67 protein-coding genes and 1 tRNA gene (1 of these 68 only partly in view) are annotated in these 56,868 nt (G+C 31.9%); 19 read left to right on the top strand and 49 right to left on the bottom strand.

The window, feature by feature from the left end:
* Window positions 1-146: 146 nt before the first annotated feature.
* From amrS to XJ44_RS06185, 5 genes are read left to right on the top strand one after another with little or no spacing between them, the layout of a single operon-like run.
* Entirely contained in the window at window positions 147-1,127 is a 981-nt protein-coding gene (amrS, locus tag XJ44_RS06165; protein WP_075666116.1) for an AmmeMemoRadiSam system radical SAM enzyme, read from the top strand.
* Entirely contained in the window at window positions 1,100-2,155 is a 1,056-nt protein-coding gene (locus XJ44_RS06170; RefSeq protein WP_075666117.1) for an FAD:protein FMN transferase, read from the top strand. The genes amrS and XJ44_RS06170 overlap by 28 nt, the downstream gene beginning before the upstream one ends.
* Before the next feature lie 12 nt (window positions 2,156-2,167).
* A complete protein-coding gene (locus tag XJ44_RS06175) occupies window positions 2,168-2,509 on the top strand; it encodes a YbaB/EbfC family nucleoid-associated protein (RefSeq protein ID WP_075666118.1) in 342 nt (113 codons plus the stop codon).
* Window positions 2,510-2,517: 8 nt separating this feature from the next.
* Window positions 2,518-3,183 carry a rhomboid family intramembrane serine protease gene (locus tag XJ44_RS06180; protein WP_077198435.1) on the top strand — a complete coding sequence of 222 codons (666 nt, stop codon included), beginning with the start codon at window positions 2,518-2,520 and terminating at the stop codon, window positions 3,181-3,183.
* Between the two features lie 2 nt (window positions 3,184-3,185).
* Entirely contained in the window at window positions 3,186-4,226 is a 1,041-nt protein-coding gene (locus XJ44_RS06185) for a hypothetical protein (protein ID WP_077198436.1), read from the top strand.
* Window positions 4,227-4,244: 18 nt separating this feature from the next.
* Here the strand turns inward: XJ44_RS06185 and XJ44_RS06190 are convergent, their stop codons facing one another.
* Window positions 4,245-4,772 carry a hypothetical protein gene (locus tag XJ44_RS06190; RefSeq protein ID WP_077198437.1) on the bottom strand — a complete coding sequence of 176 codons (528 nt, stop codon included), beginning with the start codon at window positions 4,770-4,772 and terminating at the stop codon, window positions 4,245-4,247.
* 157 nt (window positions 4,773-4,929) lie between these two features.
* Between XJ44_RS06190 and XJ44_RS06195 the strand changes: the two genes are divergently transcribed.
* Window positions 4,930-6,177 carry a L,D-transpeptidase family protein gene (locus XJ44_RS06195; RefSeq protein WP_077198438.1) on the top strand — a complete coding sequence of 416 codons (1,248 nt, stop codon included), beginning with the start codon at window positions 4,930-4,932 and terminating at the stop codon, window positions 6,175-6,177.
* Between the two features lies 1 nt (window position 6,178).
* On the top strand, window positions 6,179-6,805 hold the full coding sequence (locus XJ44_RS06200; protein ID WP_075666123.1) for an SDR family oxidoreductase: 627 nt from the start codon (window positions 6,179-6,181) through the stop codon (window positions 6,803-6,805).
* On the opposite strand, the gene glgX is transcribed toward XJ44_RS06200, so the two are convergent.
* From glgX to pdo, 7 genes are all read right to left on the bottom strand, one after another.
* On the bottom strand, window positions 6,778-8,967 hold the full coding sequence (gene glgX, locus XJ44_RS06205) for a glycogen debranching protein GlgX (protein WP_077198439.1): 2,190 nt from the start codon (window positions 8,965-8,967) through the stop codon (window positions 6,778-6,780). The genes XJ44_RS06200 and glgX overlap by 28 nt on opposite strands.
* A gap of 1 nt (window position 8,968) precedes the next feature.
* Entirely contained in the window at window positions 8,969-9,394 is a 426-nt protein-coding gene (locus tag XJ44_RS06210) for an OsmC family protein (protein ID WP_088368924.1), read from the bottom strand.
* 14 nt (window positions 9,395-9,408) lie between these two features.
* Window positions 9,409-10,047, bottom strand: coding sequence for a cytochrome c biogenesis CcdA family protein (locus tag XJ44_RS06215; RefSeq protein WP_075666125.1), 639 nt, complete (start codon window positions 10,045-10,047; stop codon window positions 9,409-9,411).
* Window position 10,048: 1 nt separating this feature from the next.
* Complete coding sequence (locus XJ44_RS06220; protein WP_077198440.1) at window positions 10,049-10,720, bottom strand: thioredoxin family protein; 672 nt, start codon at window positions 10,718-10,720, stop codon at window positions 10,049-10,051.
* A 139-nt stretch (window positions 10,721-10,859) separates the two neighbouring features.
* Entirely contained in the window at window positions 10,860-11,102 is a 243-nt protein-coding gene (locus XJ44_RS06225; protein WP_075666127.1) for a glutaredoxin family protein, read from the bottom strand.
* Window positions 11,103-11,114: 12 nt separating this feature from the next.
* Window positions 11,115-12,065, bottom strand: a complete 951-nt coding sequence (gene trxB / locus XJ44_RS06230; RefSeq protein WP_077198441.1) for a thioredoxin-disulfide reductase — start codon at window positions 12,063-12,065, stop codon at window positions 11,115-11,117.
* A gap of 12 nt (window positions 12,066-12,077) precedes the next feature.
* Window positions 12,078-12,740, bottom strand: coding sequence for a protein disulfide oxidoreductase (gene pdo / locus XJ44_RS06235; protein ID WP_075666129.1), 663 nt, complete (start codon window positions 12,738-12,740; stop codon window positions 12,078-12,080).
* A gap of 169 nt (window positions 12,741-12,909) precedes the next feature.
* Between pdo and XJ44_RS06240 the strand changes: the two genes are divergently transcribed.
* The 5 genes from XJ44_RS06240 to XJ44_RS06260 all read left to right on the top strand — a co-directional run bounded on the left by XJ44_RS06240 (window position 12,910) and on the right by XJ44_RS06260 (window position 14,843).
* Window positions 12,910-12,999: transfer RNA gene (locus tag XJ44_RS06240), tRNA-Ser, on the top strand.
* Window positions 13,000-13,069: 70 nt separating this feature from the next.
* The gene (locus tag XJ44_RS06245) at window positions 13,070-13,609 is read left to right on the top strand and encodes an NUDIX domain-containing protein (RefSeq protein ID WP_075666130.1); all 540 of its coding nucleotides are present in this window, start codon (window positions 13,070-13,072) and stop codon (window positions 13,607-13,609) included.
* Window positions 13,606-14,205, top strand: coding sequence for a hypothetical protein (locus XJ44_RS06250; RefSeq protein ID WP_075666131.1), 600 nt, complete (start codon window positions 13,606-13,608; stop codon window positions 14,203-14,205). The genes XJ44_RS06245 and XJ44_RS06250 overlap by 4 nt, the downstream gene beginning before the upstream one ends.
* Before the next feature lie 13 nt (window positions 14,206-14,218).
* Window positions 14,219-14,629 (top strand): flagellar export chaperone FliS, encoded by a 411-nt coding sequence (gene fliS / locus XJ44_RS06255; protein WP_077198442.1) that lies wholly within the window; start codon window positions 14,219-14,221, stop codon window positions 14,627-14,629.
* A 13-nt stretch (window positions 14,630-14,642) separates the two neighbouring features.
* Entirely contained in the window at window positions 14,643-14,843 is a 201-nt protein-coding gene (locus XJ44_RS06260; protein WP_075666133.1) for a hypothetical protein, read from the top strand.
* Window positions 14,844-14,866: 23 nt separating this feature from the next.
* On the opposite strand, the gene XJ44_RS06265 is transcribed toward XJ44_RS06260, so the two are convergent.
* From XJ44_RS06265 to XJ44_RS06290, 6 genes are all read right to left on the bottom strand, one after another.
* Window positions 14,867-16,099: a DUF1015 domain-containing protein gene (locus tag XJ44_RS06265; protein WP_075666134.1), complete on the bottom strand. Its 1,233-nt coding sequence runs from the start codon at window positions 16,097-16,099 to the stop codon at window positions 14,867-14,869.
* 165 nt (window positions 16,100-16,264) lie between these two features.
* Entirely contained in the window at window positions 16,265-17,269 is a 1,005-nt protein-coding gene (locus XJ44_RS06270; RefSeq protein ID WP_077198443.1) for an ABC transporter ATP-binding protein, read from the bottom strand.
* On the bottom strand, window positions 17,250-18,254 hold the full coding sequence (locus XJ44_RS06275; protein WP_075666136.1) for an ABC transporter ATP-binding protein: 1,005 nt from the start codon (window positions 18,252-18,254) through the stop codon (window positions 17,250-17,252). The genes XJ44_RS06270 and XJ44_RS06275 overlap by 20 nt, the downstream gene beginning before the upstream one ends.
* 6 nt (window positions 18,255-18,260) lie before the next feature.
* Window positions 18,261-20,783 (bottom strand): ABC transporter permease, encoded by a 2,523-nt coding sequence (locus tag XJ44_RS06280; protein WP_075666137.1) that lies wholly within the window; start codon window positions 20,781-20,783, stop codon window positions 18,261-18,263.
* 13 nt (window positions 20,784-20,796) lie between these two features.
* Window positions 20,797-22,230 (bottom strand): ABC transporter permease, encoded by a 1,434-nt coding sequence (locus XJ44_RS06285; protein ID WP_077198444.1) that lies wholly within the window; start codon window positions 22,228-22,230, stop codon window positions 20,797-20,799.
* A 52-nt stretch (window positions 22,231-22,282) separates the two neighbouring features.
* A complete protein-coding gene (locus XJ44_RS06290; RefSeq protein WP_075666139.1) occupies window positions 22,283-24,106 on the bottom strand; it encodes an ABC transporter substrate-binding protein in 1,824 nt (607 codons plus the stop codon).
* Between the two features lie 110 nt (window positions 24,107-24,216).
* Between XJ44_RS06290 and rsmD the strand changes: the two genes are divergently transcribed.
* Complete coding sequence (gene rsmD / locus XJ44_RS06295) at window positions 24,217-24,795, top strand: 16S rRNA (guanine(966)-N(2))-methyltransferase RsmD (protein ID WP_233119532.1); 579 nt, start codon at window positions 24,217-24,219, stop codon at window positions 24,793-24,795.
* Here the strand turns inward: rsmD and XJ44_RS06300 are convergent.
* The 7 genes from XJ44_RS06300 to XJ44_RS06330 form a co-directional block, all read right to left on the bottom strand.
* Entirely contained in the window at window positions 24,778-25,548 is a 771-nt protein-coding gene (locus tag XJ44_RS06300) for an ABC transporter permease (protein ID WP_075666141.1), read from the bottom strand. The two genes, rsmD and XJ44_RS06300, sit on opposite strands and share 18 nt — an antisense overlap.
* Entirely contained in the window at window positions 25,545-26,354 is an 810-nt protein-coding gene (locus tag XJ44_RS06305; RefSeq protein ID WP_075666142.1) for an ABC transporter permease, read from the bottom strand. Before XJ44_RS06305 ends, XJ44_RS06300 begins: the two co-directional genes overlap by 4 nt.
* Window positions 26,355-27,446, bottom strand: a complete 1,092-nt coding sequence (locus XJ44_RS06310; RefSeq protein ID WP_075666143.1) for an ABC transporter ATP-binding protein — start codon at window positions 27,444-27,446, stop codon at window positions 26,355-26,357.
* 11 nt (window positions 27,447-27,457) lie between these two features.
* A complete protein-coding gene (locus XJ44_RS06315; RefSeq protein WP_077198445.1) occupies window positions 27,458-28,480 on the bottom strand; it encodes an extracellular solute-binding protein in 1,023 nt (340 codons plus the stop codon).
* Between the two features lie 71 nt (window positions 28,481-28,551).
* Entirely contained in the window at window positions 28,552-29,433 is an 882-nt protein-coding gene (gene speE / locus XJ44_RS06320; RefSeq protein ID WP_075666732.1) for a polyamine aminopropyltransferase, read from the bottom strand.
* A gap of 30 nt (window positions 29,434-29,463) precedes the next feature.
* On the bottom strand, window positions 29,464-29,856 hold the full coding sequence (gene speD / locus XJ44_RS06325) for an adenosylmethionine decarboxylase (RefSeq protein WP_077198446.1): 393 nt from the start codon (window positions 29,854-29,856) through the stop codon (window positions 29,464-29,466).
* 21 nt (window positions 29,857-29,877) lie between these two features.
* On the bottom strand, window positions 29,878-30,411 hold the full coding sequence (locus tag XJ44_RS06330; RefSeq protein ID WP_075666146.1) for a helix-turn-helix domain-containing protein: 534 nt from the start codon (window positions 30,409-30,411) through the stop codon (window positions 29,878-29,880).
* A 201-nt stretch (window positions 30,412-30,612) separates the two neighbouring features.
* On the opposite strand from XJ44_RS06330, the gene XJ44_RS06335 reads away from it, so the two are divergent.
* Window positions 30,613-32,034 (top strand): phospho-sugar mutase, encoded by a 1,422-nt coding sequence (locus tag XJ44_RS06335; RefSeq protein ID WP_075666147.1) that lies wholly within the window; start codon window positions 30,613-30,615, stop codon window positions 32,032-32,034.
* Window positions 32,035-32,046: 12 nt separating this feature from the next.
* Here XJ44_RS06335 and XJ44_RS06340 read toward each other — a convergent pair whose 3' ends face one another.
* The 19 genes from XJ44_RS06340 to XJ44_RS06425 all read right to left on the bottom strand — a co-directional run bounded on the left by XJ44_RS06340 (window position 32,047) and on the right by XJ44_RS06425 (window position 46,548).
* Complete coding sequence (locus tag XJ44_RS06340; RefSeq protein WP_077198447.1) at window positions 32,047-32,820, bottom strand: Rossmann-like and DUF2520 domain-containing protein; 774 nt, start codon at window positions 32,818-32,820, stop codon at window positions 32,047-32,049.
* 14 nt (window positions 32,821-32,834) lie between these two features.
* Window positions 32,835-33,524: a DUF554 domain-containing protein gene (locus tag XJ44_RS06345; protein ID WP_332881322.1), complete on the bottom strand. Its 690-nt coding sequence runs from the start codon at window positions 33,522-33,524 to the stop codon at window positions 32,835-32,837.
* 7 nt (window positions 33,525-33,531) lie between these two features.
* Window positions 33,532-33,939, bottom strand: coding sequence for an rRNA maturation RNase YbeY (ybeY, locus tag XJ44_RS06350; RefSeq protein ID WP_077198448.1), 408 nt, complete (start codon window positions 33,937-33,939; stop codon window positions 33,532-33,534).
* Complete coding sequence (locus tag XJ44_RS06355) at window positions 33,926-35,284, bottom strand: HDIG domain-containing metalloprotein (RefSeq protein ID WP_075666151.1); 1,359 nt, start codon at window positions 35,282-35,284, stop codon at window positions 33,926-33,928. The genes ybeY and XJ44_RS06355 overlap by 14 nt, the downstream gene beginning before the upstream one ends.
* Complete coding sequence (locus XJ44_RS06360; protein WP_075666152.1) at window positions 35,271-36,227, bottom strand: PhoH family protein; 957 nt, start codon at window positions 36,225-36,227, stop codon at window positions 35,271-35,273. Before XJ44_RS06360 ends, XJ44_RS06355 begins: the two co-directional genes overlap by 14 nt.
* 68 nt (window positions 36,228-36,295) lie before the next feature.
* Window positions 36,296-37,174, bottom strand: coding sequence for a methylmalonyl Co-A mutase-associated GTPase MeaB (meaB, locus tag XJ44_RS06365; RefSeq protein WP_075666153.1), 879 nt, complete (start codon window positions 37,172-37,174; stop codon window positions 36,296-36,298).
* Window positions 37,171-37,572 (bottom strand): cobalamin B12-binding domain-containing protein, encoded by a 402-nt coding sequence (locus XJ44_RS06370; RefSeq protein ID WP_075666154.1) that lies wholly within the window; start codon window positions 37,570-37,572, stop codon window positions 37,171-37,173. The genes meaB and XJ44_RS06370 overlap by 4 nt, the downstream gene beginning before the upstream one ends.
* 10 nt (window positions 37,573-37,582) lie before the next feature.
* The gene (locus XJ44_RS06375; RefSeq protein WP_075666155.1) at window positions 37,583-37,990 is read right to left on the bottom strand and encodes a biotin/lipoyl-containing protein; all 408 of its coding nucleotides are present in this window, start codon (window positions 37,988-37,990) and stop codon (window positions 37,583-37,585) included.
* Window positions 37,963-38,283 carry an OadG family protein gene (locus tag XJ44_RS06380; RefSeq protein WP_077198449.1) on the bottom strand — a complete coding sequence of 107 codons (321 nt, stop codon included), beginning with the start codon at window positions 38,281-38,283 and terminating at the stop codon, window positions 37,963-37,965. The genes XJ44_RS06375 and XJ44_RS06380 overlap by 28 nt, the downstream gene beginning before the upstream one ends.
* A 10-nt stretch (window positions 38,284-38,293) precedes the next feature.
* Window positions 38,294-39,832, bottom strand: coding sequence for an acyl-CoA carboxylase subunit beta (locus XJ44_RS06385; protein ID WP_077198450.1), 1,539 nt, complete (start codon window positions 39,830-39,832; stop codon window positions 38,294-38,296).
* A 14-nt stretch (window positions 39,833-39,846) separates the two neighbouring features.
* Window positions 39,847-40,254, bottom strand: a complete 408-nt coding sequence (gene mce, locus XJ44_RS06390) for a methylmalonyl-CoA epimerase (protein ID WP_075666158.1) — start codon at window positions 40,252-40,254, stop codon at window positions 39,847-39,849.
* Window positions 40,255-40,318: 64 nt separating this feature from the next.
* A complete protein-coding gene (locus XJ44_RS06395) occupies window positions 40,319-40,636 on the bottom strand; it encodes a cyclic nucleotide-binding domain-containing protein (protein ID WP_077198451.1) in 318 nt (105 codons plus the stop codon).
* Complete coding sequence (locus XJ44_RS06400; protein ID WP_077198452.1) at window positions 40,623-41,339, bottom strand: hypothetical protein; 717 nt, start codon at window positions 41,337-41,339, stop codon at window positions 40,623-40,625. Before XJ44_RS06400 ends, XJ44_RS06395 begins: the two co-directional genes overlap by 14 nt.
* A gap of 4 nt (window positions 41,340-41,343) precedes the next feature.
* Window positions 41,344-43,911, bottom strand: a complete 2,568-nt coding sequence (gene secA, locus XJ44_RS06405) for a preprotein translocase subunit SecA (RefSeq protein WP_077198453.1) — start codon at window positions 43,909-43,911, stop codon at window positions 41,344-41,346.
* Entirely contained in the window at window positions 43,908-44,525 is a 618-nt protein-coding gene (gene minC / locus XJ44_RS06410; protein ID WP_077198454.1) for a septum site-determining protein MinC, read from the bottom strand. The genes secA and minC overlap by 4 nt, the downstream gene beginning before the upstream one ends.
* A 12-nt stretch (window positions 44,526-44,537) precedes the next feature.
* Entirely contained in the window at window positions 44,538-45,584 is a 1,047-nt protein-coding gene (locus tag XJ44_RS06415; RefSeq protein WP_232218170.1) for a YfbR-like 5'-deoxynucleotidase, read from the bottom strand.
* A 29-nt stretch (window positions 45,585-45,613) separates the two neighbouring features.
* Window positions 45,614-45,949, bottom strand: coding sequence for a HesA/MoeB/ThiF family protein (locus XJ44_RS09450; protein ID WP_255407165.1), 336 nt, complete (start codon window positions 45,947-45,949; stop codon window positions 45,614-45,616).
* Window positions 45,950-45,975: 26 nt separating this feature from the next.
* On the bottom strand, window positions 45,976-46,266 hold the full coding sequence (locus tag XJ44_RS09455; RefSeq protein WP_250636768.1) for a HesA/MoeB/ThiF family protein: 291 nt from the start codon (window positions 46,264-46,266) through the stop codon (window positions 45,976-45,978).
* A 63-nt stretch (window positions 46,267-46,329) separates the two neighbouring features.
* Window positions 46,330-46,548 carry a hypothetical protein gene (locus XJ44_RS06425; protein ID WP_083638873.1) on the bottom strand — a complete coding sequence of 73 codons (219 nt, stop codon included), beginning with the start codon at window positions 46,546-46,548 and terminating at the stop codon, window positions 46,330-46,332.
* 60 nt (window positions 46,549-46,608) lie between these two features.
* Between XJ44_RS06425 and XJ44_RS06430 the strand changes: the two genes are divergently transcribed.
* The 5 genes from XJ44_RS06430 to fliE are packed head-to-tail and all read left to right on the top strand — an operon-like array spanning window position 46,609 to window position 49,255.
* Window positions 46,609-47,298 (top strand): metallophosphoesterase family protein, encoded by a 690-nt coding sequence (locus tag XJ44_RS06430; RefSeq protein WP_077198455.1) that lies wholly within the window; start codon window positions 46,609-46,611, stop codon window positions 47,296-47,298.
* The gene (locus tag XJ44_RS06435) at window positions 47,295-48,128 is read left to right on the top strand and encodes a DMT family transporter (protein ID WP_077198456.1); all 834 of its coding nucleotides are present in this window, start codon (window positions 47,295-47,297) and stop codon (window positions 48,126-48,128) included. The genes XJ44_RS06430 and XJ44_RS06435 overlap by 4 nt, the downstream gene beginning before the upstream one ends.
* A 25-nt stretch (window positions 48,129-48,153) precedes the next feature.
* Complete coding sequence (flgB, locus tag XJ44_RS06440; RefSeq protein ID WP_077198457.1) at window positions 48,154-48,537, top strand: flagellar basal body rod protein FlgB; 384 nt, start codon at window positions 48,154-48,156, stop codon at window positions 48,535-48,537.
* Window positions 48,538-48,548: 11 nt separating this feature from the next.
* Window positions 48,549-48,962 (top strand): flagellar basal body rod protein FlgC, encoded by a 414-nt coding sequence (gene flgC, locus XJ44_RS06445; protein WP_077198458.1) that lies wholly within the window; start codon window positions 48,549-48,551, stop codon window positions 48,960-48,962.
* A 5-nt stretch (window positions 48,963-48,967) separates the two neighbouring features.
* Entirely contained in the window at window positions 48,968-49,255 is a 288-nt protein-coding gene (gene fliE, locus XJ44_RS06450) for a flagellar hook-basal body complex protein FliE (protein WP_075666168.1), read from the top strand.
* Window positions 49,256-49,286: 31 nt separating this feature from the next.
* On the opposite strand, the gene XJ44_RS06455 is transcribed toward fliE, so the two are convergent.
* The 9 genes from XJ44_RS06455 to XJ44_RS06495 form a co-directional block, all read right to left on the bottom strand.
* Window positions 49,287-49,715 (bottom strand): Hsp20/alpha crystallin family protein, encoded by a 429-nt coding sequence (locus XJ44_RS06455; protein ID WP_077198459.1) that lies wholly within the window; start codon window positions 49,713-49,715, stop codon window positions 49,287-49,289.
* Window positions 49,716-49,731: 16 nt separating this feature from the next.
* Window positions 49,732-51,522, bottom strand: coding sequence for a molecular chaperone DnaK (gene dnaK, locus XJ44_RS06460; RefSeq protein WP_077198460.1), 1,791 nt, complete (start codon window positions 51,520-51,522; stop codon window positions 49,732-49,734).
* A gap of 149 nt (window positions 51,523-51,671) precedes the next feature.
* Window positions 51,672-52,004 (bottom strand): YbjQ family protein, encoded by a 333-nt coding sequence (locus XJ44_RS06465; protein WP_077198461.1) that lies wholly within the window; start codon window positions 52,002-52,004, stop codon window positions 51,672-51,674.
* A 27-nt stretch (window positions 52,005-52,031) separates the two neighbouring features.
* Window positions 52,032-53,231, bottom strand: coding sequence for an esterase EstD (gene estD / locus XJ44_RS06470; protein ID WP_077198462.1), 1,200 nt, complete (start codon window positions 53,229-53,231; stop codon window positions 52,032-52,034).
* A 2-nt stretch (window positions 53,232-53,233) separates the two neighbouring features.
* Complete coding sequence (locus tag XJ44_RS06475; RefSeq protein WP_077198463.1) at window positions 53,234-53,977, bottom strand: ABC transporter permease subunit; 744 nt, start codon at window positions 53,975-53,977, stop codon at window positions 53,234-53,236.
* Window positions 53,974-54,786, bottom strand: a complete 813-nt coding sequence (locus XJ44_RS06480; RefSeq protein ID WP_143609007.1) for an ABC transporter ATP-binding protein — start codon at window positions 54,784-54,786, stop codon at window positions 53,974-53,976. The genes XJ44_RS06475 and XJ44_RS06480 overlap by 4 nt, the downstream gene beginning before the upstream one ends.
* Window positions 54,737-55,105: a GntR family transcriptional regulator gene (locus XJ44_RS06485; RefSeq protein ID WP_075666174.1), complete on the bottom strand. Its 369-nt coding sequence runs from the start codon at window positions 55,103-55,105 to the stop codon at window positions 54,737-54,739. The genes XJ44_RS06480 and XJ44_RS06485 overlap by 50 nt, the downstream gene beginning before the upstream one ends.
* 107 nt (window positions 55,106-55,212) lie before the next feature.
* Complete coding sequence (locus tag XJ44_RS06490) at window positions 55,213-56,415, bottom strand: acetyl-CoA C-acetyltransferase (RefSeq protein WP_077198464.1); 1,203 nt, start codon at window positions 56,413-56,415, stop codon at window positions 55,213-55,215.
* Between the two features lie 19 nt (window positions 56,416-56,434).
* A protein-coding gene (locus XJ44_RS06495) for a 3-oxoacid CoA-transferase subunit B (protein WP_075666176.1) crosses the window boundary here: on the bottom strand, window positions 56,435-56,868 show its 3' portion. It continues 211 nt past the right edge of the window; only the last 434 of its 645 coding nucleotides appear in the window; its start codon lies beyond the right edge, outside the window — the gene reads right to left on this strand; it ends in the stop codon at window positions 56,435-56,437.

Consider the following 56,868-nt stretch of genomic DNA (forward strand, 5'->3'; position numbering starts at 1 on the left):
AACGCACTTATGTTATGATTAATTCTCATACCTTACCCACCTCCGTGTGTGTTATTCAGAGTGCCTTGGACATTAATCTTATCGGAATTTTTGGAAAAAACTTTAAAGTTTTTTTGTGGTATAATTTTTTTAGGGTGGTGTTAATTATGAAAAAAATGGCAACGTTTTTTGATGAAAAAGATGGTGGGATTGTTTGTGAACTTTGTCCACGTAAATGTTTTTTAAAAGATGATCAAATGGGTTTTTGTAAAGTTAGAAGAAATGAAGATGGAATTTTGTATACCATGAATTACGGTGAAATAAGTGCTATTGCAATGGAGCCAATTGAAAAGAAACCGTTTTTTCATTTTAGACCAAAAGATAAAGTATTTTCCATAGGTTCCTGGGGATGTAATTTTTCATGTGGTTTTTGCCAAAATTGGGAAATTTCTCAGGTTAAACCTGCTGTAAAAACTGTTACTCCTGTACAAATTGTTGAGATGGCTAAAAATAGTAATTCAGGTGGGATAGCATTTACTTATAATGAACCTATTGTGGGATATGAATTTGTGCTTGATACTAGTAGAATTTCTCATAAGGAAGGTTTGTATAATGTTTTAGTTACTAATGGTTATATAGAATTGGAACCACTTTCGGTATTAATACAAAATATTGATGCGATAAATATTGATGTAAAGGGAAACGAGAGTTTTTACAGGGAAATTGGGGGGGATTATAATCATATTTTAAAGGTTATTGAATTTTTAAAATCAAGAGGAATACATGTAGAGGTTACAACACTTGTTATTCCAGGGAAAAATGATAATGAAGGGGATTTATCAAAGATTTTCGAAGATATTTCGAAAATTGATAGAGATATCCCATTGCATTTAACTAGGTATTTTCCAGCGTATAAATATGATATTTCTCCAACTCCTATTGAAAAATTGGAAAAATTATTTTATATTGCAAAGGAATTTTTGAATTTTGTATATCTTGGAAATGTATTTGATAAAAAGTTTGAAACCACTTTTTGTCCAGAGTGTCATACGGAGTTGATTGTAAGGGACGGTTATAAAGTTGAGGTAAAGAATCTTACAGAAGGAGGAATTTGTAAAGTATGCGGAAAAAAAATAGTAAAGATTTGAATCGACTTTCGAGAATTTCTTTGATATTTACAATTCTTTTGGTAGTGTTGATTGGTGTAGTTTTAATTACAAGTTTTTTTAAAAAAAATGTAAAGTATGAAACTTTTGAAACATTTTCTTTAGGGACATATGTACAGTTGAGAATTTCGACAAAATCCAATGCAACGATAATTGCAAGAGAGATTTTTCAAGAGCTTAATAGAATAACAAAAAAATTTGATCCGTACAATCCAGAATCAATTATTTACAAATTGAACAACAGCAATGGATGGTTAGAAGTTGACGATGAAACTTTTGCCGTAGTTGATTTGTCACTACAATATGCGAAAATTACAAATGGAAGTTTTGACCCTACTTTGGGAAGACTTGTAAAACTTTGGGGATTTGATAAGTTTGCGGAAAAAGAAAATAAAACCTTTAAAGTTCCAGCGAGAGTGGAAATTGATAAAGTGCTAAAAAAGTGTGGTTATGAAAAAGTAGAAATGGATTACAAAAATAGAAGGATAAAGACGAATGGTGTTTGGCTTGATCTTGGAGGGATTGTAAAAGGATATGCACTTGAAAGGGCTTATCAAATTGCAAAGGAAGCAGATCAAGAATGTACAGGTTTTATAGAAGCAGGAGGAGACATTAGGATATTAGGGCCCAAGTTTGGAAGAGATTATTGGATTATAGGGATTAGAAATCCGAGGGGAAGTGACAGTATAGATTATATATACCTTAAAAGTGGAGCTGTCGCAACCAGCGGAGATTATGAGAGGTTTTTTGTAGTAAATGGAAAAAGATATCATCATATATTGGATATTTCTACAGGATATCCCGCGACAAGTGCTATAAGTGCGACTGTTATTGCAGACGACGCTATAAAAGCCGATGCATTTTCTACTGCAGCTTTTGTTTTAGGAAAGAATAAATGGCTTTATACAAGGACTATTATGCCCAAAAATAATGCGGATGTATTTTTGGTTACCGATGAGTTGAAATATTTAAAAACAGATGGTTTTGTATATTATGAAAATACATATTAAGGAGGTTTTGAAATGAAAAAATTGAAAAGTTTTGGTGGAAAGAACCTTGGTGGTAAATCTATGAATCAACTTCAAAAAATTCAAGAGGAAATGCAAAAGAAACTTCAGGAAGTAGAGGGAAGTTTTGCAAATATGGAAGTTGAAGTTAGTGTTGGAGGGGGAGCAATAAAAATAGTAGCAACAGCAGATAGAAAGGTAAAGGATATAGAATTAGACGAAGATTTATTAGAAGATGGTGAAACACTTAAGGACTTGTTAATTGCTGGTATGAACGAGTTGATGGAAAAAATTGAAAAACTAAGAGAAGAGGAAATGGCAAAAATTACTCAAAGCTTTCTTCCATTTGGAATATGAGGTGAATTATGAAAAAAGAAAGTTTTTATTACCTTATATTAGTGAATGTTGTTATTTTACTCTTAATTGAAATACTGAAATTTTTTAGTTACAATGAGGTTATGTTATATTTGATGTTTGGTGCACAGTATGGTCCGTTGGTTTCCAGTGGACAGTGGTATAGAATTATTACTGCAATGTTTGTCCATGGAGGTTTTATTCATTTAATATTTAACATGTATGCTTTGTATTTTTTAGGACGTATCGTTGAGAATGTGTATGGTACTGATAAGTTTTTATCGCTTTATTTTTTGACTGGTATTGTTGGAAATGTAGCAACCCATTTGTTTTATTACAAATCTTTTTCAGTAGGGGCTAGTGGAGCCATTTTTGGATTAGTTGGAGTGTTATTTGCAGCAGGGTTTAGAAGAGATACGCCATATACTTTAAAATCTCTAACTGGTAGTGCTTTATTACCGATGATTTTGGTAAATATCTTTTTAGGATTTATGCCTGGTTCTAATATAAATAATGCTGCACATTTGGGTGGTTTCTTTACTGGAATGGTTTTGGGATATTTTGTTCCTATATATGATTATTCTTGGAATGTCAGAAAAATCTGGAAGATATTAAAATGGATTTTAATTTTGTTGGTTATAATTTCGTATTTTTTATTATTCATTAATGAGGTGTAAATATGAGAAAAGTTGTATTATTTTTTCTTTTCTTTTCTATCTCTTTTTTTGGAGAAATTTTAATGCTTTATCCTGAACATGGGTTACTTGTAAAAAATATTTCTGATGGCTTTATATTACCTGAAAAGTGGAAGGTGAAAAGTATTCAAGGTAGTTTTCATGTAAAAGATATTTTTATTGATGAAAAATTAAAATATGTACCAAGTATAAAGGGAAATTTTGTTTATAAAAATGGGGAGTTTGTTTCAAATGATGGTAAGGAATACAAAATAATTGATGGATATTTTTTCGAAATAACACAACACCCCAAGGTGGTCAAGAAGATATTTTTAGATACGAAAAAGGCAACGGCAACTTTTTTGGTAGATGGAAGGTACAGTTTTTCTTATATTTTAAACGAAAATGTTTTATCTCAATTTTTAAACATTTATGCAGATGTTGATAGTGCTTTTGTTTTTGTAGTTTCAGAGCCTCAACAAAATAGATGGTTAATGAAAGGTTCAGGCGAAACAAATATTCAAGGTAAAAAAGTCTACCAATTAGGTGAAATTGAGGATTTAAGAAATGAAAGAACTATTTTGATTGATAGGATGAAAGTGGAACGCTTAGATTATAACTACGTTGAACTATATGATTATGTAACGAATTGGAATCCCACAAAAAGGATGGTATACATAAAGACATTAAGACAGTTACCTGCTGGAAAAATTACGGTTTGGTCAAAATTATATAATAGGTATTTGCCATTAGATCAGGCTTATTTGCCGGATACAAATGAAGAGATTGAAATATTTTTAGGATATTCATGGAATAATTGGTATAAATGGAATGTAAAAACATCTCTTAATTTGGGGAATAGAAAGAGAATATCTGGAGAGTTGAGTTTAAAAGGAAGAGGAGTATATAAAATAAAGATATTTGGAAAGAACATTGGTAGTATAAAAACCAACGTAGAAGTTATTGAAAAAAACGAAAGTTACATTATTTTACTTGCACATAATACTCAAACTATCTTTATTGAATATGAAAAGGATAAAAATTAAGCCTGGAAATTTCCAGGCTTAATTTTTGGCTATTTTATCTATAAATGTAAGTGTGTCAAAGACTCGAAAATAATAATTTGGGCTGTTATTCCAAAAATTCAAAGCTTCTATTACATTAAAGTTAGTTATATTTTTCATTATAAGATATAGGTATCTGTATGATATTCTTATTTGAAGCTGTGGAAATTTTATAAGTTCATCGTGAGGGATTTTCTGAGCAAGTGTTTTGATTTCAGGAAAGAAAATGGAAACATAATCAACAGCTGACTTGTGGAGTTGACAATAACCAACTGCATGGCCACTATCACCGTATAAATTTTTAAAACCACTTTCAGATACAATTAGTGATACAAATATTTGATAGGGTACTTGTGGAAATCTTTCGTATTCTTCAGAAACTGTATATGCGATCAATTTTGCACGTTCTTCAGAGACATTGTAGTATTTTGCAACTTTATATGTGTATTGATAAGCTTCTTTAAACATGTTATTAGAGAATAGTACTATTGATATAATAATCAATGTTAATACAATATGTTTTTTCATATCAAGTCCACCTCCATAGATATATTTTTTGTATTGTGATTATAATATATTTTTTCTTTACTTTTGTGTACACATATATACGATAAAAGAACAAAATCTTCACAAATGTTAACTAATTTGAACTAATATTAAGTTTTAAGTGTGATATAATAAAAATATGAAGAAAATTTACATGATTTTATATTTATTTCTTACAGTACTACTTTTTTCGGCGCATTATGTAGAAGTTCATACCGTCACCGCTACGGGGATTGTTTTATCCATAACACCGTATTATAGTGCTGTCAAAGCACCAAAAGTTTATATTTATGGGCCTACAGGTTTTGTAAGAGCAGAAAATATTGGGAATAATCTTTACGAATTTGAGGATGGGAAATTTAGTTGGATTGTACCTATAATTTTTGGGGAAAATAGATTCGGACAGATTGTTACCGGTGTACTTCCTACGCCAATTATTGATGTGTACCAATATAAAAAAAATGTTAGTGTTAAGGTGCTTACCAACCCAAAAGATTTGTCTTTAACTGTGAAGGTGGATACAGATTATGATGTTGTTTCCGGGGATATCGATGGAGATAAAATGATTTTAATTAAGAGCGATAGTGGTTATATACTTTATACAGATAAAAAAAGAAAAGAACATCAAAATATCTTAAAAATAACTGTTAAGCTTGATGGAAAAAAGAGTAAAGATGTAACGTATAAATTATTTACTTTAAATGGTTTTACAACTTATCTTCGAGGTGATTTTACACCGTATGTTTTTAACAAAATCACTACCCATGTAGTAAAGAAAGGAGAAACATTGTGGGAAATTGCTAAAAAGTACGGTGTAAGAACGGCTGATTTACAAATTATAAACGAATTGGATGATCCTAATAAGATATATGCAGGTATGAGATTAGATATAGGAAAGGTGCAGTTTACAGAAGGATTAACATCTATAGTTGTTAACCTTGCAACTTCTAGGTTAGCGGTATATTATGCGGGGAAATTAGTAAAAATCTTTCCCGTGGCAATTGGAAGAAGTGATTCAATGCCCCCGGGAATTTATTGGATTTTTGATAAACAAATTGATCCCGCACTTTATTGGTTTGGAGAATATATTCCTCCTCGTTCACCGATTAATGGATTGGGAACTAGGTTTTTGCAACTTTCGAATCCCAAATATGGAATTCACGGAACAACAAAGCCATGGGAAATAGGTAGGAGAATATCACATGGTTGTGTTAGAATGTTTAATAGAGATGTTGAAACATTAGATTCTTTTGTTGATTTGGGAAGTCCCGTATTTGTGGTAAAAAATTTTAAAGATTTTCCGGAGAATTTGTCTAATATTCCTGAGTTTGTTAAATTTAAGATTCAAACGAAAAAAATAAAAAACAGGGAGGATAAGGGAGGATAGTATGAATATATTAATTACAGGGGCAAATAGGGGAATTGGTCGAGCATTACTCCTTGAAGCACAAAGACGGGGATACACAACTATTGCCACAATGAGAAATCCGGTTGAGAGTGCATATTATTTAGATTTATCAGAAAAAGATTCAATAGATAAATTTGCAGATGAGTTGGTTGAAACTGTAGATATCTTAATAAATAATGCAGGAGTTTTGTATAAGGATAATTTTGGTAATTTAGATTATGAAAATTTCATAAAAACTTTTAAAGTTAATACTTTGGGAGCTTTGTTTCTTACAGAGGCTCTGTATAAAAGAGGAAAATTAAGACAGGGAGGGAAAGTTGTAAATATTTCTTCCGTGTTGGGATCTATCGAATTGACAAGTGGAACGAATAGTTTTTCGTATTCCCTTTCTAAAGCAGCCCTTAATATGGTAACCAAACTTTTATCGAATAAATTGAAAGGTATATCAGTTATTTCCGTACATCCAGGTTGGGTAAAAACAGAGATGGGAGGAAAAGAAGCACCAGTCTTACCAAATGATTCTGCAAAGGGTATATTGAATGTAATTGAAGAGATAAATGATACAGGCGTATTTGTAGATTATACAGGTAAATTGCTGCCTTGGTGATTTTTTTTACTAATTAATATAACCGAACTTCTAGGTTGAGTGGTATATTTAAATCCTATTTGTTCAGGTATATCTAAGAAATCATTTGGTGAATCTTTAGATGTATCAACAACACGATACCAAGTTTTTTCGTGCAATATGGGGAGTGTAAAGGTAAGTGGTTCTCTCCATTGGTTCAAGATAACAAATATGTCATTATCCTCCGTGGCATTTTCACACAAAAAGTCGTTTCCACTTATCATAAAGGCCAAAGAATGCGAATGGTAGGACCAATCTGGTTCAAATGGTTTTATACCGTGCCAACTAATATCTGCAATACCATCACCAGTTAAGTCTTTCCCGGTGAAAAAGTGTTTTCTACGAAGGGCATGGTGTTTTTTTCTAAAATCAATCATTTTTTTGAAAAATCTAAAAATATCGTAGTGTTTTTCTTTAAATGTCCAATTAAGCCATGTTTTTTCATTGTCTTGACAATACGCATTATTGTTTCCGTATTGTGTTCTGTATATTTCATCTCCCATTAAGATCATTGGAGTGCCATGCGATATCATAAGGATTGTTATAAAGTTTTTTACTTGACGCTTTCTTAATTTTATAATTTCGGGATTATCTGTTTCACCTTCAACTCCATAATTATAACTAAAGTTTTCATTAGTGCCATCTTGATTATTTTCTCCATTTTCTTCATTGTGTTTTTCGTTGTAACTTACTAAATCTCTCATTGTAAAACCGTCGTGGCAAGTTATAAAATTTATACTAGCGTGTGGATTTTTCTTCCCGTATAAGTCTTTACTCCCTGTTATTCTTTGTGCAAGTTCAACAATTACCCCCTCATCCCCCCTAACGAATCTTCTAATTGTATCTCTGTATTTTCCGTTCCATTCTGCCCAACCTTTTGGGAATTCGCCTAAGAAATATCCTCCAGCTGCATCCCAGCCTTCTGCAATAAGTTTTAGGTTATGTAAAATTGGATCTTCTGCTATGTCCTTTAAAAGTGATAAATCTCCTATCCATCTTCCATCTGGAGTTCTCCCAAGTACTGCGGCAAGGTCAAATCTAAAACCATCTACATGCATTTCAGTTGCCCAATATCTTAAACTGTCTATAATCATTTCTTTTACAACTGGATGATTACAATTTAACGTGTTACCGCATCCTGAATAATTAAGGTAATACCTTTTGTTTTTAGGATTTAGCATATAGTATATTTCATTGTCAATTCCCCTGAAATTTAAAGTTGGCCCCAATTCGTTTCCTTCACCTGTGTGATTGTAAACAACATCTAGAATAACTTCAAAACCATTTTTGTGCATTTCTTTTACAAAATCTTTGAATAAGAATACTTGCTCACCAAGTTTTAAACCTATTGAATAGTTTCCGGTAACTGCAAAAAAACTCAAAGGATTATATCCCCAAACATCTTTAAGTCTTTCACCAGTAATAGGATTAATTCTATCAATGGAATTAACGTTAAATTCAAAAATAGGCATTAATTCAATTGTAGTTACTCCTAATTCTTTTAAATGATCTAGTTTTTCAATAATTCCAAGAAAGGTTCCAGAAAATTTTATCTTAGAAGTAGGACTTATTGTGAATAGTCTAACGTGCATTTCATAGATTATAGTGTCTTCCCAAGGTATATGCAATTGCTTGTCATTGCCCCAATCGTACTTTGAATCATCTATTACAATTGATTTTGTTGGACTTTTTGCAGAATCTTCTGTGGAGAAAGATAAATCTTTTAAAGGAGAATTTATATCATATCCGTATGCAGAAGATGAATCCCAATCAAATGAACTAGAAATAGCTTTGGAATATGGATCGACTAGTAACTTGTTATGATTAAACCTTTTTCCATTTTCTGGATCATATGGGCCAAATATTCTCCAACCGTAATATTGTCCATGTTTTACACCGTATATGTAAATATGCCAAATATCCCCTGTTTTATTTGATACAGGATCTAATTCAAATCTATGAGAAGGTTCATCGTCATAGTAGTTTTGATAAAGTTCCAAAACTACTTTTTCGGCATTTCTGGAAAAAATACCAAAATTTACACCTGTATCATCTGGTGTAGCACCAAGTTTTGGATATCCCTTTTTTGTTTTTAAAATAATACTTGAATCGGGATTGTTATACTGTAGAGGATAATCTGCCATATTATTCGTATACAATCTCGTAAGTAAATTCTGGTACTACTTTTTTCAACATTGCAGAGACTGCGCAGTATCTGTTCTGAGAAAGATTTACTGCTTTTTCTACTTTTTCTTTTGGAGGTTCTCCGTTGAATTTGAATATGTATTTTAAATGAATTTTGGTATATACTTTTGGATGTTCAGATGCGTTTTCATAATCTGCTTCTAACTTGAAAGATTCCATTTGGTCAATAACTCTCATTTTTCTTAATAATGAAACTACATCCATTCCAGTACATCCCATAAGAGAGTATAAAATTAATTCTTTAGGTCTTGCTCCTGCATCTTTTCCACCTACATTTTCAGAAGCATCAAGGATTAAATCATGACCTGATGTCGTTTTTGAATAAAATAACATACCATTGTAAAAATTCATTTCAGCTTTTGCCACAAAAATCACTCCTTTCAAACTACCATTTTTCCAAACATTATTAGAACACCAAGTAATATTAAAAAGGTTCCACCAATAATTCTTAATGTGAGCTCCCATCTAGGTGCTTTAAAACTTGCAGTCATTAATTTTGATATAGATGATCCAATAGTCAAAAAAGGTATTGATATACCAAGAGAATATACAAAAAGAAGGACAGCACCTTTTAGCGAATTTGCACTTGCAGCGATTGCTAATATTGACCCTAATATTGGACTACTACATGGGATCCAAATAATGCCAATAACTCCTCCAAGTAAAAAACCAGTAATAAAACTGCCGCCTTTGAATTTCCACACATTTACTTTCCTTGGTTTTAGTAGTTCTTTTTGAAAAATATATAATGTCCCCATCAATATGATTATAGAACCAAATACATAATTAATTATACTACCATACTTTGCAAAGAAAAAACCAAAAATTGATGAAAAAACACCGATAACTGTGAAGAATATGGAAAAACCAGATAAAAAGCCTAAAAGTTTAAGAAGTTTATTTTTAGCAGTAAAAAGTATTCCCAAAAATGCAGGAATTAATGGTAAAATACATGGACTAAAAAAAGATAGTATACCATGACCTAGAGCTACCCAAACACTTATATCTTTATAGAACATATTACTCCTCCAATATAAGTACTCTTAAGGCGCCATTTTTACTTAATTTTTTAGCAATATCTTTGGATTTAGTTAAGTAGACGTTATAGGGATTTATATCTTTATTTAAGCTATCTAAAAATATTGAGTTTTTATCGTTCTCTTTTACAAAATCAAAGTCATCTTTTGAAACAGAAATTATTTGTTTATTCCCTAAATAGAAATCATCTTTTTTTGAGTATACCTTAAAAGTTTCTTTGTAATCTTCGTATAAAAATCTTAGGATATACATAAGTGCTTTTTTAAAGTCGTTTAATGGCATATAACCAGGTATTGAGGTAATCGCCTTATCTTGATGCCAAAATACAAATGTTGGAGTTCCCCTAATACCAAACGCCGAAAAAAGTTCGTTGTTTGTAAACTCTTTGTCTAAAAACACTGTTTTTTTATTGTTTGGATTTATTTTTACAAATATATATGCAGCTTTCAAAATTTCTTGAAATTCTTTTGATGATAGTACTTCATTTTCAAACTTTTTGCAGTAAATGCACGAAGGAGAGGAGAAATATATTAAAAGGGGTTTGTCTTCTATGTTTGAAATTTTGTGTGCAATACCAAGGTCATAGAAAGTATAATCATATGAAAATACAAAAACTGATGTAAGTACCAACAAAGATAGTAACATATTTTTCATGGATTTACCTTCTTTCTTACTTTAAATTTCCTCATTCCAAATTTTTTAAAAAAGCTTATAACGGGACATCTCATTTTCAATTTTTCAAAAAATTTCATACTATCACTCCTAAAAAACTAAGGGCAGGTGTAACCCTGCCTTAGTTTATATTTAATAACCTGTCTATTTTAGCTTTGTCGAATCCTACAATAACTTGATTTCCAATCTCAATTACAGGCACACCAAGTTGTTTGCTTTTTTTGTACATTCTTTCAGCGGCTTTTTGATCTTTTGAAACATCGTATTCTTTAAATTTTAATCCAAGTTGCTTAAAATATTGTTTTGCCTTTTTACAATATGGGCAAGTTGGAGTGGTGTAAACAATAATTTTAACGTGTTGCATTACCCCACCTCCTTAGAAGTATTTTTTTGCAGCATGTTCAACGGCAATTGCCCCATCTGCGGCAGCTGTTACAATTTGTCTGAGATTTTTCTTTCTTACATCTCCGACTGCATAGATTCCTGGGATGTTTGTTTCCATATTCTCGTCGGTAATTATATACCCATAGTCGTCAGTTTGGACTATGTCTTTGATTAAATCACTATTCGGTTTAAGTCCAACATAGATGAATACTCCTTCAGCTTTAATAACTTTTTCTTCTTTTGTTTCGTTGTTTACTATAACAACCTCTTCAACTTTATTAGTTCCTCTGATTTCTTTTACTAGAGAGTTGAGGATTACTTTTACGTTCTTGTTTTGCATAAGCCTATCTTGAAGTACTTTTGCGGCAGTAAGATAAGGCAAATTTTGTACCATAGTAATGCTATTTACCATTTTTGCAAGAAAATGTGCTTCATCACATGCACTATCTCCACCACCAACTACAACAACGTCTTTTCCAGAGAATAAATAACCATCACATGCTGCACAGTAAGTAACACCTCTACCTCTAAATTTTTCTTCTCCGGGAACACCTAATTTTCTTGGAACAGCACCTGTTGCGAAAATAATAACCTTTCCTTTAATTTTCTTACTGTTATCAAGTTCGACGTATTTGTGCTCGTTATCGTATGAAATCTTTACTACTTGTGCTGTAACAATTTCCGCTCCAAAAGCTTTTGCATGCGCTGCAAATTTTTCTCCAAGTTCGCCACCTTCAATTTTAATAAACCCTGGCCAGTTTTCTACAATATGAGTTTGTGTTACAGCACCACCTTCTAATGCTTTTTCAAGAACAACGGCGGATAACCCCGCACGTCCAGCATAAATTGCTGCGGTAAGACCTGCTGGTCCTGCTCCGACAATAATAACATCGTAATATTCCTTTGGCCCGGAGGATATATTTCCCAAGTCAAGGTGAATCATATTTTCACCTCCTTATCTAATAGCTTTTAATACTTCTTCAAGGTATTGTGGCTCAGGATATGCTCCTATAAAGAATGTATTTGGATTTCTGTTGATTACTATATGAGGAACTGATGATACACCAAATTGATTACTCAATTCAAAAAATTCATTTGCTTCAATCATTTCGGCTTTTATAAGTGGATTTACTAATGCAAAGTTATGAGCTGTTAACACTGCACGTGGACAGTATGGACATGTAGGAGTTACAAAAACACTAATTGTAACGGGCTTGTCAATTGATTTGAGTTTTTCAATTGTTTCTGCTGAAAGCTCTGGTGTAGCACCTTTTCCAAAAGTTACAATGTCTTGTACAAGTGTGCCGAATTCGTGACCAGATGGTATGCCATAAAATCTTACACCTTTATCTTCACCATCTTCAAGTGTTAGGATAAGTGCAGGGGTCATTTCGACACCAAATTTTTCTGCTAAATCTTTGTTTTCAATTACGTTATATTTCTCCACAACTATCTTATCGGAAAGATTACTTGCTTCATCTAAAATTTGCTCTTCAAGTTCGCAATATTCACAATTTTCCTTTGAATCGCCAAAGTAAATGAGTTTTACAGTGTTTTTAAGTTCTTTTGAAAATAAATCTTCAAGGTATTTCTTGTCTTCGTTTGATAAAAGTGCCATAATATTACACCTCCAAAAAAATTAATTAATTTCTCCCAGGTTTGGGTCCCTTTTATTATACACCAATTTATGTAAATTAGTCTAAACTTAATGTTACAATTTCGGATATAATTTGTCGGGTTTAAATGTTGTTGAAATTTTTATAATTTATGGTAATATATTGATGATTGGAGGCGTGCACCGAATTGGCTAAGGGGCCGGTCTCGAAAACCGGTGGGCGTTTTTGCCCTTGTGGGTTCGAGTCCCACCGCCTCCGCCAAATGGCAGGGTTATCCCTGCCATTTTTTTGTAGTATAATTAAGATGAGAATAGATAAGAGGGGGAGAATAATGGAAAAACTTTTAAAGAGCCAAGAAATTTTTAAAGGAGTATTATTACACGTGAAAAAGGATGAGGTACTTCTTGAAAATGGTAGAAAAAGCACAAGAGAGTATGTGTTACATCCTGGGGCAGTTGCAGTTGTTCCAATTTTGGACGATAATAAAGTTGTGATGGTGAAGCAGTATAGATATCCAATTGGTAGAGAGTTACTTGAAATACCTGCGGGAAAGTTTGATTTTAAAGGGGAAGATCCACTTGAATGTGCCAAAAGAGAACTAAAAGAAGAGACGGGTTTCCAGGCAAAAGATTATACGTATTTGGGATATATACATACTACCCCGGGTTTTTCAAATGAAGTGATTTACATATATCTTGCTAGGAATTTAGTGAAGGGAGATGCCGAACCAGATGAAGATGAGATAATCAAGATAGAAGTCAAGGATATCGAAGAAGTTTTGGAGAAATGTATAAGTGGTGATATTACAGATTCAAAGACTATAATAGGTATTTTTAAAACGTATTTTTTCTTAAGGAGTGGAAAAGAATGATAAAGTTAGTGGTAAATGGGAAGGTTGAAAAATTCGAATCTTCGAAATATGCGAATTTTGGAGAGCTTTTGGACAAAGTTTCTATGAATTTAAAAGGAATGGTTTTAAGTGAAGTAAAGATTAATAAAAAATTGGTTCCGATTAGTAGAATTGATGAATTAAGAAATGCTATTTTAGATGATGAACTTGAAATTGAAATGAATTTTGTACCGCTACAAGAATTTTTTATAACAACCCTATCAGATGTTATTGAATATATCGATAATATCACAAACCTTCTTGGTAAAGTTTCAGATAATATATTGTTAGGGGATAATGAAGGATTTAGCAATATTGTGGATCTTGCAGAGGGTATTTCTTCTATGGAGAATTTGAGGGTAAATTCCATGAAAATGACGGGTTTTTCACCTTCTGATTTTCAATTAAAAGTAGATGGTAATGAAGTTGCAGATATATTGAGAAATTTTGTGGAAGCCCTTGAAAGTAAAGATTTACTAGAACTTTCTGATCTATTGAAGGAAAAGATACCTGTTGTTTTAGATTACTATAAAAGTTATTTTCAAAATATTTTAAAAACCTTGAAACAAAATAATTAGGGAAGGTGAAATGATGGATTATACAGAACAAATGGTGAGAACTGCTAGTCCAGCAAAGTTGATAGAAATGTTATACCAAAGGGCTGTAGAGTTGTTAGATTTATCTATCGAGGGTATTAATAAAAAAGATTTTCTAAGTGCGAACGAATACATAAAGAAGTGTCAGGATATTATTACCGAACTTAATTTGTCGCTAGACATGAAGCAAGGAGGAGAAATTGCCAAAAATTTGAGGGCATTATATAATTACATGTTTAAAGCATTAGTGGAAGCAAATATTAAGAAGGATATAGAAAAAATAACAGAAGTTAGGAATTATCTTTTTGAGCTTTTAGAAACGTGGAAAGAAGCCATGAAAAACGTAGGAAATACGGCAAATAGATTACCTGATCCCAATAGACCAAGACTTAATGTGAGTCTTTGAGGGTGTGAAAGATATGAAATTTGTTTCGAATATTTTCTTTGTTTTAAGCATTGGTTTATTTATAATTTCTGCCGTGTTTTTTGAGATTTCATTGAGATATATGAGAAGGCAAAATGAAAAAAAGAAAAAAGAAAGTGCAAATTTAGGAATAAAGTTTTTAGTATTTGGAGGTATAGTTTTTGTGATTTCAGGTATTTTTGCTTTTTTTGCCTAAAAAAACCCCCAATCCGGGGGTTTTTACATTAAATGTACAATTATTCCGCTTTTTAATTTTGGCTCAAACCATGTAGATTTTGGAGGCATTGTTTTTTCTTCGTCAGCAACTCTTAAAAGATCTTCGATATCCGTTGGGTATAATGCAAATGCCACTTTATATTCTCCGTTGTTTACCAGCCTTTCAAGTTCTTCAATTCCTTTAATTCCACCAACGAAGTTAATTCTTTTGTCTGTTCTTGGGTTTTCAATGCCTAATATAGGTTTTAATAGATTTTCTTGTAATATCGAAACATCTAGTGAGGAAACCACGTCATTTTCGTTGTATGTTCCCTTTTTAGCTGTTAATCGATACCATTTTTCATCAAGGTACATGCCAAATTCGTGTTTTTTAGATGGTTTAAATTTTTCTGTTTCTTCAATGTTGAAATTTTCACTTATTTTTTTCAGGAATTCTTCTTTTGAATGTCCATTGAGATCTTTTACAACTCTATTGTAGTCCAATATATGAAGTTGTGTGTGAGGAAATAGTACTGCAAGAAAATAGTTGTATTCTTCTTCACCTGTATGATTTGGATTTTCTTTTGCTAGTTCTTCGGCTGCTCTTGCAGCAGCAGCAGCTCTATGGTGTCCATCTGCAATGTAGAATGCGTCTATCTTTTTGAATGCTTCAACAATTTCGTTGATTTCATTTTCATTTTTAACTATCCAAAGTATATGGTGTATACCGGATTCATCTGTATAATCATATTCCGGTTCTTTTGATGTGTGCTTTATTATTAAATTGTCGACTTCTGGGATGGAACGGTACATTAGAAAAACAGGGCCAGTATGTGCTTTCATTAATTTTACATGTCTTGCTCTTTCGTCTTCTTTATCTTTTCTTGTAAGTTCATGTTTTTTGATTTTTCCATCTTTGTACTCTTTGGTTGAGAAAGTTGCGTAAATTCCCGTTTGTGAGTATCCCTTCCATTCTTCTCTATACACGTAAATAGCTGGTTTATCTTCCAATATCATTATCCCATCTTTTTGGAATTGCTCCAATACCTCTTTGCCTTTTAGAATGACTTCGTCTGAATGTGTATCAACCTCACCATCAAAATTAATTTCTGGCCTTGTTATTTTATAGAATGTATATGGATTTTTTTGTGCTTCTTTTCTTGCTTCTTCGGTTGTTACTACATCATATGGTTTTGCAGCTACTTTTTCAATCATGTCTCTTCTTGGTCTTAAACCTCTGAAAGGTCTTACTATCATCTTTTCCCCCTCCTTTTTTTTATTTGCAGAAAGATTTTAGCATACGAGTTATACATTTGCAATTTTGGTTAGGAATAAAATTTTAAAATAATCAAGTGCTAGCTTATTTTTTCTAAGTTATACAGTTTTATGTATAATAAAAGTCCTAGTTCTTTTGAACTAGGACTAAATTTTTCCTTCTTCAACTAAATAGCAAGAAACATAATGTTCATTTCCCAAGTTTTTTAATGGTGGATGTGGATTATCTTTACAAAGATTAGTTCTAAATGGGCATCTATTGTAAAATCTACACCTTTGAGGAGGATTTATTGGTTTACTTACAGAACCGATTATATTTGGTTCTTCTTTTTTATAGTCTGGGTCTGGAACTGGAACCGCGGAAAGCAATGCTTTGGTGTATGGGTGTAATGGATTGAACAATATTTCTTCTGCATCTGCATACTCAACGATTTTTCCCAAATACATTACTGCTATTTTATCACACATGTATCTAGCAACTGCGAAATCGTGCGTGATATACAAATAGCTCATATTATATTTTTCTTGTAAATCCATTAGAAGGTTCATAACACCTGTTCTAACTGAGACATCTAACATTGAAGTTGGTTCATCTGCCACTATAAAACTAGGTTCTAGTACAAGTGCCCTTGCTATTGCAACCCTTTGTCTTTGTCCACCAGAAAGTTCGTGTGGATATCTCCACAAGAAACTAGATGGAGGAGTAAGACCTACGTCTTGTAATAATTTTTCAACTTTTTCTTCTCTGTCTTTCAATGTTCCTATGTTGTATATGTTTAGTGGTTCTGCAATAATATCAAATATTGTCATTCTTGGATTCAAAGATTCATATGGATCTTGAAATATCATTTGTACTTTTTTGTGATATTCCAGATGTGAAGAAAATTGATGTATTTCTTTACCTTCAATGTAAACTTTTCCATCGGTTGGTTTTTCAAGCCCTACAATGACCTTTCCCGTTGTGGTTTTTCCGCATCCAGATTCACCAACAAGTCCCAATGACTTACCACGTTTTATTTCAAATGAAACATCATCGACTGCGTGAACAAAATGATGTACTTTTGAAAATAACCCCCTATCTGCCGGAAAAAATTTTTTTAACCTTTCAACTTTTAATATAGTATCGACTTTATTAGAGCTTAGTTTTTGCATTTTTTCTCACCTCTTCATTTAAAGGATACCAACATGCTACAAAGTGCCCATTTTCAATTTCCTTGTATTCAGGTTCTTCATTTTTACATTTTTCAGTTGCCCACGGACATCTTGGAGCAAACCTACAACCTTTTGGTGGTTTTAGAAGGTTAGGTGGTTCACCTGGAATTGTTAAAAGTTTTTTCTTTTCACCTACAGTACTTGGAAATGCGTTCATTAGCAAAAATGTATAAGGATGCATTGGATTTTTGAATATATCATGGGAGCTTCCAAGTTCAACAAATTTTCCCGCGTACATAACCGCAATTTTGTCACTTACTTCGGCTATAACTGCTATGTCATGGGAAATGTAAATCATAGCCATGTTTAATTGTTTTTGAATTTTTTTCATTTCTTTTAGTATCTTATCTTGAACAATTACGTCAAGAGCCGTTGTTGGTTCGTCGGCTATTATAACTTTTGGGTCACAAGATAAAGCTAGTGCTATAACTGCTCTTTGCTTCATTCCACCACTGTATTGATGAGGATATTGTTCCATTCTTTTTGGATCAAGGCCTACGAGTTCAAATAACTTTGCTACTTTATTTTTTGCGTCATCAATACTCATTTCCGGATAGTGTGTTAAAATAGCCTCTACGATTTGATCACCAACCTTGTATACGGGATTTAAGGAATTCATAGCTGCTTGAAAAATCATTGCAAGACCTTTCCATCTGTATTTCCTCATTTTATCTTCTGGAAGCGAAACAAGATCAACCATCTTTCCATTGTCGTTAAAAAGCACTTGACCTTTCTTGAATTCGCCATTTTCTGGTAATAGTCTTAGCATTGTCATTGAAACAGATGTTTTTCCGCATCCGGATTCTCCTACTATTCCTAGACTTTCGCCACTATTAAGGGTAAAATTTATACCATCGACGGCTTTAACGTACCCCATTTTGGTTTTGTAATGCATTTTTAAGTTTTTTACTTCAAGTAACGCCACTTTAAATCACCTCTTTCTAAGTCTTGGGTTTACAATTTCTTCAAGTCCTCTTCCAAGGAAGTAGAAGCCAGAACAGAATATAGTTATTATTAACCCTGCTGGGACCCATAGCCACCAGTATGATCCTATATTTCCAGATGAAAGATATCCTGACGTCCACGCAGTGTTTATCATTATACCCCAACTTATTCTTATTCTTAAAAGTCCAAAAAAGCTTAAAGAGGCTTCTGAAAATACCGCACCTGTTACATTAAACATCATATAAAGGAATGAAAGAGGCATTACATTGGGAATTATGTGGTTGAATATAATATATCTATTACTTGCACCTGCAACTTTTGCAGCTTCAATGTATGGTTTTACCTTTATTGTTAGTGCTTGTGCTTTAATTACAAGTGTTATCCCACCAAAACCGCCTAGTAAACCAAGTATCAATGCAAGCCAAAATAGGTTTAATTTGAAAAATCCTGATAAAACAATCAAGAAAGCAATACCTGGGAATAGTAACATTAAATCGGCAAGTCTCATAAAGAAAGTATCTATAAATCCACCATAATATGCTGCAGTAGTACCAATAATAGTACCAATTGTTACGGTTATAATTGCAGCTAAAAAACCAAGCATAAATTCACTTGGGGTGCTCCTCCAAAGTTGCATAAAGATATCTCTACCACCTGGATCAGTTCCCAAAATATGCCACCTGTTTGGAGGTAATGGATGTTGAATTCCAAGCTTGGATTCAAGGGCAAGTTTGTTGTAGATTGATACTATAAGTTTTTCTGCATCTTTTTTTGATAATTTGATCGGTTTGTTTAAGTGTTCAACGGCTTTTGAAAGATCAGTTTGAGTGTTTAATACATCACTATATTTTTTTACCCAATAACTTTTGTCGTTTAATTTGGATATATATTTTTCTAAAAGAGATTTAAGTAAGTATTTTGATATTACATAGTAATCATTGAATTTATTTAAAAAGTTTATTTCTTCCGTTAGTTGTGGAGTTTTTTCTAATTTTTCAACTATATCCAATCTTTGATAATTAATATCCCCTGCGCTTTTAATGTTATTTATTATAAGATCAAAGTGTTTTGTACCTTTGGTAGCGTATGACAAAAGATTTGTCATAGGAGAGTCAAGTTCTGGAATCAGCTTGGTGTAATCAAGTGAAAGGTAAATTTCGGGTATATTTATTTTGTCAATTGGTTCATTATAAATATTTGATATTATTGTGAGCATGAAAGCTCTTGAGTTTGCAACAATTTTGTAAAGTTCTTCTTGTTTTTTTCTAAAACTTTTTTGGATTTCCGGATATTTTTCTAAGTTATTTTCAAGTTTTGCTTTAGTTTCCGGAGAAAGGTCAAAAGAAATAATGGCAAGGTTAATACCAGAAAGGTTATCTAAAATTATTTGTGGATGATTTAAATCAAATGTTAGATCAAGTTTTTCAAAAATTTTCTTGAGTTCTGAGAAATATTGATTAATTCTATCTAAGTTTGAATTTTTGTTTTCCGGATTTTCTAAGTTAGGTATTTTTTCTTCAGCCAATTTTAGTAAGTTTTTGTAATGTGAATTTTCCAATTTTGATATTATGTTTTTGTCCTTTTTTATTTTTGCGTATGTTAATATGTCCACTAACGTATTGAAAATGGTTGATTTTGCTAAATCAAATGTAGGAATCTTATTTGTTCTGATGATATTTTCAAGGTCATTTTGGCTGTTAACAGAAATTTGTATCTCTATGTCACCATTTTTTACAAGCTCGTTAACTGCGGAGAAGATTTTGTTCTTGGCTTCTGATTTTTCAAATTCAGAATATGTGTTTTTCAACATTTCGTTAAATTTATTCCTTTCATTTTTTCCTTTTATTATTTTTATCCATAAACCTATTGTGGAAACTTCACGACTGTTTTTGTATTCTGAAAGTGCAATTGCTAATGTTTTTGTATCTGCTTTTTTCAATAATTTTTTAAATGAAATTAGTGAAAACTTTTTCCTATTACCAATTTCAATAATGTTTGACAATGGTTTAATTGAAATAAGGTTATGCTCTAAAAGTTGAGAAACTTGGGTTTGAAATCTCATTCTTTCTTTTATTGGGAAATAGCTGTCAACGATGGTATCTAAAATATGTCGAAAGGCTTGAGCATAATCAAGGTTTACAAATTGTCTTTGTGCGGCGTCTATTTTTTGTTCTATTTGTTTTTTGAAATCTTCTCCTTGATCTAAAAATGAATACGTGAAGATTCTTGCAGGTGGAATTTCTATGCCTTTAATTACATTTTGTGGAGACATGTATTTTGATATGTATGAAATATCTTGTACCCTTGGATCCGTACCAGTAACAGGATTATAGATACTGTGATCTACAAATTGCCAAGCGATAGGATATGTTAGTGCAAAAATTCCGAAAATTATAATTATTGATAAACCAAAGATTCCCATTTTATTTTCTTTAAATAAATTCCAGTTCTTTTTAAAATTTCTCAAAAATAGCTTAAATTTAATTTTTGTAATGGATTCATTTGCCATCTATTTTCACCCCTCAATATCTAATTCTAGGATCAAGTATTGCATATAGGATATCTGCAACCAAATGAGCTATAAGTATAAAAACACCGGTAAACGTTAAACATCCCATTGCAAGAGGTGTATCTTGGACAAGTGTGGCGTTTAAAAGAGTAAGTCCCATACCTTTCCAAGAAAACATTGTTTCGGTAATAACACCGCCACTAACTGTAGTTGCAAGTGAAAGTACAAAACTTGTAACTAAAGGTAGAAGAGCTGTTCTTGCTGCATGTTTATCTCTTACCACTTTGTCTGGAAGACCTTTAGCTTTAGCAGTTGTAATGTAATCTTCTTTTATTATTTCGAGCATGGTATCTCTCATTACTAACATACTACCTGCAAATCCCAATATTGTGAGGGATAAAACTGGTAATATCACATGGTAAATTATATCCAATGCGTAGTATCCGTATCCATTAAACAACCAGTATAATATAATAATTGAGATCCCAGAAAAGGTTATACTAAGCATAGATACTGTCTTAGATTTTTTAGTTTTCATAAATGTGGCAACAATTAGTCCAACTGTCCAGAAAACAACCATTAAAAATGCACTTAAAAGTAATCTAATAAACACATCCTGTGTTGAAAAACTTACATTTAACCACTTCGATGGTTCTATAAACCCACTAATTGGGAAGATTTTCAGAACAACACCAAAAAGCCAAATCATAATGAGCATAAAGAAAGGCGTAAATATTGTCCAAAAAATAATTCCAACAAAAGTTGCCACTTTATCTGAAATGCCACCGCGTTTCCAAGCTATTCTTTTTCCAAGATTGTATCCTAAGATATATGATGAAAGGGTTGTCATTAAAAATAGAAATACTGTTCGAGGGAGCCTTTCGGCAATGATTTCTTCAACAGGTTTTGGATATTCGGAAAATGATATGCCAAGTTCTAAGTTAAAGAAATTTCGCATATGCTTTGCGTATTTTACGTACCACGGGTCACCAACACCAAATAATTTTTTTATTTTTTCCATCATCTCAGGTTGTTTCATGATTTTTGGATCAAGAAATTTAGAAGTATAATCACCTGGCATTGCAAGGAATATGAAAAATACAACGGTTATATATATTATTAACAAGATTAACATCTGATATATTCTGTTTCTTATAAACTTAAAGAGGCCGGGTAATGGTAGTGAAAATAAGTACAAAACAATAGAAAGCAAATAATTAAATCTTGGACTAAATATAAAGAAGTATTTAAATCCAAAAAACGCTGAAAAATAAAGTAAAAGTGAAATAATCAAAAATATATAATGATGAATTTTTTTTGTATTAAATGCTGTTGTAATTATTGCGAACAGTGGTAATATTACTCCAAAAGAAGTGTATGGATGGATAAATAACAATACAAAAAATACTAATACTATTATTAACTGCATCCAAAGTTTTGTATTCATTTTCACCTCTCCTTTTTGTAGAATTCCCCCTCGAAAAACGAGGGGGGAAGGTTTATTTTACTTTCATTACGTTTTCTGGGAATCCATTGTAGTTTTGAATACCATCAAGTGTATCTGTATATGGAAATTGTATGGTATCTCTATATGCTTCGTAAATTGGTGTTGTAAAGAGTATTATATATGGAAGATCATCTGCAAGTAATTGTTGAGCTTCTTTTATGGCAGCAACAGCTTCGTCAAAATTATCAGCCATTTCAAATTCTTCAACTAAGGCATCAAATTCTGGATTGTTGTATCCTGGGGTGTTAAAACCTTCTGGAGCCATTTGGTCAGATGACCAGAAACTCTTAAAGTATGTTGGAACTCTTCCGATACCCCAACCAAGCATGTACATATCAAAATCAACTTCGTCAAATGCCCTTGTTACAATTTCATTAAAATCGGTGAGTTTCACATCGACGGGTATTCCGAGGTCTTTAGCCCATTGTTCAATGTAAATTGCCGTTGTTGCTCTCATTGGGTCATATTCTCCGGATGGGGAAAGTAATTCAAGATCTGGAACGTATTTTCCATCGGGACCTTTGAGCCCTTTTCCGCGTTTGCTTATAGGATTTGCTGGGTTATTCGGGTTAATTACAGGTTCTTGATCCCAACTAAATCCGGCTTTTTTGAGGAGTTCAACTGCTAGTTGGTATCTTTCGGCTCTTGAGAGCCCTTCTCCTATAGTCTTCACATCAGGATTAAACCAGAACGTATTTGCGGGTGGAACGGGAGTTGCAAGAGGAATTGCTTTTCCCTGAAGGACTCTGTTACAAATATAATCTCTATCTATCAACGCGGCAATTGCTTGCCTGAATTCTTTTATGTTAAATGGGAATTTTCTCATGTTAAACGCAAGGTATCTGAAACCAAGTGATGGATTTACCGTTAATTTTATACCAGGTACGCCTTTCAGAGATTCAAATTCACCAGAGGTCAGACCATTTGGATTAAGAACGAAATCCACGTCACCTTTTTGAAGTGCTTGGAGCGCGACAGATTTGTTTCCGTATATTCTGTATATAATTTTATCAATGTATGGACCGTTGGCTACTTCGAGCTTTATGTTTCCATCCGGTTTTGGATTGTTGCTTGTCCATTTATAACCGCTGTTTGGATTTTCAACAACGAAACCTCCATTCTCAAAGTATATGGATTTTTCGCCTTTTGCCCAATAGAAATTATCTTCTACTTCCTTTTTAACTTCTACAAATGCACCTTTTTCGATTTTTCCAAGATTTAATGCTGTAATTCCTGGATCGACTACTTCTTGGCTTAATAACCAGTTAACTGGATTTTCTTGTTTTTTTGCCTTTTCCACATATGTTTCCCAGAAGTTTTTGCATACTATTGCAGTCATAAGGGTGTCATAGTAAATAGTCATAGTTTTTTTCTCTTCAAAATAGAACTTAACTGTCCAAGGATCAATTTTTTCAACTTTTTTTGGTTCATATGCTCCCGTCCAATTACCACCTGGGATTTGGAGTTCTTGGATGGTATTAAAGGTGAATACCACATCATCTGCGGTAAATGGTGAACCATCGCTCCACCTTAAGTCTTTTCTGATTTTTACAGTAACTGTATACATTCCGTCTTCTTCAACTATTTTTGGAATTTCAGCAGCAGCCGCTGGTATTAACATTCCATCTTTATTCATAGATAAGAGTGAAGGATATTTCCAAAGTTGTACATAAAAGTTCCAAGAAGATGAACCTGAACCAAGTAAATTCCAAATATTTGTTGTTGTGATATCTTCGAGTAAAGCATAGTTAACCACTGTTTCAGCAAATAGAAAAATACTAAATAAAATAGTTAGAAATACTAACAAACGTTTCATATAAAGACCCCCTCCTTTTAAGAAATGTAATGTTGGCAAAGTTTTGGTAACCGACATGATATATTATACATAAATTGAAACAAAAAAGTCAAATAAAATAGATAGAAATATTGATAGAATATGTTTATATTAGAGGTAGAGGTGATAGTGTGTTGTACATTGAATCTGGGAAGTTTAAAGGAACAAAAATTGAAACAGTTCCAAATGTGAAAACTAGGTATACACCAAGTATAGTAAGGTTGGCTCTCGTAAATATGTTGGATTTGGAAGGAAAAGATGTACTGGATTTATGTGCGGGAAGTGGTGTTGTGGGAATTGAATTTTTAAGTAATGGTGCAGGTTTAGTAACTTTTGTTGATGTTTCTGCAAAGTCCGTCAAGACTATTAATAAGAATATAAATAAAATTAATTTGAAAGAAAAGATTAAAATCGTAAAAAAAGATGCAAGGGTTTTTTTAAGAACATCAAAAGATAAATACGATATAGTGTTTATGGATCCACCTTTTGGTCTTGGGATAGTTAATGAATTATTACAATATACGCACAAAGTTTTAAAAATAAATGGAATTTTAGTTGTTGAACATTCTAAGAGAGAAAAAATAATACCTCCAGACGGTTTGGAGGTATTAAAAATAAAACGGTATGGAGATGTTGTTATAGATATGTATAAGTTAAAAAATATACTTTAAGTATTTTTTCATTGAAACACTTAATAGGATAGTTCCAATTAACATTATAGTTGAAATTGCGTTTATTGTTGGTGATATTCCAAATCGTATCATGGAATATATTTTTAAAGGAAGTGTTGTTGAACCGGGGCCAGCTACAAAAAATGTAATTACAAAATCATCAATTGAAAGCGTAAGTGACATGAAAAATGCGGCTAATATGCCTGGAAAACTCGCAGGAATTATGATTTTTGTCAATGTTTCAAATTTTGTTGCCCCAAGGTCATATGCTGCATCTATTATACTTTTATCAAAATCTTGTAACCTGGAAAATACTATCATCATTGCATAGGGAAGGGAAAAGGTGGTATGTGCTACAAAGATTGTAAATAAACTTAATCTTATGTTTATCATGACAAAAAATATTAAAAGAGAAACTCCAATAATAATATCGGGTATTATTAATGGTAAATATGAAAGTATCCAAATGTACTTCTTTGATTTAAATTTCTCCCAATACAATCCTATTGCCGCTAGTGTCCCAAAAGAGGTTGCAACAAAACTTGATAATAGTGCGACAAAGATTGAGTTGAAGAAGGCATGCCAAATATCGAATGCATTAAAAAATAGTTCTTTATACCAGTGAAAACTAAATCCTACCCATACAGGTGATTTTGAGTTATTAAAAGAGAAGACCACTACAATAAAAATTGGTATGTAAAAAAATATTAAAACGAGAATTGTTAATATTTTTGATAATTTTCCTGGTGTCATCTTTTTTCACCTTTTTCTGCTTGTTTTACAAATAAAAGTACACCAATGAGTGTGAAAATGGTTAATATTGCAGAAATGGCAGATGCAGCTGGCCAGTTTTTTGCAACGGTTAATTGTCTTACTATTTCATTTCCAATCATTTTGGAATTTTTTCCGCCAATGAGGTCTGGAATCGCGTATGAACCTAGTGCGGGTATAAATACAAAAATTGTAGATGTGACGATTCCAGACTTTATATTTGGTATTAATACTTTAAAAAAAGCTTTGACTTTGTTTGAACCAAGGTCAAGAGCAGCTTCTATCATTGACTTATCAATTCTATCAATGGATGCAAAAAGGGGAATTATTGCGTAAGGTAAATATGTGTACACTATGACTAAAATTACCGCAAAAGGATTATACAAGAATTGTACATAATGATTTGTGACTTTTGAAATAATTTGGTTTATAATTCCGTTATTTCCAAGAACAAATATCCATGCATAAATCCGTATAAGTGAATTTGTCCAAAACGGTATTACAACTAAAAGAAGCAAGAAATCTTTAAGTTTACTGTTTGCAATAAAATAAGCAGTTGGAAGGGCAAGTAAGACTGTAAATATAGTTGCAATCAATGATATCCAGATACTCCTCCATAGTATTTTCAGATAGCTAACAGAAAATAAAGATTTGTATCCATCTAATGAAAATGAAAAATTAATACCACCGTATAGAGATTTTTGCATAAAACTAAAGCTAAGTACTATTAAAATTGGTATGAGAAAGAAAAAAATTAGCCAGAAACTATATCCAAATGTGTACTTCATCTATTCCACCTCAACAATAAAGCTATCGTTTGGATCCCAACTTACAAATACTTCATCTTTCCAGGTTAATATCGTTTCATCCAATAGATAATTTATATGTTGTTTGTAAACCTTTAGGATGTAACCATTATCTAGTTTTACAAAATACCTAGTTTGATATCCCATATATATTTCTTCTTCAATTATTCCGTGAAAAACGTTTTTTCCGTTTAAAGATTTTTTAGAAATTTTTATTTTTTCAGGTCTTAGGGTAATTAAGATATTATCATTTGATGATACATCCTTATCTTTATAGCATATAAATTCACCGATTCCAGGTGTAGTAACTTTGATAAACTCTTCATTTATTTCTATAACTTTACTTTTCATAAGATTTGTTTCCCCAATAAAAGTTGCAACAAATTTATTAGCAGGACTTTCATAAATTTCATAGGGGGTTCCATATTGTACAACTTTTCCTTCATTCATTACTGCAACATGATCAGATATACTTAACGCTTCTGCTTGGTCATGAGTTACGTATATAAATGTTATACCCACTTGATCGTGCAAATTGTCCAATTCTATTAAGAGTTCTTGTCTTAATTTTGCATCGAGAGCACTTACTGGTTCGTCTAGTAAAAGTACTTTTGGTTCGTTTGCGAGTGCTCTTGCAATGGCAACCCTTTGTTTTTGCCCACCTGAGAGTTGATGAGGTTTTTTCATAGCATGTTCTTCAAGTTTTACAAGATTCAATAGTTTTTCAACCTTTTCTTTTATTTCAGTTTCTGAAAATTTTTTTAATCGCATAGAGAAAGCAATGTTTTCAAATACGGTTAGATGAGGAAATAGAGCATAATTTTGAAAGATAGTGTTTACCGGTCTTTTATTTGGGGGGATGTTTAACACTGAGGTGTTATCAAAAAGGATATCCCCTGTGTCTGTATCTTCAAGTCCAGCTATAATTCTTAAAAGGGTTGTTTTGCCGCATCCTGAAGGACCAAGAAGGGAGAAAAATTCTCCCTTTTTGATTTCTAAATTTATGTCTTTTAAAACTTTAAAGTCATCGAAGGATTTATTTATATTTTTTATAGTGACTGTACTCCCAATCATTTAACTTCTCCTTACATTATTATTTCTTGCCATGCTTTGTTATAAAGTTCTATTGCACTTCCTATATCATTTATAAATTCACAGTTTTTGAGGTCTTCAATTGTGTAGATGGGTTTTTCTTTAATGTATTTTCTTGCTTCTATATTTGGCGAAGGTAATGCAAGGAAATCTGCTATTATAGCCGCATTTTTGGGATCTAAAATGTGGTTTATAAATTTGTATGCAAGGTCAACGTTTTTTGCACCTTTAAGGATTACCATGTTATCTATCCAAAGTGTGCCTCCTTCTTCTGGTATAAAGAAGTCAAAGTTATCTTCTTCACCTTCGGGGATTCTTTGGAATATGTCTTCACCATAGCCGTGGACAACCCAGTATTCACCATTTACAATACCATTTGCATAAGAAGATGCGTCAAATTTAACTATGTTTTCCTTCCATTTGAGTATTAATTGTTTAGCTTCTTCAATTTCTTTTGGATTTGTTGTGTTTACAGAGTATCCCAAGTATTTTAAAGCCCCACCAAAAACTTCTCTCATGTCGTCGAGTAATGTCATTCTTCCTTTTAGTTTTTGATCTAAAAATATGTTCCATGAGTGACTATAATCTTTTACGTATTTTTTGTTTACACAAATTCCCGTTGAACCCATCATATATGGTACGCTATATTCGTGATTTTCATCGTAAATAGTTTTTCCCAATATCTCAGGATCAAGATACTTGAAATTTGGAATTTTGTTAAGATCTAATTTTAGAAGCAACCCTTCTTTTTTCATTATTGAAACATGATCGCCAGATGGAAATACAATATCGTATCCACCACCGCCAGCTTTTATTTTTGCATACATTTCTTCATTTGAGGCAAATGAATCGTACACAACTTTGCAGTTATACTTTTCTTCAAAGGATTTGATAACTTCATCAGGTATATATTCTTCCCAATTGTATATATAGAGTACTTTTTTTCTAGGAACTACAAAGAAAGTAACTGCAACAAAAATAGCAATTAGCCCAAGTGTGAACCAGAATTTTTTCATGCACTTCCCCTCCTTTTCCAATAAAAACGGATGGACGTAAAGTCCATCCTCTTATTGAATTTTTTTAGGCATTATAGCTGCTCCAATTCATTTTTTAAGAATGTAGGTAAAGCAAATGCTGCTTTATGAATTTCTTCGTTATAATATTTCAATTCTTCTTGGAAAGATTTAACTTTTTCGGGAGCAAAATCTTTTAATGGATCAAGTCCTTTTGATGCAAATGTATAAGACCACATTCCACTTGGGTATGTTGGCATAAATCCAAGATAAAGTTTGGTTATAGGAAATGTCTTTCTAATTCTTGAATAAGCAAGTCTCATCCATGCACCATCATATAACCAATCTTCTGATTCAGCTGAAAGTGTACCATTTTCGGTTAATGCGTCGTAACATGCCTTGTAAAAATCTTCAGTGAATAAGTGTCCACCTTCACCAGCAGTTGGATCTGTAGAATCTATAATTATTACATCAAATTCGTTTTTGAAATTTCTGACAAATTGAGAACCATCTTCGTAAACAAGTTCTACTCTAGGATCATCAAGTTTTGAAGCTGTTACAGGAAGATATTTTTTTGCGGCTTCAACAACCATTTGGTCAATTTCACACATGACAACTTTCTCTACGCTTTTGTGTTTTAAAACTTCCCTAACACTTCCGCCATCTCCGCCACCGATTACGAGCACTTTTTTTGGATTGGGGTGCATAAACATAGGTACATGAACGAGCATTTCGTGATAGAAAAAGTCGTCTTTTTCAGTGGTCATCGTGATACCATCTAAAGAAAATACCCTTCCAAAAAAATCAGTTTCAAAAATATCAATTCTCTGATATTTACTTTGAGCAGAATATAATGGTTTGTTTATTTTCATAAATATCCCCGTGTTTCCAGGGGTATAGTATTCAAAATACCAAAGATGTCTATTAGGAACAAATCCATATTGGAAATCTTTCATTATTTTCTTTTCTATATTTTCATTCATAGTTTACACCTCCATTTTGTGTGGGGAATTTTCTGGAATACCAATCTCATCATATTTTCCTCTCAAGTGTTCTACAACATGCACTCTTTGAGATTTAAGAGCTCTTTTTAAATAAGAAAATGCCTTCCAAGGATCTACATCATCGCCACAGGTAAATAAATCCACAGCTGCATAACCATACTCAGGCCAGGTATGTATGGTTAAATGTGATTCGGAAATAACTACTACTCCACTTACTCCATATGGGAGGAATCTATGGAATGAGGAGTTTACTAATGTAGCACCAGTTTCGTATGCTGCATCTTTCATTGATTTTTCAATAACTTCAACATCATCCAGTATTTCCTTATCACAGTCGTAAAATTCTGCTATAATATGTCTTCCTAAGCTTTTCATGTTAATCCCTCCCTTTCTTTTTTATTCAATATCAATCCAAATGAATTTTACTTTGGATTTATAAGGATTTTTTATTTTATGCCTTCTGTCGGCGCAATAATAAAAACAATCTCCTTCGTTTACTTTATATTTTTTTCCATCTAATATCAATTCCAGCTTTCCACTTATAACAAATCCGAATTCATCTCCCTCATGGGGTTCTTCTTCTTCAGTTTCAGAACCTGGTTCCATCTCAATTAACTTTGGATCAATTGACTTGTCTTCGATATTGTCCATTAAAATAAAACCTTTTATGCCTAATTCATCTAAATACATTGGAACTCTATCGCTTACTTTAAAAACTATCTTTTCTTGTTTTTTGTCTGTTGAGAAAAATGTTTTTAAATCACTTCCTAGGACTCTTAATATTCTTTCTAAAGTGTCTATCGAAGGTGAAACCTGGTCATTTTCAAGCTGAGATATGAAACTTCTAGAAAGATCACATCTATCCGCTAATTCTTCTTGAGTGTACCCCCTAGCCACTCTTAAAGTCCTTATTTTAGAGCCTAATTTCAACTTCCCACCCCGTTGATGTCTATAATACTAAACAAAAAATGTTTATGATACACAACATATTATATAATCTTTTCACTTTCTTTCAAGTTAATTTTGTGTAAAATAAAGGTAACGAAATAAGAGAAAAATGCGTTAAAAATAGCACTTATTAGATTTTTAGGTGTTATAATTACAAAGAAGATGATGAGAGGAGGTTTGATAATGATATTATTTGGAACTGGTGGAATTAGAGGAGTAATGAGAGAGGGAGAATTTGACGAAAAAACAGTTATGGTTGCAAGTAAAGGTGTTTCTAATTATATGAAAGATAATAATTTAAAAAGTGTAGTTATTGCATACGATACTAGAAATAATTCAAAAAAATTTGCAGATTTATCTGCAAGGGTCTTTGCATCAGATGGTCATAAAGTTTTTTTGTTTTCACAGCCGGTTCCTACTCCTGTTTTATCGTTTGCGGTAAGGCAATTAAAATGTGATATGGGGATTGTTATAACTGCAAGTCATAATCCACCTGAATATAATGGATATAAGGTTTATACTTTTGATGGAGTCCAAGCTATACCTAAAATTACAAATGTTTTGGCAGATTATGTGGAAAAAGCATGGAATATGCCTATAGAACTTTCAGAAAATTTTGAATACGTCCAAGATGAATTGCTTGATCAATACATAGAAAAAGTAACCAGTTTAATTTCAACAGATTTAAATGGACTTAAAATAGTGTATACACCGTTACATGGAACTGGTTTAAAACCAGTTATGTCTGTATTAAAAAAATTAGGTGCGCAATTAATACCTGTTTCGGAGCAGTGCACATTTGACGGAAATTTTCCCACTGTAAAATCTCCAAATCCGGAAGATGATGGAGCGTTAACTTTATTGAGAAAGTACATGAAAAAACATAATGTAGATCTTGGAATTGCAACTGATCCAGATTGTGATAGAGTAGGAGTTGTTTATAAAGGAATACGTTTAACAGGCAATCAAGTGGGAGTTCTTATATCTGATTACTTATTAAACTATGCAGATGAAGACAGTATGATAGTTAAAACTATTGTGACTACGGATATGGTGAAACCCATGTGTAAGGAAAAGGGAGTAAGATTATTTGAGACACCAACTGGCTTTAAATATATAGGCTATCTCGCAGAAAATAGTAAATATAAATTTTTATTTGGTTTTGAAGAGAGTTGTGGATATCTTACGGGAGATCTTTCAAGAGATAAAGATGGAGTGATAGGTTCTGCGTTAGTTGCCGTGGTTTCAAAGAAATACGATTTATTGGATAGATTAGAGGAACTTTATCAAAAATATGGATATTACCAAGAAAAGCTTTTAAACTTTAAATTTAAGAGTGTAAATATAGCCAAAGAAATTTATGGAAGAATAAAGAAAATGGATTTGGATATAATAGATTATTCAAAAGGATATGGTAATGTTGAACCTAACGAAACTATTCAAATAATGTTTGAGGAAGGTAAAATTTTTGTACGACCTTCTGGAACTGAACCAAAATTGAAAGCATATGTTATGACCGTATCTGAAGACAAGGAAAAATCCATAGAGAATTTAGAAGTACTTGTAAAAAAGTTTAAAGATATATTAGAAAAAACGAAAGGGTAATTACCCTTTCGTTTATTTTTCCTCTTTTATAGATAATATTACTTGGATAAATGAATCGAAAAGAGGGCATAGTTCTGGGAATTTACCACAAAATAGTTCCATTTCTGCGTTTATTATTTCCAAATCTTCCCTGACAATAGGGCCGGTTATAGTCTTAATTGTTCCGTAATTTTTGATATTTTCAATTGTATTTTTTAGCAAGCTTTCCATTACTTTAAAGAATAATTCTTTTGGTAATTTTGCATCATCGTATATCTTTTCTGCAATATATATCAAAGAATGAGTAAAGTTACTCATTATTACCGCAGAGAGATGATAGTTAATTTTAGCATTTGTTGGTATTATAAAAGATATACCACCTAAGAGGTCCACTATTTTCTTTGCTAAATCTACATTTCCTTCTATCCCAAAAGGTACATTTGTAAATTTTGTATTTTCGTTTATTACTGGACAATTTGGATGGATAGACGCAGGATTCCATTTTTCTGGAAAAATAGTTGAGGGGTAAAATCCACTAAAATGTATTACAGATGTATTAGTAGGTATAAACTTTTCTAGCATATTTTTTGCTTCAGGAAGAAATGTATCGTTGTATCCTACTAAAACTACATCTTCAAACTTAAAGGAATCGCTATATGATACGGGAGTGCCCTTTCCAATTTTTTTTGAGAATATTTTTGCTTTTTCTTTGTCTCTTGATAAAATGTATCCAATTTCAACTTTGTCTTTTAAATTGAAAAGCAGGGCAGATGTAACTTTTCCAAGTCCGGCAACATTGATTTTCATTTTTATTTTCCTCCCTAAAATAAATTAACCAAAAATACTAAAAGAGGGCAGATTAACAATGCGGGCAAAAAATTTCCTACTCTAGTATCTTTAATTTCAAGAATTTTTAGACCAATGCCTAATACCATAACACCACCTGCGGCTATTAAATCATTTAAGTAAGCGGGAGTAGTTAGAAATGATAATTTTGAGGAAAAGATAACCAGTAGACCTTGAATAACAAGTACAGAAAAACCAGATAATAGTACTCCAAGGCCATAGATAGAAGATAGAACAATTGAGGAGATACCGTCTAAAAGTGATTTCATATAAATTAGTGAACCGTCATTTGTAAGTCCAGCGGTAATTGAACCTATTATTGTTAAAGGACCAACAAGGAATAAAAGAGATGATGTAACAAAACCTGTAGAAAAATCTCCTTCTTTTATTGTATCACCTATCTTTTTCAGTTTGCCTTCTATATTTATAAGTTCGCCTATAATTCCACCTATTGCAAGCGATGATAGAACGATGAGGAAATTATTTGTCTTTAGGATCATTGTTAAAGATAAACCTATTGTTGATAATCCAACTGCGTAAAATAAAATATTCTGTATGTTTTTTGGAACCCCTTTTTTTATAAATATTCCAATAAGACTTCCTATAACTATCGAAATAGTATTTATTATCGGTGTAAAAATAACATATCCCTCCTTTTTATCTATACCCTATTTATAGATTGAATTTTTTTAAGTATTTTTCGTAATACTTGTTTTGTATTTTAAACATTAATTCTGCGTTAGTTGTGTCGTATTCATGGTCATATCCACAACAGTGTAAAGAAGCATGTATTAAGACCATTAACAATTCTTTTTCAAATGAATTTGAAAATGTTTCGGCGTTTCTTTTAATAACATCTTCGCATATGTATATTTCTGCAAATAAGTCATCATCTCCGTATACAAAGGTTAGCACATCTGTCTCTGTATCCTTTTTTCGAAAGGTGTTGTTTAGTTTTTTGATTTCTTCTTTTGAAACAAAGATAATATTTATGTTTACTTCTTTTCCCAATTCATTTTTTGTAATTTCTTTAACTATCTTGGTGTATTTTTTATCTATTTCTTTGTTAGTTGTTATCACTTGATTGCACCACCTTTTTAATTTCTTCTTTTGGATATTCTATTCTACTCTTTGTAATATTAATAATCACTTTTATAAATTCATCGATTATAAGTTCCAATTCTTTAAGAGTTAAACCAGATTCATCTAGTTGTTTTTCGTTGTATATACCAGACACAATTTCTTCGACTTTGTCTTTAATTCTTTGATAGTTTGAGGTGTTTATACTCTTTAATGCTGCTTCTACACTGTCTGCAAGCATTATTATTCCTGCCTCTTTGAATTGTGGCTTGGGACCAGGATATCTAAAAGAATCTTCATCTACATTTTCTTCAATTTCTTTTGCTTTAAAGTAAAAATATTTTTGTACTCTTGTTCCATGATGTTGTGGAATTATAAACTCTATTCTTAAAGGAAGTCTATACTTTCGTGCAAATTCAACACCAGATTTTACATGATCTTCCAGGATAATATGACTAAGAAAAGGGCTTATTTGATTGTGCGGATTTTGATTTTTATCTTTCAAATTTTCGACAAAAAAATATGGTCGTACCATTTTTCCAATATCATGAAAGTACGAGGCAACTCTTGCAAATGTAGAGTTTGCACCTATTCTTTCTGCAGCAGCTTCTGCAAGTGTTGCAACCATAATACTGTGATAATACGTTCCAGGGGCTTGTATGGATAGTCTTTTTAAAAGAGGATGATTCATATTTGCAAGCTCTGCAAGACCGATATTAGAATATATTCTTGAAAAATATTCTATATAGGGAAGTACTCCAAGAATTATGACAGTTGATACAAATGGATTTAGAATAGCATATATAAAGGTATATACGTTTAGATAGAAAGGTTTAAGTGGACTTTGAGCAACGACAAGTAGAATTGCCGTTAACGAAGTAAAAGTAGCAGCTTTTGCTATTTCAATTCTTCTTACAATGTTTTTTATTAGATAGTTCATAATTACAATTTGTGGGACAAAGAAAAATAGGGAGTAAAAATTTCCAAGATGAAATGAAAGAATTACACTTTGTAATATTCCTGCAGCTATGCCTACTTCGTATGTGGTAAGTAAGGTGAGAAGAAGCGATGAAATCAAAAATGGGGAAAGACTGACATCCCAATTTTTCATTGATGGATAAGTAATCAAAATTCCTATTATGAATAAAAAATAAAATGTGTATTTATAAATTTTGTGGAGTTTGAAATAATAAATATATTTGAACAACAATTCAATGACCAAATACCATAAAAGAGTTAAAAAAATAAACTCATTTGTAGCTTTTACGAGATTAAAGTCGAATGAATTAATTATAATTACTGATATAAGCGAAACAACTATTCCTTCGAAGTCAATCTTTTTCATTTTTTTCCCCTTTTTCATATTTTTCGTATGCTTTGATTATCTTTTTTACAAGAGGATGCCTTACTACATCTGCTTCAGTTAAATGAACAAATTCTATCCCATCTATACTTTTAAGTATCTTTTCTGCCATCACCAAACCAGAATTTTCTTTTATGTCTATTTGTGTTATATCTCCGGTAATAATTGCTTTGGAACTGAATCCAATCCGAGTTAAGAACATTTTCATTTGTTCATAAGTAGTGTTTTGAGCCTCGTCTAAAATTATAAATGCATTGTTTAATGTTCTACCTCTCATGTAAGCAAGGGGAGCAATTTCAATAATATTTCTTTCCCTGTATGATATGAATTTTTCAAAAGGTATTAAATCAATTAAGGAATCAAATAAAGGTCTTAAATAAGGATCTACTTTTTCAGATAAATCTCCAGGTAAAAAACCTAACTTTTCTCCAGCTTCAACAGCAGGCCTTGTGAGTATTATTCTATTTATTTTTCCGCTTTTTAAGTAATCTACAGCAAGCGCAGATGCCAAATAAGTTTTTCCAGTACCAGCAGGACCTATAACAAAAACTATATCACTTTTTTCAACGGCTTCTATGTACTTTTTTTGGCCTCTTGTTTTTGGTTTTACCCTACCATGGATAATAGTTTTCGTGATAACTTCAGTTAATATTTCAGAGTTTTTTTCTGTTTCCTTTTCCGATACCAAATATTCAAATTCTTGTTTATCCAGTAAATGTCCTTCTCGTGTAATATTTATCATTTCATTTATTATGCCTTCAACGATTTTTATGTTTTCTTCATTTTTTCCTTTTAAAAAAACTTCATTTCCCCTAACAGATATATCAAGTCCAAATTTTTTTTCCAAATATCTAAGCCTATTGTCATACTGACCAAAAATTTCGACTATGAATATGTCTTTTGGAATTGTTATTTTTTTTATCACTCATGCACCTCACTTTTGTTCTTCTAAGTTAGTAAATAAAAAGTTTCCCTATCCCCCAAGTGTCTTTTTTAAATTATACCACATAATTTATTAAGAGTTTTTTCTACCAAAGTTGAGACTCTTTCTTCAGGTTCAATTTTGGAAATTATCTCTTTTACCTTCCTAATTACTATTGTTTCTGCATGCCTTTTTTGTCTTTGTTTTTTTCTTGTATTTAGCTCTCCATTTTCTTTGAATTTATTTAATAAATCATTTATATTTTCTAAAAGTTGTTTAATTCCTTTTCCAGAAGTAGCAATAGTTTCAACTATTGTTTTTTTAGAATTTGAGAGTGATAAGATATGTTCAAGTTGGATCTTTAAAGATGCTGTTCCATCTAAATCTGCTTTATTTATAACATAAATATCACCAATTTCCATTATTCCAGCTTTTAACAGTTGAATTTCATCTCCTGCTCCTGGCGAAAGTACGAGTGTAACTAGATCAGATACGTTTACTATATCAATTTCACTTTGGCCGGCTCCTACAGTTTCAATTAATATATAATCAAATCCAAATGCATCCATTAGTTTTATCACGTCAAAAATACTTTCGTTAAGACCTCCAAGACTATTTCCACTGCCCATACTTCTTATGAAAACACCTTTGTCAAGGAAGTGTTTTTTCATCCTTATTCTGTCACCCAAAAATGCGCCGCCGGTAAAAGGGCTTGTAGGATCTACCGCAATTACCCCAACAGTTTTTTCTGTTGCTCTAATTTCAGAAATTAGAGCATTTACTAAAGAACTTTTTCCCGCTCCTGGGCTTCCAGTAATTCCAATAACAAACGAATCATTTGTCCATAAATCGTCAACAAAATTATTTTCAGTATTATTTTCAACGTAAGTTATAAGCTTTGCAAGTGCTCTCTGATCTTTTTGTTTTAATTTTTCTAAGAGTTCTTTCAATTTTTAACCTCCGTAAAGAAATTTTGTATTTTTTTAACGATTGTGTTTAAGGGTGTCCCAGGTCCGAATACTTCTTTTATCCCCATCTTCTTTAATTCAACTGCGTCGTTTGCTGGAATTATACCACCAACAAAAACAGGTACGTTAAAATCATTTTCTTCCATTAATTTTAGTATTTTTTTACAGATACTCATATGTGCTCCTGATAATATGGAAAGCCCGATTACATCCACGTCTTCTTGTATAGCAGATTGAATAATTTGTTCTGGAGTTTGTCTTAATCCCGTATATATAACTTCCATACCAGCGTCTCTTAATGCTTTTGCAACAACTTTTGCACCTCTATCATGACCATCAAGTCCTGGTTTTGCAATAAGTACCCTTATTTTTTTTTCCATTTTCCCCCTCCTATTCAAGTTCGATTAATGCTTGTCCTGTGTCGACATTATCTCCTTCTTTTACGAGGACATTTTTCACAGTTCCTCCTACCTCGGCTATAATTTCATTTTCCATTTTCATGGCCTCTAAAATTACAACTTTGTCACCAGGTTTTACATTTTGGCCTTGGGAGATTAACACTTTTAAGACAAGCCCAGACATAGGGGCGTTAATAGTATGACTACCTGAAGATGATTTCTTTGGTTCAATTTTTTCAGTTTCAGGTTTAGATTGTGTTTTTTCCTCTACTTTTGGTGTTTTTACGTTTTCTACATTTGATGGTGTTTTTTCTTGCAGAATTTGTGTGTGAGCTTGTAAATCCTCAACTTCTACTATGTATTCTTTTCCATTTACCCTAACTTTGAACTTTTTGACCATCCTTTTACACCTCTCCATCCAGTTTTTTTCCAGACAGTCCAACCTCTGTTTTCATTTTTTTTATAAACTTTCTTTACTGTTACTGGACCTAACATACTATATATTGCAGCCATAATTGCTGCTATTTCTTCTTCTTCTTCATTATTTAAAGTTAAGTCCTCGTGTGATTCTATTTTTTGAGGCAATTTTATTGCAGCTTTTTTTGAGAAAAATCCAAATAGTAAAAAGACAAAGTACAGTATCGTAAAAACCAAAAAAACTGTTACTAATCCTATAATGGTTATTATAAACATTCATTTCACCTCATAATGGAATGTTTCCATGCTTTTTCTTTGGTCTTGGTTCAACTTTTGTTTTGCCGTATTCAATTGATTTAGCTATCCATTTTCTTGTATTTCTTGGATCAATTATTGCATCGATGTAACCTCTTGACGCGGCAACGTATGGATTTGAGAATGCGTTTTTATATTCTTCTATCTTTTTAATTCTCATTTCCTCTGGATTTTCGGCATTTGCTATTTCTTTTTTGAAAATTATATTTGCTGCTCCTTCAGGTCCCATTACTGCGATTTCTGCGGTAGGCCATGCGGCTACAAAGTCTGCACCTAGATGTTTACTACCCATTGCAATATAGGCGCCACCGTATGCTTTTCTCAATATTATGGTAATTTTCAATGTTGTGGCTTCACTATATGCGTATAACATCTTTGCACCATGTCTTATTATTCCACCGTGTTCTTGTTTTGTTCCTGGGAGATATCCAGGTGTATCTACAAATGTGATAATTGGAATATTAAAGGAATCTAAGAATCTTATAAACCGTGCAGCTTTGTCTGAGGAATCTATATCCAAGACACCTGCAAATACGTTGGGTTGGTTTGCAACTATACCGACTGGATATCCATTAATTCTTGCAAAGCCTACCACTATATTTTTGGCAAAGTGTTCGTGAACTTCAAGAAATTCTCCATTGTCCACTATTTTTTTGATTACATTTTTTACATCATAACCTTTTTTAGAATCGGAAGATACTATATTAAGTATTGAATCATCAATTTCAAGGTTACCGCCACTTGATATTTCTGGATCTTCCATGTTGTTTTGCGGAAGGTATGACAAAAGATTTTTAATTAGTAGGATGGCATCTTCTTCAGATTTTGTAATGAAGTGTGCGTTTCCACTTTTTGAGTTGTGAATAAAAGCTCCCCCTAAATCTTCTTTTGAGATTTCTTCTCCTGTTACGGCTTTGATAACATTTGGTCCGGTTATAAACATTTGGGCTACTTTATCCACCATTATAACAAAATCTGTAATGGCAGGTGAATAAACAGCACCACCGGCACATGGTCCTGCTATTAAAGTTATTTGTGGTATTACACCAGAAGCGAGTGTATTTCTAAAGAATATTTCTCCGTAACCATATAGCGAATCTACACCTTCTTGTATTCTGGCACCACCTGAATCATTTATACCAATTATTGGGATTCCCATTTTAAGGGCAAGATCCATTATTTTGGCAATTTTTTTTGCGTGCATCTCACCTAAGGAACCACCCATAACGGTAAAATCTTGTGAAAATACAGCGACTGGTTTTCCGTTAATTTTTCCAATACCCGTTATAACTCCATCTGCAGGTAATTCTTTTTTATCTAATCCAAATTGTGTATTTCTATGTTTGACGAACTTGTCAATTTCTTCGAATGTTCCTTCATCAAATAAGAGTTGTAATCGTTCTCTTGCTGTTAGTTTTCCATTTTTGTGTTGTTTTTCAATTTGTTTTTCTCCTCCACCTTTTTCTATTTTTTCTTCCATTTCCTTTAGTTTTTTAATTAATTCTTCCATGTTTTTTCCTCCTTTTAGTGATTACCTTCAACTAATTCCAATAATATTCCACCAGTGGTTTTTGGATGAATGAAAAGAACCTTTGTTCCTCCTGCTCCTTTTTGTGGTTCTTCTGATAGAGGTTTTAATCCCATTTCTTTTGCAAGGGATATAGCTTCATTTATACCGGATACATTTACAGCTATATGATGTATACCTTCCCCTTTCTTTTCTAAAAATTTAGAAACTTCCGAATTTTCATTTATTGGTTCTAAGAGTTCAAAGCGTGTTTCTCCTATTTTCACAAAATAAACCTTTAATCCTCTTTCTGGTATTGTTTCTATATGTGTAACTTCAAGCCCTAAAAAATTCTTATATAAATTTAATCTTTCTTCTGCGTTTTTGACAACAATACCAATATGATCTATTTTGTTTGTTTTCAAACTAACCACCTCCGGTTAAATTGTAACACCGGTTTTTTATATTATCAAATTTCAAAATTATTGATTAAAGCCATCCAAGTATTTTCATAGTCCTTTTAGTAAATGATTTAAGTGCTTTTTTCTCAACATCAGTTCCACTGTATAATTCTTTGAATTCATCTGGTGAGAGTTGGTTTAGTTTTACTTTTGTTTTTGCAATGGCAGTTTCAGTGTACGGTTCGTTTAATATGGATTCTATTCCTATAACTTCGTTTTGTTGAAGAATTTCTTCAAAGTTATTGTATATTATTTTCACTTCACCTGATTTAATTATATAAATATATGTTCCGTTATCTCCTTTTTCAAAGATTTTACTTTCTTGATTTAATTCAATTGTTTTCATTTTGCATCACCCCAACGTATTTAGCGATATCTGAGTAAAATATCCACATTATATTTCCCTCTTCTTTGTATACTAATGCAAGTAAATTAAGTGCATCATGACAAATTTGTAAATTGTCGGAATAATGTAGTAATATCTTTTTACATAATAATTTTGTTATATATCTATCACCAATTGTTGAATAAACTTTTTTGGCTGTATCCAAAATTAATTCTGCTCCAGATTTTGAATCTGGGAATTTTTTTATAAAGTTTTTTAGATAATTTACCTTTGTTATTAATTTCGAATCGTCTATATTTTCTATTAAATGTAAGGCTGTTTCTTCATCATCTGGAAGTTCACCCACACTTAACGATAATAACGTTTCCATGTGTTCAATTACATTATCAAGATTTTCATCGTCTACTATGAAATCTTCAAGAGAAAAGTTTTTTTCCGTGTTTTCCTTCCTTAAGTTTATTAACTTTCTTAGAATATTTTCAAATTCTTCTGATAAAGATACTTCTTCAATTTCAGATTCTTCTATTGCTGAAATATCACCGGACAACGGAATTTCCAGTAGATATTCTGAAACTGCTATATAATCTCCTGCTTCTAATATTACAGGTCCTGATTTTTTCATTTCTCTTACTTTACCCGATTTTAATACGTATAGTTTTCTTGGGATTTCATTTACTGTAAATATTATTCCTTGGACTTTCAAATTTTCACCTCTTTACTTTTAATCTTTTTTTTCCTTTTTTGTCTACAGCTCTTCGTTTGCGCCTATTAACCAAACTAAATTCATCGTGTTGTGTGTTGATTTTTTCCAATTCTTTTTTAGATTGTCTTTCTGTTTCATCTGAAAGCCTTTGAATGTTTAACGTATAGATTATTGTCTGTTCAAAGATCCTTGACATCATTCCATCAAACATTCTGTATGTTTCCTTTTTAAACTCTATTATCGGATCTTTTTGTCCGTATGCCCTGAGGCTTACTGCTTCTTTTACATGTTCAACTTCTTCAAGGTATTGTCTCCAATTTTCATCAATTACCCTTAATGCAATAAATTTTCCTATTTTGTGGAAATCTTCACCAAATTCTTTTTTCTTTTCTTCAAACTTTTCGATTAGTTTGTTTTTCAAAAATTCTTTTAATTCTTCTCTTATGTCTGGTATCTCTCCCGTTATATTTACAATTTTTAGACTTTCTTTTACCTTGTTGACATCACAAACATTTTGTTCGCAAAATTCTTCTAATCTTCTTTCTGTAAAATCTTCAATGGCATCTTTAAAGTGCTCATCTATATTTCCTGAGAGTAAATATTCTCTGTAGCTATAAATGGCTTTTCTTTGTGCATCCAATACAGTATCCATTTGTAGAAGATTTTTCCTGATACCAAAATTTATACTTTCTACTTTCTTTTGTACTTTTTCAATGAGTTTTGTGAGCATTGGGTGGTAGATTGGTTCTCCTTTTTCTATTTTGACTATGTTCATTATTTTTTCTAATTTTTCACCACCAAATATCCTTATTAAATCATCTTCGAGTGATAAGAAAAATATGGATTCACCTGGATCACCTTGTCTTCCAGCTCTACCCCTTAGTTGGTTATCGATTCTTCTACTTTCGTGTCTTTCTGTTCCAATTATTAAAAGTCCGCCAAGTTCTTTAACGCCGGGGCCAAGTTTGATGTCTGTTCCCCTTCCTGCCATATTCGTTGCAATTGTTACTGAATTTTTTTGACCGGCTTTTGAGATTATCTCTGCTTCTTTTTCATGATGTTTTGCATTAAGAACGTTATGAGGTATGTTTTCTTTTTTTAGCATTTTGCTAAGTCTTTCACTTTTTTCTATAGAGGTAGTTCCTACAAGTACAGGTTGCCCCTTTTCGTATCTCTTTTTAATTTCATTAACAACTGCTTGAAATTTTTCTTCTTGTGTTCTATATATCAAATCGTCTCTATCTTTTCTTATCATAGGTTTGTGTGTTGGAATTACAACAACATCCATTCCATAAATTTGCTTGAATTCTTCTTCTTCTGTTTTTGCAGTCCCGGTCATACCGGCAAGTTTTTCATACATTCTAAAGTAGTTTTGATAAGTTATAGTTGCATAAGTTATCGATTCTTCTTTTATAGAAACACCTTCTTTTGCTTCGATAGCTTGGTGGAGACCTCCGCTATACCTTCTTCCTGGAAGAAGTCTTCCTGTAAATTCATCGACAATTACAACTTCTCCTTTATGAATAATATAATCTACATCCTTTTTAAACAAATATTGTGCTTTTAATGCGTTTAGTAAAAAATACATCTTGTTTACATGTTCAGGGTCATATAGATTGTCGATATTTAACAATTTTTCCACATGTTCGATTCCTTCGTCGGTCAATATAACCGTTTTTTTCTTTTCGTCTACTGTAAAATGTTTGTCTTTAATTAGTTTTTTGGCAATTTGGTTAAATCTTTTATAATCTGAGGCCTTTGTTTTAGATGGACCACTAATTATTAGGGGAGTTCTTGCCTCGTCTATTAAGATGCTATCTACTTCATCGACAATGGCGTAGTAGTGGCCCCTTTGAACTCTATCGGAGAGGTCTATGACTAAATTGTCCCTCAAGTAATCAAAACCAAATTCCGTATTTGTTCCATATGTAATATCGCAATGGTATGCTTCTTTTCTACTTATTTCTTTTATTTCTATTTCAAATGCAAGGGTTGCATTTTTTACCTTCTTTTCTTCGGGTAAAAATTCGTCGGAAAAATCTAATGGCCATACACTCAAGTTTTCTTTTACAGCATTTTCAAAAGCTTCTTTATTTTTCCAGATAATTTCGTACGATTTGTTTTGTGTGTTTATTATTCCTACTCTTAGTCCCAAAGCAAGATATATAGGTCCCATCCACATTGCATCTCTTTTGGCAAGATAATCATTTACAGTTACAAGATGTACACCTTTCCCCAAAAGGGCATTTAGTACAACAGGCATAGTTGCTACAAGTGTCTTTCCTTCGCCGGTTTTCATTTCGGCAACTTTACTATCGTGTAATACCATTCCACCAATAAGCTGCACATCAAAGGGTCTTAATCCGATGGTTCTTTTTGCAACTTCTCTTACTATTGCAAAAACTTCATATAGATAATCATCTATGGTTTCTTGGGTAATTTCCTTTTTTATTTTGTTTATTCTTTCAATTAATTCACTAAATTTTGAATTTTCTAAGTTTATTTCGTTGATTTTTTTTACCTTTTTCCAATATTTTTTTAAAACTCTTTCATTCTTGTCGAATAATTTCACAGTTTTTCCTCCCTTTGAACGATTTCATCAAATATTAATTTTCCACCTTTTGAATATATAAAAGTGGGATTATTATATGTTTTTGATAATTGATGTTTTATATCATTTATTTGAATTAGTGGGCTATTTAAAGAAAGTGTAAGTATATATGCAGGTGTTATTCTTAAACCGGCCTTAATTAGTCCGTGACAAGAACCGAAAATTACAACAGAACCTCCTGCATTTATTTCTGAACCCACATGTACGTTTCCAACTAAAATAATATTTCCATTGTGAGTTATTTTTTGACCGGATCTTAGATTTTTAATGAGAATGATAGTCTTCTCTTTTTCTTCTTCTTTATTTTCTACAGTTACATTTTTTTCATCGAATTCATCAGTTATTATAGCTTTAGTTTTGATATTATATTCTTCTAATTTTTCTATTATTTTTGGAACATCGCAAATTTTTTCCTTTAAATTTTTCATTTTTAAAAGTACTTTTTCTCTGCCATCAAAAAAGTGTTTGATTTCTTTCATTTTTGAATCAATATTTGAGAGTAAATTTTGAATTTTATCGTACTCATCAATGTAGAAAACAATATCGGATTTAAATGCTTTTAAGTCAAATGACAAAACACTCCCCCCTTAGAAGACAATGTCTTCTATTTCATCAATCCATTCTCCTAAATCTAATTTTTCAAATGTTTTCAAATGTTTTTTTAGATCGAAAAATACGTTTCTAAATGTTATTTCTTTGTTACCTGAAAATATTTCAAGTGAGCATTCTAATAAAGCGGCAAAATAATCTGCAATTCTAACTATTTGACCTTCAAAGGTAGAAAAAGGATCCGAAACCATATTTTCGTACTTTTTCAAATATGAAATTTTTGGATTTTCCTTTAACCATTCATTAAACATTTCTTTTTCTACCATGGATACCAACATGTCTAATTCTTTTGTTTTTTTCTTGGTTGGAGTTATAACATCTCCAGTAAAAGCTTCTGGTAAGTCGTGTAATAGTGCTCTTTTTATTATGTTTTCAACACTATCTTTTTCAAGATTTAACAGTTTTGCTATTATAAATGAAATTGCCACAACAATGAAAGAATGTCCTGCAACGGTTGTTTTTATGTTTCTATATATCCTATTCCACCTTACCATGGATACCATATTCAGCGCAATTGAAAAAAATATTTTTGGTATATCATCTGGGAAGTTATTATTATATTTATTAAGTTTTTCTTCAAGTTCAAGAATTGGTTTTTTAAAATCAAAAACTTTATCATTTACTTTTGCTTCAAAAAAACTTGTGTAAATATCTGCAAATTTATCAATTGGTTCAAATTTTTCGTCTGTAAGGTTATCTAGTTGGTCTTTTTCTACTATGTTGTATAGATCTTTGAATGCTTTGTCTCTTACTTTTTCCCAGACATCTGGAGAAAGTCTTTCTACGCGCTCTTTAAGTTCAAGTGAAACATCTGAAAGTACAAGTTTGGGTAGTATTCTACTCATTCTCCATTTTACCGCTTTTTCGATTTCCATATTGTAGTATTCTCTTAAGGCAAAGGAAATTAAAAGAGTTGAATAAGCATTGTCAGCTTCGGAAAATTTTACAACCGCTGGCTTGTTATTCCATCTTTGTATTGTAAATAAATTTCCCATCATAAATATTAATTTACCGATTCCCAACATTCTCCCTCCTTTGAAAATATTTTAACACATTAAATTCTTATTGTTTCAAAGTAATTGTCTTGAAGATCAAAAAAAAGTAATTTGTTTACGAGTGCATCTTCAAGATTTCCAGATAAAATTTTTATTGCTTCCAAAACTTGAAATGATGCAGTAATTAAAACAGCAGGTGGAAATACTTGGGGTGTTGTTGGAAAAACATATCCCTTTAATATATTTAATAAGGACTTTGTAACATTTGGTAAGATTACTGTTATTTGTCCAGAAAATCTTTCTACAGCACCGTGTATTAGAGGAATATTTAATTTGTGTGATAAATCATCCAGTATAAGTCTTCCTTCTATATTATCTAGACAGTCAAATATCAAATCAACTTTTTTGGAAAAGTTTTTTGTTATTTTTGAGCGAAGATTTCAACGTTGCAGTTTGGATTAATCCTTTTCAATTTTTCTTTTGCGATTATAACTTTTTGTTTGTTTACGTCGAAATAATCAAATAGTATTTGACGATTTAAATCTGGTGGATCTATACTTTTTGGATCGTATACAACGATGTTTTTAAAACCGAGTCTAACTAGCAATTCCAAATTGGTTAAACCTAACCCACCTGCACCTGCAACCAAAATTTTTTTACTTAATATGTTTTTATCAATTAGTTTTTCATGTCTTGAAATTAATTTTTTCATAATATTATCCCCCTCCAACTGGTATTAATATTATTAGTTCTCCGTCTTCTATGCTTTCTTTGTTTAGGATATTTCACCATTATTTAGGATTATAACAGATACTTTAGTTTTTATTTTATCGTTTAATAGTAAGAAAGTTTTTTCATTTTCTATCAAAAACGATATTTTCTTATGTGTTTTTTGGCTAATTTGTTTTGAAATTTCATCGAGTGTACCAAAATTTACTTCAATTGTATTTACTCCAATTATATTTCTGGCAGCTTCTGAAAATTTTATTTTCATACTTTCGCTCCTTATTTGATATATTCCTGTTAATATTATATAATTTTTCTGGTGATTTATATGATAGTTGTTTTTAGTGATATCCATGGTTGTTTTGAGCAATTTAAAAGGTTAGTTAATTATATTGAAAGAGTTTACAGTGATATAAGGTATATATTCTTGGGCGATTTTATTGATAGAGGTAATGATTCTAAGAAAGTTGTGGACTTGGTTTTAGAGATAAAAAATAAAGTGGTACTTTTGGGTAATCATGAAGAAATGATGTTAAGATACATGCAAGGGAAACCGTCTAGTTGGCTTTCTCAAAACAATGGTGGGTTAAAGACATTGAAATCTTTTGGCAAAAAACTAAACAATTATATTCCTTTTTTCCAGGAACTTAGTTTTATACACTTTGAAAAGATAAAAGATTTTAATTTTGTATTCTCTCATGCAAATATATCAATGTCATTTCCGCTAAGAGAAGCCTTAAGTTTTAAAGGAAATTTTTGGAAATTTTTAGAAGAATATAATGTACCTTTAAAGGGGAGCAATATATGGTATAGAGTACCAGAATATATAGATGGATATGTAGTTGTGCACGGTCATACCCCCGTAAATGAACCTGTTGTTTTGAAGAAGGATGGAAAAATTTATGATATTAACATAGATACAGGATGTGTTTATGGTGGTAATTTGACGGCTATGATTATTGAAGAAAATATAACGTTTATTAACGATGATCTTAAATATTTGGAGGGGAGAATATGAAAGTTGTTGCAATAATAAATTTATTGATTGTAACTTTGATTTGGGGATTAACTTTTCCCATACAAAAGATGATTTTACCAAATATTTCTCCTTTTGCGTATAATGCGATTCGATTTTGGATTGCGACTTTACTTTCGTATTTTATTTTTGGAAGAGGGAATAAATACGGTATAATTTTAGGTGTTGTGTTAGGAATATCATATGCAACTCAAACTTGGGGACTTTCAATAACTACATCTTCAAAAAGTGGATTTATTACCGCATTTTACATAATGCTTATTCCGGTGTTTTCGTATTACATAGAAAAAAAGAAACCATCAAAAATTCAAGTCTTCTCATTTTTGATTGCTATTGTTGGTGAATATCTTCTTTCTGGAGGTATTAATAGTATAAATATTGGTGATATTCTTACGTTTTTCTGTGCTATTTTTTATGCTTTACATGTTGTTTTAGTAACGCACTATTCCAAAAAGTCTAATGAAAAGGATTTGTTAACTTCTCAGTTTTTTATGGTAGCTTTGCTAAATACTTTATTTGGAATAAAAGGTACTTGGAATTTTAGTTTAAATGTTTTATCTGTTGCCTTGTTTACTGCGGTATTTGCCACTATATATGCGTTGATTGCACAAGCAAAATACCAAAAAATTGTAGGAAGCAATACAGCTGCATTAATTTTTGTGGGTGAGCCGATTTTTACAACGCTTTTTTCCATTTTACTTTTATCTGAGAGACTTTCGCTAATGCAAGTATTTGGGATGATTTTGACTTTGTTGGCTTTGATTTTGGCTATAATTCCCAAGAAATTTTTAGGATTTTTAAGAGAGATGTAGAATGATTAGAATGAGGAGGGGAAAGATGTTTAATACGAATTTTCATACATTAAAGATTGCAATGGATGTAGCTTTAAAAAGGCAAGAAATACATTCACAAAATATTGCAAATGCGGAAACTCCAAATTATAAAAGAAAATATATAGCATTTGAAGAATTATTAAGTGAATCGAAGATGAAGTTAAAATTAAGAACTACTTCTGCTAATCATATAAGTAATATTAAGGAAAGCATAAATCCTATCTTAAAGACACAGGAAAACACCTCCTTAACTAATGATAAGAATAACGTAGATATTGATGTCGAAATGGCTGAGATGGTTAAAAATGCTTTAAAGTATCAAACACTTTCTAGACTAATAAGTGCAAACATTGAAAGGTATAACACAGTTGTAAGAAATATTAGATAAGGAGGATTTGTATGAACGAATTTAATATAATGACAATTGCTGCAACAGGTATGTCAGCTCAAAGATTGAGAATAGATGTTATTACAAATAATCTTGCAAATTCTGAAACTACACGTACAAAAAATGGGGAACCGTACAGAAGAAAGGTTCCGGTCTTTCAAGAATTGGTTAGGAATATTAAAGGTAGGGTGGAAAATGGAGGAGTTATTGTTAAAAAAATATATGAAGATCAATCTCCTTTTAGAATAGTTTACGATCCTACTCATCCGGATGCTGATGAAAATGGTTATGTGAAATTACCAAATGTTAATGTAGTAAGGGAAATGGTTGATATGATAAATGCTCAACGTGCGTATGAGGCAAATGTTACTGCTTTTAATACCACTAAAGCGATGATTAATAGTGCGCTCCAAATTGGGAGGTGATTTGAATGATAGATAAGGTAAATGGAATAGGAAATTATGGGAATTTAAAACCAAATTCTTTGAAAAAGCAAAATAGTGATTTTACAAGTATATTGAATGATGCTATAAAAAGTGTTAATCAACAGCAAAAAAAGGCAGAACAAATGGCAGACGATTTTGCCACAGGGAAGATAAGTAATATACACGAGGTAATTGTGGAAGCTGAAAAGGCATCAATTTCACTTAGGCTTACTGTTGAGGTAAGAAATAAGATAGTAGATGCGTATAAAGAGATAATGAGGATGCAATTTTAAAAAAGGCTTCGGGAATTCCCGAAGCCTTTTTTTATTCTACCTTTATATCTATAATTTTCTTTTCTTTTTCTACTTTTTTAGGAAGTTCAATTTTTAAAACACCATCGTTAAATTTAGCGCTTATTTTTTCTACATCTACATAATCTGGTAATACAAATGCCCTTTCAAATTGACCTTCGACTCTTTCGATAACTCTGTAGTTCTTGTTTTTATCTTCTCTGTTAAATTTTCTTTCTCCCTTTATTATTAAGACTCCATCTTCTATTGTTATTTTTACATCATCCTTTTTCATTCCAGGAAGTTCTGCCTCGATTACAACTTCATTTTCCGTTTCATATATGTCCACTTTTGGGAAGTGAATTCTGGAACTTCTTGAAGGTTCCATGAAATCTTCAAATAATCTATCAATTTCCCTTTGAAGTTCTACAAATGGATCAAAGTAACCTCTTCTTGCTAACATAGTTTCACCTCCTTTTTTATTTACTATTTTCTGATTGTTGATTACCATTTTGTTTGTATATATATTCACCTATTTTGTTTTTCTCCCTATCAAGCTCGTCAAACAACATCTTTATTCTTGGTATATCGTTTTTGTTTATAGCATCTCTTAAGTCTTTTACTAAGTTTTCAAGTTTTTGTTTTTCGTCTTGAGGAATCTTATCACCATATTCCTTTAGGGATTTTTCTATGTAGTATGCAAGGTCGTCTGCTTTGTTCTTTAATTCCACTTCTTCTCTTCTTCTTTTATCTTGTTCTTCGAATTTCTTTGCATCCTCTATTATCTTGTTAATATCATTTTCAGAAAGTTTATGTCTTCCAGAGACAACCATAGATTGTTCTTTTCCAGTTCCTAAATCTTTTGCAGAGACATGTACTATACCGTCGCTGTCAATGTCAAAAGTAACTTCAATTTGAGGAACTCCTCTGGGAGCAGGTGGAATTCCAACTAATCTAAAGCTACCAAGCAATATATTATCCGCTGCAATTGGTCTTTCGCCTTGATATACTCTAACTTCTACCTCGGTTTGACCATCTTCTGCTGTTGTAAATACTTTACTCTTCTTAATTGGTATTGTTGAATTTCTAGGAATAATTGGTTCAAATAATCCGCCTTTTACTTCAATTCCCAATGTTAATGGAGTGACATCTACTAGGACAATATCTTTACCTTGTGCACCTTCTTCGCCAGCTAATATTGCCGCTTGAATAGCTGCTCCAACTGCAACAGCTTCATCGGGGTTTACTCCTTTATTCGGTTCTTTTCCAAAAATTTCTTTGATAAAGTTTTGTACCATAGGTACTCTTGTCATTCCGCCAACCAATATTATTTCATCAATATCTTCTGGTCTAAGTTTTGCGTCTGATAAAGCTTGTTCTATAGGTTTTCTCGTCATTTCTACTAGATCTCTAGTAAGAGATTCAAACATCGAACGTGTTAGTCTCATTTCAAGATGCAACGGACCTTCTGCGGTAGCTGTTATGTAAGGAAGACTTATATCTGTTTCTAACTTACTTGAAAGCTCAATTTTTGCTTTTTCAGCTGCATCTCTTAACCTTTGTAATGCTTGTTTGTCTTCTCTAAGGTCAACACCATGTTGTTTTTTGAATTCTTCAGCTAACCAGTCAATTATTTTTTGATCAAAGTCGTCTCCTCCAAGATGGTTATTACCAGATGTTGCGATTACTTGAATAACTCCATCCCCTATTTCAAGGATCGAAACGTCAAATGTACCTCCACCTAAGTCGTATACCAAAACTTTTTTTTCTTTTCCTTTTTTGTCGAGACCATACGCAAGTGCAGCGGCTGTAGGTTCGTTTATTATTCTTAAGACTTCAAAACCAGCTATTCTTCCAGCGTCTTTTGTTGCTTGCCTTTGTGCATCGTTAAAATATGCAGGACATGTGATTACCGCTTTTTTTATTTCGCCACCCAAATATTCTTCAGCATCTCTTTTTAACTTTTTTAATACAAATGCACTAATCTCTTGTGGGGTGTATTCCTTGTCGTCGATTTTTACTTTGTAATCTGTTCCCATTTTCCTTTTAATTGATTTTATAGTCCTATCAGAATTCAAGATTAATTGTCTTTTGGCAGGTTCGCCAACCAATATTTCACCCGATTTACTAAAAGCGACTATTGATGGTGTAGTTCTTGTACCTTCAGCATTTGGAATAACCTCAACATTTGAATCTGGTTTCATCCATGCGATTACACTATTTGTTGTTCCCAAGTCTATACCTACAACGTATTCTTTCTTATTTGCCATTTTTCCACCTCCCAGTTTATATTATATGATATTAGCACTCTATTGTCAAGAGTGATAACACAAAATTCTAAAAAACAGGAAGGCTCATGAATAAATGCCTTCCTGCGTGTTAATTTGTTGTTTACTTAAAATTATAGCAAACGTAACTTTTAATTGTTATCGGTTGTTGAGGATAATTTTACTGCTGTACCATATGCTAATATTTCTGCGGCACCACTCATTACTGCAGCGCTGGAAAATCTTATTGACACTATAGCATCGGCTCCTAGCTTTTCTGCTTCGTCGATCATCCTTTCTATTGCTTTGTTTCTTGCTTCAGTCATCATTTCTGTATAGGATTTGATTTCACCACCGGCCAATGTTTTAAATGCTGCGGCTATGTCTTTCCCAAGATGTTTGGAATGTACTATGTTTCCCATGACTACTCCCAATATTTTTGTTATTTTGTACCCTGGAACTTTTTCCGTGGTAGATATTAACATAATGTTCTCCTCCTTTAATTTTTTACTTTAATTTTTTATAAATTTTATAATTTCATCAATAACTTTTGCATCAACATGATTTTCGATTAAGTATGCATTTGGTGTTTTTTCACCTGGTATAAATAAATGAGTTAATCCATTAAAGAGTATAATTTTGGTATTGTTAGTTAAGTGTTCTTTGAATATGTTGTAGTCTTTTAAAGTTACTTGATAATCATTTTTTCCAAAAAGTATTAAAGTTTTCACCTTTCCTAAGTATTTTAATGGGTTGTAGCTTCGTAAATCATACCAATATTTTGCTTTTGCGCCTAATACAAATTCGTCATTTGGTATTTTATTTTCTTTAAGCTCTTGTAGTTTCTGTAATATTTCATTACTTGTATTTTGGAGAAATTTTAATTGATCAGCTATTACATCTTCTAAATTTCTTGCAGGTGGGGCAAGCAATATTAATCCTGAAATATTATCATTTATTGTTGCAATGTATGGGGCTACATATGCACCAAGGCTATGTCCAAGTAGATATATCTCTTTGTAGTTATAATCCTTGAGTAATTTTATTGCTTTTAGAACATCGTTTATTATTTCTTCTTTAATTGTTATATTTTCATTTGCTTGATACAAAGTTCTTTTGTTATATCTTAATACTGCTATATTGTTACTTGACAAGGCATATGCTATATCTTTAAATATTTTGTTTGGTCCAATTGTTTCGTCCATATCTTGTGGCCCTGAACCATGTATTAAAATTACCGCGTATTTTGTGTGCTCTTTTGGAATTGTTAATTTTCCTGGAAGATCACCAACTTTTACGTCTTTTTCCACAAATTTATCACTTTTAACGTACTGTGGTATTTTATATTCTACATTTTGCGCAGGAGAGAAAAACAAGCCATCGATTTTTCCTTCTTTGTTTAGAGTGATAGATATATTTAAATTGCTTTTTTTAAACTTAGATGTGAATATGAAGACTTTATATGGTGGTTTTTCTATTATTTGCAATTTTACTATCTTTTCAAATTTTCCGTATGTTGATGTTATTTGCTGCCATATTTTTTTTATTTTTTCTATTGGAAGATGTTGTTTCATTATATTGGATGATAGATTGTACGCCACTTTGTAGTTTTCATTTACAAGTGCATAAAAATAATTGTAAGCTATTTTTTCAAAATTTGATGAAAATAAAAAAGTTGAGAAGATTACAATAGAAATTATCCATCTTTTCATTTTTACACCTCCTTATTTTCAAATAAGTAATACGAAAAGGATAAAAGTATTGTTCCAATTAAAATTAGTGATGTTGAATATGTAAAGTCTATTGTGGATTCTTTAAAAATTTTGTAGCCAAGAACATATTTATAGGTGTTAAGAAAACTTATGGGTCTTAAAAATCCGAGGGTAGTTGAAATACCTAGTATTGCAAAAGAAGTTAGCAAGGGTTTAACTTGATCGTTAAAAATCACAGAGAACATAAAAGATATGGAATACCAGAAAAATGCACCGATAAAAGAATGTATGAAAAATTTTGTAGTTGTCTCAAAAGAAAGTGTTTTATTTGTGATTATGGAGTAAATATATGGAATGTAAGATAGAACAAAGATTTCTATAGAAAGTACAATAAAGCTGACGATAAACTTGTTGTAAAATATGTTTTTTCTTGATTTTCTTACAAGTAAAAATGAGATTGTTTCATTTTCAAATTCCCTTGAAAATAGTGGAAATGAAAGTATTATACCAATTATAGGAATTATTTGTCCAAAATTTTTCCCAAACCACTGTGATAATATGTAAAAATCCCAATTTTTGAGTTTTTCAACAAAATTATTTCCTACGAATCTTTGTATGACCTCTGAGTTTTTGTTTAGAAGATCTATCACAAAATTTTGAAATGGTGCAATAGAAAAAAAGAGTATTAACATTACAACAAAGGTGAGAATACTTCTAGTTTTCATATCTATCCATTCTTTTTTCATAACTTTTCCCCCTTTACAAGAGCCTCAAATATTATTTCGAAAGTTGCGGATTTTATATTCCCTTTTGCATTTTCTTTCTTGCAAAGGATTATTTTTTCGTTTCCTGTTTTTTTGTATAAAAGTCCTTTGATATTTTCGTTAGTAACACATAAAACATATTTTTCTTTGATGTTATCCATGTAATCGTATTCGACAATTTTTCCATTGGACATAATTGCAATTTTGTCTGCAATTTTTTCTACTTCGGAGAGTATGTGACTTGTTAAAAATACAGTTTTTTCTTCAAATGATAGTTTTCTAATGATTTCGATTACTTTTTTTTGCATTAGAGGGTCAAGCCCCCATGTGGGTTCGTCAAAAAAGTATATATCGACGTTTTCAGATAGTACAATTGCAAGATATAACAATGTTGTCATTCCATGTGATAATGTTGCAATTTTTTCATTGAGCGGAAGTTGAAATTCATTGACAAAATCCAATGATTTTTCCAATGAAAAGTTTGAAGAAAGTTCTTTGGTTATTTCCAATATTTTTTTTACTGTTAAATATTTATATAATTCTTTTTTTTCGGGAAGATATGTATATGTTCCATTGAGTATGATTTCTCCTTTGTCTTTTTTCCTTAAGTTTAATATGCACTTTAAGGTTGTTGTTTTACCAGCACCGTTGGGACCTAAAAGTGCAAATATTTCGCCTTTGTTTACTTCAAATGAGATATTATCTACCGCTTTTTTTGAACCATATGCTTTTTTTAAATTTTTAACTTTTATCAAGGAAATCACCCCCTCTAATAAATTCACAAATTTCATTTATTGAAATTCCTGCTTTTAGGCATTTTTTTACAATTTCAGATAGTTCTTGTAGTATTTCCATATTGAATTTTTCCAAAGAATCCTTTATTACTATATATCCTTCACCGCGAACTGCTTTAATAACATTTTCGTTGGCTAATTCTCTGTATGCTCTTGCTACAGTGTTTAAATTTACATTTAGATCATTAGCTAATTTCCTTATAGAAGGAAGAAAATCACCGTTTTTTAATCTACCCTTTAAGATTTCAAGCTTTATATTTTCAACAATTTGTTTATATACAGGGATGTGAGATGAAAAATTTATACTAAACCACATATTACACCTCCTACACTGTAATATTATAATATTACAGTATGCATAAGTCAAATAAAAAAATCCAAGTAATCCTTAAAGATTACTTGGATTTATACGATTTTTGAGTGTTACTGTAAATTTTCAATTATAACGGCAGTGCCCATACCTCCACCGATACATAATGTGGCAAGTCCATATCTTAAATTTCTCTTTTTCATTTCGTATAGTAGCGTTACTATTATTCTGTTTCCACTTGCACCTATTGGATGACCAAGAGCTATTGCGCCACCATTTACATTTGTTCTCTCGAGTATCCAGTCTTTACTTATACCAAATTTTTCGCTCCACAATTTTATTACCGCAAGACTTTGTGCTGCAAATGCTTCGTTTAACTCTATTAGTTCTATATCTTCCATCTTTAAATTTGCTTTTTTGAGTACTTTTTCCGTTGCGGGGACAGGGCCAAGTCCCATTTCCATTGGATCCACTCCTGCTTGTGCCCATGCTATTATTCTTGCAAGTGGCTTTAAATTGTTCTTTTCAACATATTTTTCAGATGCAAGTACTATAGCACTTCCTCCATCGTTTATACCGCTTGCATTTCCCGCGGTTATCGTGCCGTCTTTTTTAAAAGCTGGTCTTAACTTTGAAAGTTTTTCAAGTGTTACGTCAAGCCTTGGATGTTCATCTGTATCAAAAATTTTAGTTTCTTTTTTTGTGATTATCTCTACTGGAACAATTTCGTCTTTGAATTTTTCTTCCTCTATTGCTTTTTTGGTCTTCATTTGACTTTCATATGCAAACTTATCCTGTTCTTCTCTTGAAATTTGGTATTTTTCCGCTAAATGTTCTGCGGTAAGTCCCATGTGTATGTTGTTAAAAACATCGGTAAGTCCATCAATTATCATGTGATCTATTACTTCAAAATTTCCAAACTTTACCCCATATCGTGCTTTTGAGGGGAGTAAATAAGGAGAAGCAGACATGTTTTCAATACCCGCAGCAAGAACAAGATCAGCCTCTTTGGAAATGATATCAACTGCTCCTATCATAACAGCTTTCATGCCGCTGCCACAAAGCATATTGACGGTATACCCAGGTTTTTCCTTTGGAATACCTGCATATATCCCCACTTGCCTACCAGGTCCCATACCTTGTCCTGCAGTAAGAATAGAACCAACGATAGTTTCGTCAAAATCTTCTTTTGGAACGTTTGCCTGTTCAATAGCCGCCTTAGCAGCTATTGCCCCAAGCTTTGGTGCAGGTATATCTTTTAAACTCCCCGCAAATGTACCTATCGCTGTTCTTTTTAGTCCGAGTATGTATACCATTATATCCCTCCTAGTTGGATTAAAATGTTTTTATTTCTTTGTTAATAATTAGATTTGCATCTGTTAATTTAAGTACCTCATCAATTGTAGTTTCTTCGGAAATTTCTTTTAATACTAATCCTTCATTTGTAGGTTCAATTACGGCAAGTTCTGTGACTATTAAATCTACACGTCTAACCGAAGTTAAAGGTAATGTGCATTTTTTAACAATTTTTGGTTTTCCCTTTGCAGTATGGGTCATTGCGACTATAACTTTTTTTGCACCTGTGACTAAATCCATAGCGCCACCCATACCAGGAATCATTTTGTTTGGAATCATCCAATTTGCAAGGTGTCCTTCTTCGTCTACTTGGAGGCCACCGAGTACAGTAATATCTAAATGTCCTCCACGGATTATTCCAAAGGAAAAGGCGCTATCAAAGGTCATTGCACCGGGCAATGCTGTAACATAAC

It is taken from the genome of Thermosipho affectus (assembly GCF_001990485.1).
In the GTDB taxonomy this organism is placed as follows: Bacteria; Thermotogota; Thermotogae; order Thermotogales; family Fervidobacteriaceae; genus Thermosipho; species Thermosipho affectus.

Bases quoted from the DNA above. Each gene is read 5' to 3' on its own strand.
- amrS (WP_075666116.1), top strand. From the start codon at position 147: ATGAAAAAAATGGCAACGTTTTTTGATGAAAAAGATGGTGGGATTGTT.
- XJ44_RS06170 (WP_075666117.1), top strand. From the start codon at position 1,100: ATGCGGAAAAAAAATAGTAAAGATTTGAATCGACTTTCGAGAATTTCT.
- XJ44_RS06175 (WP_075666118.1), top strand. From the start codon at position 2,168: ATGAAAAAATTGAAAAGTTTTGGTGGAAAGAACCTTGGTGGTAAATCT.
- XJ44_RS06180 (WP_077198435.1), top strand. From the start codon at position 2,518: ATGAAAAAAGAAAGTTTTTATTACCTTATATTAGTGAATGTTGTTATT.
- XJ44_RS06185 (WP_077198436.1), top strand. From the start codon at position 3,186: ATGAGAAAAGTTGTATTATTTTTTCTTTTCTTTTCTATCTCTTTTTTT.
- XJ44_RS06190 (WP_077198437.1), bottom strand. From the start codon at position 4,772: ATGAAAAAACATATTGTATTAACATTGATTATTATATCAATAGTACTA.
- XJ44_RS06195 (WP_077198438.1), top strand. From the start codon at position 4,930: ATGAAGAAAATTTACATGATTTTATATTTATTTCTTACAGTACTACTT.
- XJ44_RS06200 (WP_075666123.1), top strand. From the start codon at position 6,179: ATGAATATATTAATTACAGGGGCAAATAGGGGAATTGGTCGAGCATTA.
- glgX (WP_077198439.1), bottom strand. From the start codon at position 8,967: ATGGCAGATTATCCTCTACAGTATAACAATCCCGATTCAAGTATTATT.
- XJ44_RS06215 (WP_075666125.1), bottom strand. From the start codon at position 10,047: ATGTTCTATAAAGATATAAGTGTTTGGGTAGCTCTAGGTCATGGTATA.
- XJ44_RS06220 (WP_077198440.1), bottom strand. From the start codon at position 10,720: ATGAAAAATATGTTACTATCTTTGTTGGTACTTACATCAGTTTTTGTA.
- XJ44_RS06225 (WP_075666127.1), bottom strand. From the start codon at position 11,102: ATGCAACACGTTAAAATTATTGTTTACACCACTCCAACTTGCCCATAT.
- trxB (WP_077198441.1), bottom strand. From the start codon at position 12,065: ATGATTCACCTTGACTTGGGAAATATATCCTCCGGGCCAAAGGAATAT.
- pdo (WP_075666129.1), bottom strand. From the start codon at position 12,740: ATGGCACTTTTATCAAACGAAGACAAGAAATACCTTGAAGATTTATTT.
- XJ44_RS06245 (WP_075666130.1), top strand. From the start codon at position 13,070: ATGGAAAAACTTTTAAAGAGCCAAGAAATTTTTAAAGGAGTATTATTA.
- XJ44_RS06250 (WP_075666131.1), top strand. From the start codon at position 13,606: ATGATAAAGTTAGTGGTAAATGGGAAGGTTGAAAAATTCGAATCTTCG.
- fliS (WP_077198442.1), top strand. From the start codon at position 14,219: ATGGATTATACAGAACAAATGGTGAGAACTGCTAGTCCAGCAAAGTTG.
- XJ44_RS06260 (WP_075666133.1), top strand. From the start codon at position 14,643: ATGAAATTTGTTTCGAATATTTTCTTTGTTTTAAGCATTGGTTTATTT.
- XJ44_RS06265 (WP_075666134.1), bottom strand. From the start codon at position 16,099: ATGATAGTAAGACCTTTCAGAGGTTTAAGACCAAGAAGAGACATGATT.
- XJ44_RS06270 (WP_077198443.1), bottom strand. From the start codon at position 17,269: ATGCAAAAACTAAGCTCTAATAAAGTCGATACTATATTAAAAGTTGAA.
- XJ44_RS06280 (WP_075666137.1), bottom strand. From the start codon at position 20,783: ATGGCAAATGAATCCATTACAAAAATTAAATTTAAGCTATTTTTGAGA.
- XJ44_RS06285 (WP_077198444.1), bottom strand. From the start codon at position 22,230: ATGAATACAAAACTTTGGATGCAGTTAATAATAGTATTAGTATTTTTT.
- XJ44_RS06290 (WP_075666139.1), bottom strand. From the start codon at position 24,106: ATGAAACGTTTGTTAGTATTTCTAACTATTTTATTTAGTATTTTTCTA.
- XJ44_RS06300 (WP_075666141.1), bottom strand. From the start codon at position 25,548: ATGACACCAGGAAAATTATCAAAAATATTAACAATTCTCGTTTTAATA.
- XJ44_RS06305 (WP_075666142.1), bottom strand. From the start codon at position 26,354: ATGAAGTACACATTTGGATATAGTTTCTGGCTAATTTTTTTCTTTCTC.
- XJ44_RS06310 (WP_075666143.1), bottom strand. From the start codon at position 27,446: ATGATTGGGAGTACAGTCACTATAAAAAATATAAATAAATCCTTCGAT.
- XJ44_RS06315 (WP_077198445.1), bottom strand. From the start codon at position 28,480: ATGAAAAAATTCTGGTTCACACTTGGGCTAATTGCTATTTTTGTTGCA.
- speE (WP_075666732.1), bottom strand. From the start codon at position 29,433: ATGAAAGATTTCCAATATGGATTTGTTCCTAATAGACATCTTTGGTAT.
- speD (WP_077198446.1), bottom strand. From the start codon at position 29,856: ATGAAAAGCTTAGGAAGACATATTATAGCAGAATTTTACGACTGTGAT.
- XJ44_RS06335 (WP_075666147.1), top strand. From the start codon at position 30,613: ATGATATTATTTGGAACTGGTGGAATTAGAGGAGTAATGAGAGAGGGA.
- XJ44_RS06340 (WP_077198447.1), bottom strand. From the start codon at position 32,820: ATGAAAATCAATGTTGCCGGACTTGGAAAAGTTACATCTGCCCTGCTT.
- XJ44_RS06355 (WP_075666151.1), bottom strand. From the start codon at position 35,284: ATGAAAAAGATTGACTTCGAAGGAATAGTTGTTTCGCTTATATCAGTA.
- XJ44_RS06370 (WP_075666154.1), bottom strand. From the start codon at position 37,572: ATGGAAAAAAAAATAAGGGTACTTATTGCAAAACCAGGACTTGATGGT.
- XJ44_RS06375 (WP_075666155.1), bottom strand. From the start codon at position 37,990: ATGGTCAAAAAGTTCAAAGTTAGGGTAAATGGAAAAGAATACATAGTA.
- XJ44_RS06380 (WP_077198449.1), bottom strand. From the start codon at position 38,283: ATGTTTATAATAACCATTATAGGATTAGTAACAGTTTTTTTGGTTTTT.
- XJ44_RS06385 (WP_077198450.1), bottom strand. From the start codon at position 39,832: ATGGAAGAATTAATTAAAAAACTAAAGGAAATGGAAGAAAAAATAGAA.
- XJ44_RS06395 (WP_077198451.1), bottom strand. From the start codon at position 40,636: ATGAAAACAATTGAATTAAATCAAGAAAGTAAAATCTTTGAAAAAGGA.
- XJ44_RS06415 (WP_232218170.1), bottom strand. From the start codon at position 45,584: ATGTTGGGAATCGGTAAATTAATATTTATGATGGGAAATTTATTTACA.
- XJ44_RS09455 (WP_250636768.1), bottom strand. From the start codon at position 46,266: ATGAAAAAATTAATTTCAAGACATGAAAAACTAATTGATAAAAACATA.
- XJ44_RS06425 (WP_083638873.1), bottom strand. From the start codon at position 46,548: ATGAAAATAAAATTTTCAGAAGCTGCCAGAAATATAATTGGAGTAAAT.
- XJ44_RS06430 (WP_077198455.1), top strand. From the start codon at position 46,609: ATGATAGTTGTTTTTAGTGATATCCATGGTTGTTTTGAGCAATTTAAA.
- XJ44_RS06435 (WP_077198456.1), top strand. From the start codon at position 47,295: ATGAAAGTTGTTGCAATAATAAATTTATTGATTGTAACTTTGATTTGG.
- flgB (WP_077198457.1), top strand. From the start codon at position 48,154: ATGTTTAATACGAATTTTCATACATTAAAGATTGCAATGGATGTAGCT.
- flgC (WP_077198458.1), top strand. From the start codon at position 48,549: ATGAACGAATTTAATATAATGACAATTGCTGCAACAGGTATGTCAGCT.
- fliE (WP_075666168.1), top strand. From the start codon at position 48,968: ATGATAGATAAGGTAAATGGAATAGGAAATTATGGGAATTTAAAACCA.
- XJ44_RS06455 (WP_077198459.1), bottom strand. From the start codon at position 49,715: ATGTTAGCAAGAAGAGGTTACTTTGATCCATTTGTAGAACTTCAAAGG.
- dnaK (WP_077198460.1), bottom strand. From the start codon at position 51,522: ATGGCAAATAAGAAAGAATACGTTGTAGGTATAGACTTGGGAACAACA.
- XJ44_RS06465 (WP_077198461.1), bottom strand. From the start codon at position 52,004: ATGTTAATATCTACCACGGAAAAAGTTCCAGGGTACAAAATAACAAAA.
- estD (WP_077198462.1), bottom strand. From the start codon at position 53,231: ATGAAAAGATGGATAATTTCTATTGTAATCTTCTCAACTTTTTTATTT.
- XJ44_RS06475 (WP_077198463.1), bottom strand. From the start codon at position 53,977: ATGAAAAAAGAATGGATAGATATGAAAACTAGAAGTATTCTCACCTTT.
- XJ44_RS06480 (WP_143609007.1), bottom strand. From the start codon at position 54,786: ATGAAATTTGTGAATTTATTAGAGGGGGTGATTTCCTTGATAAAAGTT.
- XJ44_RS06485 (WP_075666174.1), bottom strand. From the start codon at position 55,105: ATGTGGTTTAGTATAAATTTTTCATCTCACATCCCTGTATATAAACAA.
- XJ44_RS06490 (WP_077198464.1), bottom strand. From the start codon at position 56,415: ATGGTATACATACTCGGACTAAAAAGAACAGCGATAGGTACATTTGCG.